The following is a 56,853-nucleotide window of genomic DNA, read 5'->3' on the forward strand; positions in this document are numbered from 1 at the left end:
CTCTTCCGCGCGACGACGACGCCGACCGAGGAGCCCAAGAACGTGATGCGCGACGGCACGCGGCTCCTGATGGAGACGTCGCGCTTCACGCAGTTCGGGACGTGGGAAGGCTTCGTGCGCGTCGACGGCACGCGCATCGACGTGCGCGCGGAGACGACGTACGGCACGCGCGACCGCTCGTGGGGCGTGCGTCCGGTGGGCGAGCCCGAGGGCGGCGCGCCCGGCAAGCTCGCGACGCCGGGCGTGCACTGGGTGTGGGCGCCGCTCCAGTTCGACGACGTGTGCACGCAGTACGGCACGTTCCAGGACCCGGACGGCCGGCCGACGCAGCTCTCGGCCTGCATCGTCCCGCGCCACGCGACGCCCGACGCCGTGCCCGCGCGCGAGGACGCGCACCGCGAGATGCGGCGCATGTCGCACGCGACGCGCTTCGCGGCGGGAACGCGCTGGCCCGAGTCGGCGACGCTCTCGTTCGAGACGCGCGAGGGCGAGGCCGTCGAGATCGCGCTCGAGCCCATCCCGGGCATCCCGCGCTTCCACATGCACGGCATCGGCTACCGCCATCCCGAGTGGGGGCACGGCCTGTGGAAGGGCGACCTCGCCGTCGCGGGCGAGCGCTGGAAGCTCGCCGACGTCGACCCGCGCGACCCCGTCGCCATCCACGCGCACACGCCCGTGCGCGCGCGCATGACGGGGCTCGGCCGCGAGCGCACGGGCATCGGCACGCTCGAGACGATTCCCTTCGGTCCGCACGCGCCGTCCGGGCTCACCGGCATCCTCGACGGCGCGCCCGCGCGCGACTGACCCGACCCACCGAGGAGGCCCCGCCATGACGATCGAAGACCCGCGCCCCGCGATCCACGTCGGCCGCGACGACCTGCCGTTCGTCGGCATGCCCGACAAGGCGCAGCTCAAGGTGCTGCAGGTGAAGCGCGGCGAAGGCCTCTGGATCATCGAGAACATCTTCCCGGCCGGCTACGAGGTGCAGACGCACCGCCACAGCGGCCCCGTCTGGGGCTACACGGTGAGCGGCGCGTGGAAGTACAAGGAGTACGACTACGTCAACCGCGCCGGCTCCTTCCTCTACGAGCCGGCGGGCTCCGTCCACACGCTGCAGTCGATCGAGGACGACACGCGCGTGTGGTTCCACATGTACGGCGTCAACATGAACCTCGACGCGAACGGCAACGTGGAGTCCGTCGTGAGCGGCGACACGGCACTCGCCTACTACCTGTATGCATGCAAAGAGCTGGGATACGGGGAGCCCAACGTCCTCGTCGAGTAGGTCACGGGCACGCGCGGCGGGCGGGCGTGTTTCGCGAATGGCTCGCCCGCGCGTCGGGGCTGGGTGCTCGCCAGGGGACGCTTCTAGCGCGGGCTCCGCTTTATTTCGCGAAACCCGCCCGCCCGCCGCGCTTGCGGTCGATTCGCAGACGTTCGGCTCGCGTGGGCCTGGGACTGGGTGGCAGGGTGCCGCTGCGAGCTTCGCGGCCAGGCCTGCTCGAGATTGGGTGGCTCGATGGGTCGTCTGCGAGGGGGGGGTAGCCGTGGCGGGGGTCGTGTCGGGTTCGGCGGCGAACTTGGAGACGCGGCGGGTGTTTCTCGACGGGAGTGCGCGAAGCCATGCGCTCTTGCGGTCGGTCGCGGTCGGGCTGGGGGTGTATCAGCCGGGGTGGCGGTGGTCGCGACACGCGCAGCCCCAGACGGGCAAGCCCTCCGAGAACCACGTCGGGTACGTGCTCTCCGGCGCCATGATGATCCAGGACGCGCGGGGACGAGAGATCCGCGTCGAGACGGGTTTCGCATTCGAGATCGAAGCCGGCGGAGATGCCTGGGTCGTCGGCTCCGAGCCCTGCACCGCGCTCGATTTCATCCCGATCGTCCGCAATGCGTAGGAAACACGACATCGCGAGACGCCGACCCGACGAACGCTCGCTAGTCGACCGACCGCCTCGTACCGACTCCGAGTGCAGTTCCCCGTCCGCCGACTAGCAAGCCATCGATCGGCAACCCGTTTCGATCGGGCCTTGCCACGCTGCAAGCGCCACCTCGATCGAACACGCACCCCGAGTCGCTCGCCGGCGGCGGGTGGGGGTTGCGAAATCAAGCGCAGCCCGCGCTCGAAGAGCCCCTTGGCGAGCACGCCGCCACGACGCGCGGGCGAGCCATTCGCAACCCCACCCGCCGCCCGCGAGCGCGCAGGCCTCTAGAGCTTGCCTTCGGCCATCAGGTCGCACGGGTCCTGGAGGTCGAGTGCGCCCGCATAGCCTCCCGCCGACGCGATCGCGTCGTGCACGGCGTAGCCGAGTACTTCCTGCGCGAGGCGGGGCAGGGTGCGCGCGACGTCGGGCGGGCAGGCGAGGTAGTTGTTCTCCTCGGTGCGCAGCCAGCCGCAGACGAAGCTCGTGTGCAGGCCGCGGCGCCAGCGATCGCTCGTCGTGTTGGCGCCGCCGGCGTGGATCGTGGAGCCCAGGTAGATGGCGGCCGAGCCGGCGGGCATCTCGGCGACTGCGAGCTCGCTCGGCTCGGCACTGCGTTCGCGCGGCCAGCGGTGGCTGCCCGGGACGATCCGGGTGGCGCCGAGCTCCGCGCGGAAGTCGTCGAGCGCGATCATCGTCGCGAGCTGCAGCTCGCCGTGCGGGCGCGGCACGTGCACCCACACGTCCTCGTCGCGGTGCAGCAGCTGCGGTTCGCTGCCGGGGCCGCGGTCGATCAGGTGGCCGAGGTTCAGCTGGTAGCGCGCGCAGCTCGGCAGGAGGATCGCGTCGCACAGCGCGAGCAGCGTCGGGTGCACCATCACCTCGCACGCGAACGTGCGCGACCGGCCCGGCAGGCCCGAGACGTGGCGCGTGCGCTTGCCGAAGAAGAAGCCGATCGCGGGGTTCAGGTGCTCCATCGACGGGTTCGCGGCCTCGCGCGCCGCGGCGACCTCGTCGTTGATGCGCGCGACGACGTCGCTCGCGAGCAGCCGCTCGACGATCACCGCGCCGTCGCGCTCGAGGATCGCGAGCATCTCGTCGATCGGAGCGTCGGCCGCGACGCGCTCGATCCGGGCCTGCGACATCGAAACGTCCTCCGTCAGCCGATCACGCCGTCGGACCGCAGCGCGTCGAGGTCGGCGTCGGAGAGGCCGAGGTCGGCGCGGAGGAGGTCGCGCGTGTCGCGGCCGATGGTCGGCCAGCGCTCCGGCTCGCGCGGCGTGCTGCGCGAGAGCTTCACGGGGTTGCCGACGATGTGGACCGCGCCCTTCCCGTCGGGCCGCGGGATGCGCAGGATCATGTCGCGCAGCGCGACGTGCGCGTCGCGCTCGAGGTCGTCGGCCTCGTAGCTCGGGCCCGCGACGACGCCCGCGTCGGCGAGCGCCTGCGACGCGGCGAGCTTCGTCTTGTCGGCGGCCCAGGCCTCGATCGCCTCGCGGATCGCGCCGTCGGTGTGGTCGCGCCAGCCTTCGCGCGTCGCGAAGCGCGGGTCGTCGAGCCACTCCGGCTTGCCGATCGCGTGCGCGAGCCGCTCGAACTGGTGCTCGCGGCCGACCTGCATCACGAACAGGCCGTCCTTCGCGTGGAAGCACGACAGGATGCCGGGCCAGCTCCTGATCGAGTTGTCCATCACGCCGACGGTCGGGTTGAACGGCACCATGTCCATCATCGCCATCACGGCGTCGAGCATCGCGATGTCGACCTTCTGGCCGACGCCCGTGCGGTCGCGCCCGCGCAGCGCGGCGATCGCGCCGATCGTCGCGAAGAGCGCGCTCGTGATGTCGCCGAGCGCGCCGGCGACGCCGATGTTGGGCAGCCGCCCGGGCTCGGGGCGGAACGAGTAGAAGCCGCCCATCGCCTCGGGGATCGCCGCGTAGGCGGGCCAGCTTCGATAGGGCGAGTCGTGCAGGCTCCCGAAGCCCGAGACCGCGACGTAGACGAGCCCGGGGTGGAGCTTCGCCAGCTCGTCGTAGCCGAGCCCGAACTTCTCCATCGTGCCCGGCTTGAAGTTCTCGGCGACGACGTCGTAGTGCGGGACGAGACGCTTCAGCAGCGCGGCGCCCTTCGGGTTCTTGAGGTCGAGCCCGAGGCTCCGCTTGCACAGGTTGTTGCGCAGGAAGGTCGCGCCCGCCGGCCGGCCGTCGGCGTCCGGGATGCTCGGCGCGGCGGTGCGGCCCGACTCGCCGTGCTCGGGGTGCTCGACCTTCACGACCTCGGCGCCGAGGTGCGCCATCAGCTGCGTCGCGAACGGCACGGCCTGCATCTGCTCGACGGCGAGGATGCGCACGCCTTCGAGGGGGAGGGGATGTCGGGGCTCGCTCATCGTCGTTCCTTCGGGTTCGGGGAATCGGGGTGCGCCGCGCCGTTCGCGCGCTCGCGCTTTCCGAGGAAGGCGCGCGCCGGGTCGAAGACGCGCAGGAGCGCGAGCTCCTCGTCCGTCGCGGGCGCGAGCCGCTCGAGCGCGTCGGCCACCTCGAGCGCGAAGCCGCAGCGCGCGCGGATCTTCTCGACGGCCTCCTCGCGCGTCGCCCCCGCGCGCTCGAAGACGGCGGTCAGCACGAGCGCGCCGTCCGGCGCGCGCTTCTCGAACACGCCCATCGTCGAGACGACGGTCGCGACGCGCGCGCCCGGACTCGTCACGAAGTCGACGCGCTCGCGGAAGGTTCCCTTGCGCTGCACGGCGACGATCAGCAGCTCGCTCGACGCGTTCGCGAGGTCGTTCGCGCCGCCCGAGCCGACGATGAAGCTCCCGTCCGCGTTCCAGCTCGAGTTGACGTTGCCGAGGCGGTCGATCTGCCCGGCACCGAGCGTCGTGAGGCAGCGGTTCGTCGCGCCGCACGCGTGCAGGCCGAGCGTCTCGACGACGTCGGAGAGCAGCGTCGTCGTCGGCATGTTGCGGTAGTTCACGAGGAAGGGGTCGGCCGGGCGCGGGTCGTGGCCGTACATGCCCGTCTCGGCGGCGAGCGCGAAGTCGAGGCCCTCGCCCTCGCCGAGGTGCGAGGCGAGCCACGCGGCGAGCGCGGCCTGGCCGACGCCCGAGAGCACGAGGTCGAAGCCGCCGTCGCGCACGCGCGCGCGCACGCGGCGCGCCGCCTGCACGACCATCTCCTCGACGTCGGTCGCGGGGCCGGCCCCGTCGAGCGCGTCGCCCCAGTGCTCGAGCTCGGCGCGCCAGGTCTCGGGCCCGGCCAGGTACTCGAGCGCCTCGAGCCGGTCGCGCCCGAGCTTCGCGAGATAGCCGGCGGGGTCGCGCGCCGAGTAGACCCAGCGCTCGAGCCACTCCTGATAGGCGTCGTCGGACTCCTGCGCCGCGCGGTGCTCCGTCATGAACGGGTAGTCGTTCGCGTAGGCGCGCAGCTCCGGGATCCCCGTCGCGTAGTTCCCGTACGGGTGCGAGCCGTACGGCGCTTCGCACACGGCCACGACCTTCTCGGCCGGAATGCGCACGAGGTGCGAGTGGCGGCGCACGAAGTCGGTGTCGACGACCTCGTGCACGGTGAGCACGACGCCTTCGCGCGCGGCGAGCGCGCCGTAGACGTTCTCCTGGTGCGGCGGGAAGCAGACGGCGTTGCCGGCGGGGTCGGCCGCCCAGGCGTGCACGAACGCGACGTCGGGCGCGTACGCGCGCACGACGCCCTGCGCCGCGCCGCCTTCCGAGAACGGGTCGGCGACCTCCGCATAGCAACCTGCTTCGGCGAGCTCGCGCGCCATGTCGCTGCCCGCGAGCGAGCGCGTCGGCAGGAAGGGCACGCCCATCGCGCCGGCCAGCAGGCGCTGCGAGATCGTCAGCATCGTCCAGTTCTCGAGCTCGAGCGCGCCCGACGCGAGCGCGCGCGCGACGACGGGGCTCGGGCCGGGCGTCGGGTAGCCCTCGCCCGCGAACGACACGATCGCGCGGCGCAGGAGCCCGGCGCCGACGAGCTGGAGATAGTTGCCCGAGAGCGACGACGAGATGAACTCGAAGCCCGGCTCCGCGCCGCGGAACACGCGCATCAGCTCGTGCAGCGCCGCGACGGGGCGCGCCTGCAGGCTCACGGGGTTGATGCGCATTCCCGGGCGCACGAAGCGCTCGATGGCCTCGCGCAGCGAGCAGCGCTTGTCGGCGACGGGATCGCGCACGCGATCGAGCTTCGCCCCGACGACCCCGCGCCACCCGCTCATCGCGCCTCCGCGCCGTCGGCGCGCAACCCCTGTCGCGTCGACGGCGCGGAGGATCCTAGCCCGCCTCGAGGAGCGCGCGCGGACGGCGCGCCGTGGCCTACGCGGGCGCGGCGGTCCACTCGCCGCGCTGTGCGACGGCGAGCCGCTCCGCTTCCGCGCGCGCGCGCCGCACGCGCATCTTCGCGGCCGACTCGCTGATGCCGAGCTCGTCGGCGATCTCGCGGTACGGCGCGTCGTCGGCCGTGCGCAGCACGAACGCGCGCCGGTTCACGTCGGAGAGCCGCCCGCACAGGAAGAGCGCGTCGCGCCGCACGTCGGGGCGCACGTCGATCGGCTTGCGCGCCCGCCAGTCGCTCGCGACGGCGGCGACGCGGCGATCGTGGCGGCGCCGCGCGCGCAGGTGCATGCGGCACGAGTTGGTGACGATGCGCTCGAGCCAGTGCGCGAAGGGCTGCACGGGCCGGTAGCGCGGCAGCGCACGAAACACCGACAGGAACACCTCCTGCGCGACGTCCTCGGCGTCGGCGCGCGAGCCGACGATCGCAGCGGCGCGCCGCTCGACGCGCGCGCGGTGGCGCGCGACGAGGACGTCGAACGCCTCGCACGGCGCGGGCAGCTCGCGCTGCGCGATCGCGACGAGCGCCTCGTCGCTCTCGTCCGCGAGGGTCGTGTACACCGCGACGGCCATCCCCTTCCTCCTGTCCGCTGCTGCATCCCGGCTCGCGCTCGCGCCGCGCGCGTGCGCGCGCGGACGGCTGCGTTCCGGGTGGCGGAGGGTGGGTGACTGCGTCGGCGCTGCGGGTTCCGGGTTTCCTCCGACTCCTCCGACTCCGCCGCGAAATCGCGCGCGGCCCGCCGCCGGAGGCGCGGCGCTCAGTCGGGGCAGGGCGCGCCGCCGCGCGCGAGCAGCTCGCACAGCGAGCGGAGCCGCGGCGCCGCGGCGGGCGCACCGGCGGCGCGCTCCTCGACGAGCGCGCGCGCGGCCGCGGGCTCGATGCCCGCGCCGACGAGCACGGCGACTGCGCCGCTCACGTGCGCGGCCGCGAGGCTCGTTCCGTCGCCGAACGCGTAGCCGTCGGGCGGCCGCGTCGACAGCACCTCGACGCCCGGCGCGACGACGTCGACCGAGAGGCCGCGGTTCGAGCGCGCGTCGCGTTCGCCGCGCGCGTCGACTGCGCCGACGCCGAGGACGGACGGATAGGCGGCGGGGTAGCGCGGCGCGTCCGCGCCCTCGTTGCCCGCGGCGGCGACGACGACCGCGCCGAGCCGCTCGGCGCGCGCGACGGCGCGCTCGAGCAGCGGGTTCGAGGGCCCGACGAGCGAGAGGTTGAGGACGTTCGCGCCGGCTTCCCACGCGGCGTCGATGCCGCGCAGCACGTCGTAGAGCGCGCACGCGTCGGGGCCGCCGTCGCCGCTCGGCGCGCACACCGGGATCGCCACGACCCGCGCTTCCGGAGCGACGCCCGCGATGCCGACGCCGTTGCCGCGCTCGGCGCCGACCACGCCCGCCATCAGCGTCCCGTGCACGGCCGCGACGCGGCCGACCTCGTCGCTCGCTCGCTCGCCGTCGCCGGCCGGCGCGACGACGATGCGGCCGAGATCGCGGTGCGCGACCTCGGGAAGCGAGTCGAGCAGCGCGACGGTCGCGCCCGCGCCCGCGCTGCGGGCCCAGGCGCGCTCGGCTTCGAGCTGCGTGAGCGCGTACTGGTGCGGGCGGTACGGATCGCCCGCGGCGTCGGGCTCGAACGCGCGCACCTCGGCGGCGGCCGCTCGATAGGTCGAGTGCGCCGTCAGCGCAGCGCCCGGCGGCAGCGCGGCGACGAGCGCCTCGGGCGCGGCGTCGGCCGGGCCGCGCACGCGCGCGACGGTCGCACACAGCACGGGGCTCCAGAACGAGCTCGCGATCTCGGCACCGGGCGCGAGCGCGAAGCCGGGCGCGAGCGCGCCGTCGTCGGCCTTCGGGATCGCGACGAGCGCCTCGCCCGGGATCGCGGTGGCGTCGCCGGCCGGCGCGCGCGGTGCGGCCAGGCGGGTCACGCCCGCGACGTCGGGCGCGGACGCGCTCGGCGCGAGGCCGGGCTCGGCACACGCCGCGCGCGCGTCGCCGGACGCATCGCTCGCGGCCGGCGCGAACGGGCCGCACGTGCCCGGGTCGCCCGCCTGCGCGCGCGCGTCGGCGGCCGCGAGGCCCGCACCGACGGCGACCGCGATGGCGATGGCGACGGCGAGCGCGGGCCCGACGCGGCGCGAGCGGCTATGGAGCGACCGGCTCAGCAAGGCTCGCGACTCCCGTCTCGACTCCGTCCGGGCGCGCGCCTCCCCGCAGCCGCTCCGCCGCGGTCGCCGCATCGGCGCCCGGCTGCAGTCTGACACGATAGACGCCGAGCCGCGTCGGCCCGGCGACGACGTCGGCGCCGATCGCGCGCAACGCGTCGCCGATGCGCTCCGCGGTCGCGGCGCGTGCGAAGACCACGTCGAGCTCGCGCGCCTGCGTCGCCGCGCCGGGGGCGCCCGCGGAGACGGGGCGCGCCTGTGCCGTCTCGTACACGGGTGCGTCGGCGATCGCGCTGCGCCGGCCGGCCGCGAAGCCCGCGCCGACGCCCGCCGCGACCGCGGCGAGCGAGGCCGCGATCGCGAGCCGTCGCCACGCGGCGCCGCGGTCGGCGCGCCGGCGGTGCGCGGCGATGCGCTCGTGCGCGGCGGCGCGCGCGGCCTCGCGCGCGCCGCTCGCCTCGATGCGCGCGCGCACGCGCGCGTAGGCGGCGTCCGCATCGGGCGCCGGCCGCGCGGCCTCGTCGTCGCCGCCGAGCATCCAGTCGATCTCGCGGCGACAGTCGGCGCACGCGGCCGCGTGCGCCTCGATGCGCGCGCGCTCGTCGTCGCCGAGTGCCTCGTCGTCGTACCAGGGCAGCATGCGCAGCACGTCGTCCGGGCAGTGCGCGCGTCCGGTGGCGTCGTTCGTCATCAGCCGGCCTTTCGGTCGAGCCCGCCGCGCAGGTGGTCGCGCGCGCGGGCGATGCGGGATTTCACGGTGCCCTGCGAGATGCCGAGCCGCTCGGCGATCGCGTCGTACGGGAGCTCGTCGAAGAACGCGAGCTCGAGCACCTCGCGCTGTCCGCGCGGGAGCTCGTCGAGCAGCGCGCGCGTGCGGCGCAGCTCGTGGCGCATCGCGAGCACCTCCTCGAGCTCGGCGTCGTCGGGCATCGCGTGCAGGTGCTCGATGCGCGTGGGCACGACGGCGCTGCGCTTCGAGCGCTTGCGGTTGCGGTCGGCGGCCATGCACTTGAACTGTGCGATCCCGAACAGCCACGACGAGGCGCGGCTGCGCCCCTCGAAGCGTCCGGCGCTGCGCCACACCTCGAAGAAGACGTCGGCGGCGACCTCCTCGGCGAGCGACGGGTCGCCGAGGCGGCGCGCGACGAAGGACAGGACGCGCGCGTACCAGGCGTCGAAGAGCGCGCGGTGCGCGGCCTCGTCGCCCGCGGCGATGCGGGCGATCCAGGCGCGGTCGCGGCGGTCGGCGTCGTCGCGTCGGGTGGGGCTCATCCGGAGCGGTGCGTTCCTGCGGCGCGCGGGGGGGTTCCCGTCGCCGAGCCTCTCACGCGTCGTCGCCGGGGGCGGCGGGGCCGCCGGGGGGCCGCCCGGGCCGGGCGGGTTCACGGGCGCGTCGCCCGGCGGCGCCGGGGAGCTCGTTCTGGCCCCCGCAGCCGCCCGCGCCGTCGCAGGCGTCGCGGCCGTCGAACGGCGCCGGCGCGGGCCCGCCGCCGCCGGGCGGCGGCGCGTCGGCGGCGACGTCCTGCGGGCTGAAGAGGCGCGCGACCGAGCCGTGCGCGCCCGCCTCGTCCGCACACGGGCCCGCCGGCGCGAGGCCGTCGCCCGCCGCGGCGAGCGGCGCGAGCAGGAGCGCGACGAGCGCGGACGCCGCGCACACGGCGCGCGCGCTCGCGCGCGGAAGGGCTCGCGTCGACATGCTGCCTCCTGTCCTGCCGTCCGGCCTGCCGTCCGGCCTTCCGTCCGGCCGTCGTCCCGGTGTTCGTCCCGGTCGTCGTCGCGCTCGCTCCGCGCTTCGGTCTCGCGGCCCGCGCGCGGCGCTCAGTCGAGCCCGCCTCGCCACGTCAGGAACAGGCCGACGACGTGCCGGCGGTAGTCGAACACGTCCGCGTTCGAAAAGCGCCGTTCGAAGCGCCAGCGGCCGGAGATCGACACGCCGCGGCCGAGTGCGCGCTCCACGCGGGCGCTCAGCTCGAGCTGGTCGTCGCGCCGGTCGCCGCCCGGGAAGCCGAACGCGGCCGGCGTCGCGGTCGACTGCGGCACGTTCGCGAACGTGCTCGGATGCGCGTAGCGCCGCGCCTCGTAGGTGGCCGCGGCGCGCCACTTCGTGTCGAACGGGCCGTCGGCGCGGAGCGCGACGCCCGTGTCGCCGCCCGCGAAATCGTACTCGTCGCCCTCGGCCTGGTAGAAGTCGAAGGCCGCGTGGACGCGCAGCTCGGTGAGCGGCCCGCCGACCGGCAGCAGGTGCGCGACGCCCGCGCGCACGCCGACGCCGTCGCGGTTGCGCGCCTCGGACTCGTCGGTGCGCGGGCGCCCGCACGGCGTCGGCCCGCCGACCGTGCACGCCGGCAGGTCGGGCGCGCGCACGAGGTAGTCGCGCACGTCGAGCTCGCCGAAGAGCTCGCTCGCGCCGAGCGCGGCCCATCCATGGCGGAGCGCGATCGACGAGTCGTACGTCCACGCGAAGGGGTCGCCGCCCACCCAGGCGTAGCCGGTGTCGAGCTGGACGCGCACGTCCGTGCGCTCGCCGAGGCGGTGCGCGCCGTACAGGCTCCCGTAGGAGTAGTGGACGTCGTAGTCGTCGAGGTCGCCGTGCTCGCTGCCCGCGTAGCCGAGCGCGACGCCCGCATGGCCTCGCTCGAAGCTCCTCTCGACGCCGCCGCGCGCGCCCCAGGCGGCGCGCACGTCGCGCTCGTCGCTGATCTCGGCGGCGGTCACCTCGCGGCCGAGCCGCACGACGTTGGTGTCGCCCTCGACGCCGATCTCGACCTCCGCCCACGGGCGCCAGCGCGCGTGCGCGCCCGTCCCGCGCACGCGTTCGAGCGCGCGCGCGGCGGAGTCGGCCCACGGCGTCCCGGGCCAGTCGTGCGCGATGCGCGCGAGCGCCTCGTCGGCGCGCGCGCGGTCGCCCGCGCCCTCCCACGCGAGGCCGGCGAAGTAGGAGGCGACGGGCTCGACGCGCGCCGGGTCGAGCCGGCGCGAGCGCTCGAGGCGCGCGGCCGCAGCGGCCGCCTCGCCGCGCTCGAGCAGCAGGAGGCCCCTGTAGAGATGGAGCTCGGGGTCGTCGGCGAGCGCGGGCTCGGCGCGCGCGAGGCGCGCCTCGGCCTCGTCGAGCCGGCGCGCGTGGTACATCGCCGCCGCCGCCTCGAGGAAGCGCGCGGCCGACGGGTCGAGGCGGGCGGCCTCGTCGAGCGCGGCCGGCGCCGCATCGGTGCGGCCGAGCGCGAGGTAGCAGCGGCCGAGGCGCGCGTGCGTCTCGGCGTCGGCGGGCCGCGCGGCCGCGTTCGCCTGCAGCCGCTCGAGGCCGGCGTCGCAGCCGGGGCTCGGGGGCTGTGCGGAGGCGGCCGGCGCGCCGAGCGCGAGCAGCGCGACGGCCGTGTGGGCGAGCGCGAGCGCGGCTGCGCGGGAAGCGCGGCGGCGCGCGGACGGCGCGGGCCGGCCGCCGGGCGCGTCGGCGCGCGGGCGGAAGAGCGGCGGCGAGGTCGTGGAGAGCGGCAAGCGGGGGCCCGATCGTCGGCGCGGGGCGAGCACCGTCGCTCGCGGACGCGCGAGCCTTCCACGGGCCGCGCGGTGGGTCAAACCCGGATTGGTGTCGCGCCGCGCGGCCCCGTGCCGCGCCTGCCCCACCCGCCGCGCCGTGCGCAGTGTGCGCCGCGCCTGCCGGCGGAGGCCGCGCCGTGCGTACGTCCCGGCCGTCGCGGCGCGCACGCGCGGGCGAAGCGGCTAGGATCCGCGCCGGCCCCCCGCCCCGTCCCGTCTGCAGCCGATCGATCGCGTCGGAGGCCTCGGGCGCCGGGCGCGAGAGCGCGTTCGCCGCTCACTCGGCCGGCCCGACGCCGGCCGCGCGCGTGCGCGCCGTCGCGGCGGCGGGGGCGGACCCGACAGTGTCGACCAGGACGGAGAACATGAGCGAAGCCACGACCGGACTCCTCTCGTACGGCGCCTACGTCCCCGTGACGCGCCTTCCGCTCGCGCTGATCCAGGGGCGCAAGCCGAAGGACGGCGGCCCCGAGAAGGCGGTCGCCTACTACGACGAGGACGCCGTCACGATGGCGGTCGCGGCCGCGCTCGACTGCCTCGCGGGCAGCGATCGCAGCGCGGTCGACGCCGTGTACTTCGCGTCGACGAGCTACGAGCTGCGCGAGAAGCAGGGCGCGGCGCTGATCGCGAAGGCGCTCGACCTGCGGCGCGACGTGCTCACCTCGGACCACGCGGGCTCGCTGCGCGCGGGCACCGCCGCGCTCGAGGCCGCGCTGTGCGCGGTCGGCGCGGGCGCCGCGAAGCGCGCGCTCGTCGTCGTCGCCGACTGCAGGATGGGCGCGCCGAAGGGCGCGCTCGAGGCGAAGGTCGGCGACGGCGCCGCGGCATTCCTCGTCGGCGGCGCGGCGAGCGGCGCGTCGCCGATCGCGACGTGGACGGCGAGCGCGGCGGTCGCCGACGAGCTGCAGGACAGCTGGCGCATCGACGGCGAGCGCTTCACGCACAGCTGGGAGGACCGCTTCGTCGCGACCGAGGGCGTCGTGCCGTGCCTCGCGGACGCGCTGCGCGCGCTCTTCGCGAAGGCGGGCGTCGCGGGCGGCGACCTCGCGAAGGCCGCGGTCTACGCGCACGACGCGCGCACGCTCGGCACCGTCGCGAAGGAGGCCGGCATCCCGGCCGACCGCCTGCAGGACCCGCTGTCGGCCCGGCTCGGCAACACGGGCTGCGCGTTCGCGCCGATGCTGCTCGTCGCGGCGCTCGAGGGTGCGAAGGCCGGCCAGCGGATCGCGTGCGCGAGCTACGGCGACGGCGCGCACGCGCTGCTCTTCGAGACGACCGACGCGATCGCGAAGCTCGAGCCGCGCCGCGGCGTCGCGGGGCACCTCGGCAAGCGCATCCCGCTCGGCTCGTACGACGCCTACCTGCGCAGCCGCAAGCTCGATCCGAAGGAGTGGGAGAGCGGCGCCGACCTCGGGCTCTCCGCGACGATCCGCTTCCGCGAACGCGACGCCGACATCGCGCTCGTCGGCGGCCGCTGCACGGAGTGCGGACAGATCCACCTGCCGCGGCCGCGCGTCTGCATCAAGTGCCACGCGAAGGATCGCTTCGAGCCCGCGCGCCTCTCCGACCGCCCGGGCCGCGTGCTCGCCTACACGTTCGACTACTTCTTCCCGGCCGCCGAGCCGCCCACGATCATGGTGATGACGGAGGTCGCGGGCTGCCGCGTGCAGGTCCAGCTCGCGAACTGCAAGCCCGACCGCGTGCGCCTCGACATGCCCGTCGAGTACGTGTTCCGCAAGATCCACGACGCGGGCGGCAAGGCCAACTACTTCTGGAAGGCGAGCCCGCCGTTCGAGGAGATCGGCGCGAACGGCGGTGGAGGAGCTTCGTCATGATGAATCCCGAGGCGATTCGCGACAAGGTCGCGGTGACCGGCGTCGGCTGCTGCCAGTTCGGCGAGAACTGGGACAAGTCGCGCGAGGACATGATGGTCGAGGCCGTGTGGGAGGCCTACGCGGACGCGGGCATCGACGACCCGGACGCGCAGATCGACGCCGTGTTCGCCGGCGCCGTGTATCCGCGCGAGGGCTCGGGCGAGGTGGCCGAGTCGCTCAAGCTCTTCGGGAAGCCCATCACGATGCTGATGGACTACTGCCAGACGGGCACCGACGCGTTCCGCTGCGGCGTGATGTCGGTCGCCTGCGGCATGTACGACACCGTGCTCGTGCTCGGCTTCGACAAGCCGAAGGATCGCGGCGTCTCGGGCCCGTCGGTGAACTTCGACCGCGTGCGCGGGCTGCCCGCGACGCCGGCGGGCTGGTTCTCGCTCTGCGCCGCTCGTTATTTCGAGACGTACGGCGCGGGCCGCGAGGACCTCGCGCGCATCGCCGTCAAGAACCACCACAACGGCACGCTCGCGCCCAAGTCGATGCTGAAGAAGGAGATCACGGTCGAGGACGTGCTCTCGGCGCGCATCATCTCGTGGCCCTTCGGGCTCTACGACTGCGCGGCGCAGAGCGACGGCGCGGCGGCCGCCATCATCACGCGGCGCGACCTCGCGAAGCAGGTGCGCGACGACCACGTGCTCGTGAAGGCCGTGACCGTCTCGACCGCCGAGCACCCGCAGCGCGACCCGGACTTCGACTTCCTCGCCTGGAAGCCCACGCTCTACGCCGCGAAGGACGCCTACGCGCAGGCCGGCATCACCGAGCCCTTCCGCCAGCTCGACGTCGTGCAGCTGCACGACTGCTTCACGCTGACCGAGATGCTCACGTACGAGGACCTCGGCCTGTGCAAGAAGGGCGAGGCGAAGGATCACGTCGCGTCGGGCACGTTCGCGCTCGGCGGCGAGCTGCCGGTGAACACCGACGGCGGCCTCAAGACCTTCGGCCACCCGACCGGCGCGACCGGCGTGCGCATGATCTACGAGAACGTGCTGCAGCTGCGCGGCCAGGCCGGGCCGCGCCAGGTGAAGGACGCGACGACCGCGCTCTCGCACAACATCGGCGGCCCGCCGCAGACCTGCGGCATCGCCATCCTCGGGATGCCGTAGGCGCGCGATGGCCGCGAAGACGGTCGACCTCGGCACCGAGTACCTGCGCCTCGAGCACGAAGGCCACCTCGCGCGCTGCACCATCCAGCGGCCGCGGAAGCGCAACGCGCTCACCGTGGGCATGTACTTCGGGATCCGCCGCGCGGTGAACTACGTGAACGCCCAGAGCGAGGCGACGGCGCTCGTGCTCACCGGGGTCGACGACGTGTTCGCGCCCGGCGGCGAGATGACGGGCCACCACCCGGACACGACGCCGCACGACTACGACCTGCTCCAGGAGATCGGCAACGAGTGGCTGCCGTTCGAGGCGATCCGCAACAGCCGCGCGCCCGTCGTGTCGGCCGTGAACGGCATCTGCCAGGGCGGGGGGCTCCTGATCGCGATGCTCGCCGACGTGTCGGTCGTGAGCGAGCGCGCGACGTTCCGGGCGCCCGAGCTCCTGCGCGGCGTCGCCGACACGGGCTATGCGGCCTATCTCCCGCCCCACGTCGGCGTCGCGCGCGCGCGCGACATGCTGCTCACCGCGCGCACGGTCGGCGCGCGCGAAGCCGTCGAGATGGGCCTCGTCTCGCGCGTCGTGCCGCACGAGCGGCTGCTCGAGGAGGCGGACGCCGCAGCCGAGGCCGTGCTCCTCACCGCGCCCGACGCGCGCATGCAGCTCAAGCGGATCCTGAACGCGAACTACGGCAAGGTCGACCTGATGACGTTCAACGCGTCGCTCGACGGCCCCGAGGTGCGCGAGGGCTTCGCGGCGTTCGGCGAGAAGCGCACGCCCGCCTGGGTGCCGAAGTCGCTCGCGACGGGCAAGCGGCTCTAGTCGGCGCGCGCGACGCGCCCCGCAACCAGGAAACGGAGAGACCGAGATGACCTATCGCGTGATCCAGTGGGCCACGGGCGGCGTCGGTCGCTCCTCGATCTCCGCCATCGCGACGCACCCCGAGCTCGAGCTCGTCGGCTGCTGGGTGCACGGCGCGGACAAGGAAGGCAGGGACGCGGGCGAGCTCGCCGGGATCGGAAAGCTCGGTGTCGCGGCGACGCGCGACGTCGACGCGCTGCTCGCGATCGACGCCGACTGCGTCGTCTACAGCCCCGTGATCGCGAACCCCGAGGAGATCCGCCGCATCCTCGAGTCGGGCAAGAACGTCGTGACGCCGCTCGGCTGGTTCTACCCGAAGTCGCTCGACACGACGAAGCTCGAGGCGGCGTGCAGGAAGGGCAACGCGACGCTGCACGGGACGGGCATCCACCCGGGCGGCATCACCGAGCGCTTCCCGCTCGTGGTGTCGGCGCTCTCGACGCGCATCACGCACGTGCGCGCCGAGGAGTTCAGCGACATCCGCAGCTATGCCGCGCCCCAGGTCGTCGGCGACGTGATGCTCTTCGGGAAGACGCCCGACGAGGCCGTGAAGAGCCCGATGGTGAAGCTCCTCGGCGCGGGCTTCCTGCAGTCGGTCGACATGGTGGCCGACGCGATCGGCGTCGAGCTCGACCCCGAGCGCCGCATCGTCCACCAGATCGCGGTCGCGACGAAGCCGATCGAGAACACGCCGATCGGCACGATCGCCGAGGGGCGCGTCGCCGGGCAGCGCTTCCAGTGGCAGGGCACGAAGGACGGCGAGCCCGTCGTGTCGGCGATCGTGAACTGGATGATGGGCGACCAGCACCTCGCGCCCGCCGGCGCGGCCCACGAGGTGCCGCACGGCTGGCGCTTCGGCAGCGAGGGCGAGCGCTTCGAGGTCGAGGTGACGGGCGAGCCGCCCGTGCACCTCACGTTCCACGGCCTGCACCCGACGACGCTCGACCAGGATCCGAACCCCGGTGTCCAGGCGACCGCGCTGCACTGCGTGAACGCCGTGCCGTTCGTGTGCCGCGCGGAGCCCGGGATCAAGACGTATCTCGACCTGCCGCCCTACTGGGGCACCGCGCACCCGCGGCTGCGGAGTCGTTAGGCGCCCGCCGCGGCGCGCTCGGCGCGCTCGGCGCGCTCGTCGGGCCGAGCGGGTCAGCGCGGGTCAGCGCGCGGCGACGCGCTCGCGCCCGCCGCCGTCGGGCGCGTACCAGACGGGCGAGGTGATCGCGCGCTCCTGGATGGTCTTCGGGAACGCCGGGTCGTCGCAGAGCGCGGGCCGCGCGGCGGGCGACGTGCGCAGGCACTCCCAGGTCGTCCAGCGGCAGCTCGGGTTCTCGACCGCGCGCGCGTAGTAGACGGCCGCGCGCGTCGGGTCGAAGTCGGGGTCGGTCCACACGCTGCAGAGCGCGTCGGCGCCCGGGCCGGTCGGCGTGCAGGTGGCGAGGTCGACGCCCGCGCCGTTGCCGGCATCGCCCGCGACGTCGTAGACCGCCTGGTGCGTCGCGCCGTCGTCGTCGACCCAGCCCTTCACGATCTGCAGGCGCTGCAGCCGGCCGCCCGGCCACTGCGCGGTGCCCGGGTCGCGCAGCGCGCTCGCCGCGAAGGTCGGTGCGGCGCCGGCGCGCGCGGGCCGCGGCGGGAGGTCGCCGCCCATCGGCACGCCCTGTGCGTCGGCGGCGGCCGCGAAGTCGGCGCGCGCGCACAGGTCGGGCGCGAGGTCCCAGCCCGCGTAGAGGCGCGGCTCGATGCGCGGCCCCGTCGTCGCGAACGTCTCGCGCCGCTTCATCGCGTCGAAGAGGGCGTCGCGCGTGTTCTCCTCGGCGTAGACGCCGACGAGGCCGCCGGGCGCGCGCGCGGGCCACGCCATGATGCCCGACTCCTCCGGCTCGAGGCGCTCGGCGGCGGTCGCGTCGAGCAGGCAGCAGCCGTCGTAGGAGTACTCCTCGACGTCGCCGGGCGTCGAGTTGTGCGTGTCGGTGCTGCCGATCATGCCGAACGCGTACGGGTTGACGCCGATGCGCTCGCGCTCGCGCAGCCCCTCGACGAGCGCATAACGAGCGAAGTCGAGCGTGCTCTCGCACCCGCGCCCCGCCATCGCGCCCGCGCCGACCGCGCCCGGCGCGCACGGCGCGAACTCGCGGCCGAACGCGCTGCGGATCTTCTCGAAGCCGCACAGCTCGTCCTCGTCACCGAGCACGTCGGGCCGGCCCATCGCGCACTCCGAGTCGCCCTTGATCTGCGTCACCTCGACGAGGGGCTCGAGCGCGGCGCGCAGGCGCGCGCGGCGCTGCTGCTCGGCCGGCGGCTCGTCCAGGTAGTCGAGCGTGAACATGCGGCCGTTCGAGAGGTTCGGGTTGTGCGGGATGGCGAGCGCCTCGCAGCCGCTCCCCGTCGCGTTGCAGCGCGCCTCGAGCTTCTCCCACAAGTCGAGCGCGGTCGGCGCGTCGATGAACGAGATCGGCAGCTCGGGGGCGATCTCGTTCCGCAGGACGACGTTGCGGTGCACCTTGGACTGGCCGGGCGAGCGGCTGTACTCCCAGGCCTGGAAGGTCGTGAACGCGCACGCGCTCGAGCGGTCGTAGTGGCGCTCGGCGGCGTCGCGCGTCTCCTGCCACGCGCGCGCGGCCCACGCGCGGCAGAGCGCGCCGTCCTCGCCGCACAGCGCGGCCTTGCGGCCGCCGACGAGGTCGACGACGCTGAACGCCTTCGCGAGGTTGCCCGCGCCGATCGCGCGCAGCGCGAAGGTCGCGAGCGACGCCTCCTCGCCGCGGTACACGCGGCATGCGCGCGCGTCGTAGGCGGGCGAGTCGGGCCGCGTGCAGAGCGCGACCTCGGCGAGCCACTCCGCGTGGTCGGTGACGGCCGCGAAGTCGAGCGGGCGCTCGAGGCGCGCCGAGCGCGTGCCGCCGCCCTGCGCGTCGAACGGCCCGAGCGCGATCGCCTCGCCGCGCGCGAAGCGGTAGGCGTCGTCGGGCGTCGTCACGAGCCCGCGCGAGGCCGCGTCGAACGAGAAGCCCGTGTGGACGTGGAGGTCGCCGAAGAACGCGCGCCGGTGCGGGCTCCGCTCCGCGCACGGGGCGCGCGCGGCGAGCGGCGCCGGCGCGGCCGGCGCCGACGGCGGCTGCCACTCGAAGCCCTCGAACTCGGTCGGGACGAAGGAGGCGCAGGCCGCCGCGGCGGCGAGCGCGGCGGCGACGCCGGCCCGGCGGCGCGCCGCCGGGCCGCGCGCGGAGCGGCGAAGTGCGGAGCGCGTCACGGCGGCGGGCCTCCCGGCAGGCGCGTCCGGGGGCGGGCGCGCGGTGGGGCGACGGTAGTCGAGGCGTCGCCGGACGTCCGCGGCGAAGCACTCGATTCAACCACTTGCTTGAATCGAGTGCTTCGCGTAGCGTGCGCCGCCGTGCCCCCCGCCGACACCCGCACGCGCATCCTCGACCGCGCCGAGCGCCTGTTCGCCGAGAGCGGCTTCGAGGGCGTCTCGCTGCGCGAGGTCGGGCGCGCGGCGCGCGTGAACTCGGCCGCCGTCCACTACCACTTCGGGTCGCGCGAGGCGCTCGTCGAAGCCGTCGTCCTGCGCCGCATGGAGGCCGTCCAGCGCCGGCGCCGCGAGCTGCTCGACGCGCTCGTCGCCGAGGGCGCGGCGCGCTCCGTCCGCCGCCTGCTCGGCGTGCTCGTCGACCCGCTCGTCGAGCTCGTGCTGCGCGAGCCGCGCGCGGGTCGCGCCTACGTGCGGCTCCTCGCGCGCCTCTACGCCGACCGCAAGGCCGACGCCTACGCGCTCGCGATGCGCCACTTCGGCGAGGTGCACACCGAGCTCGGCCACCACCTCGCGCGCGCGCTGCCCGACGTGCCGCCGCCCGTGCTCGCGCGGCGCATCGCGCTGTGCGTGCAGGCCACGCTCGCGACGCTCGCCGACCCGGCGCCCTACGCCGTCGCGCGCGCGGCGGGCGTGCCGCCCGACGCGCCCGACGCCGTCGCGCGCGAGCTCGTCGACTTCATGGCCGGCGGCCTGTGCGCGCCGGCCGGCGCGCGCGGCGACGAGGTCGCCGCGTCCGCGTCCGATGTGCGCTCCGCGCGCGCCGCATCCCCCGCGAGCGCGGCGCGCGCCGCCTCGCCGTACGACGTCCACGCGCCCGACCCCGGCTCGCTCGTGCGAGCGGGTGAGCAGGAGAGAGCCGGATGACGCCCCCGCAGATCGACTACTGGATCCACGACGCCGACAACCACTACTACGAGCCCGACGACTTCTGCACCCGCCACATCGAGGAGCGGTACAGGAAGGCGACGTGCTGGCTCGATCGCGTCGAGCCCGGCGTGCCGGCGCGCATGTACGTCGGCGACGAGCGCTGCGAGTTCTACAGCGTGGGCGCGGGCGACTCGATCGGCCGGCCCGGCGTGATGAAGGCGTTCCTCAAGGGCCAGGTCGACGAGGGCGGGAGCCCGTCGCTCGCGCCGCACTTCGCACTCGGCGTGCCCGAGTTCGTCGACCGGCGCGCGCGGCTCGCGAAGATGGACGAGCAGCGCGTCGAGCGGACGCTGATGCTGCCGTCGGCCGGCATCGGCCTCGTGCCGCAGCTCGCGCAGCCGAAGCACCGCGAGGTGATGATCCCGACGCTGCGCGCGTTCAACCGCTGGCTCGAGGAAGACTGGGGCTACGGCGCCGACGGGCGCATCTACGGCGCGCCGCTCGTCGCGCTGCAGGAGCTCGAGGACGGGCTCGCGGAAGTCGATCGCGTGATCGCGGCGGGCGCGCGCTTCGTGTGCCTGATGGCGGGCCCGATCGACGGGCTCTCGCCCGGCGATCCGCGCTTCGACCCGTTCTGGGCGCGCGTCGAGGAGGCGCGCGTCGGGGTCGTGTTCCACATCGGGAGCACGACGGTCGAGCGCGCGTACAACACGGCGTGGGGCCTGCGGGCGGCGCCGCCCTCGCACCGCCACTCGCTCATGGAGTACGCGCTCTCGTTCACCGAGCGGCCGGTCGCCGACACGCTCACCGCGCTCGTCGCCGACAACGTGTTCGGCCGCTTCCCCGGTCTGCGCGTCCTCTCGGTCGAGTACGGCTCGAGCTGGGTCGCGCCGCTGCTGCGCAAGCTCGACGCGATCGCGCGCCTCTACAGCAAGGACCTCTGGCGCTTCGGGCGCCCGCCCGGAACGCCGAGCGAGCTCTTCCGACGCCACGTCTGGGTGTCGCCGTTCTTCGAGGACGACGTGCCCGCGCTCGCGCGCACGATCGGGGCCGAGCGCGTGCTCGGCGGCTCCGACTATCCGCACCCCGAGTGCCTGCTGTGGCCGATGGAGTTCGCGGAGGAGCTCGGCGGCATGAGCGACGCCGACGTTCGCCGCGTGCTGCGCGACAACTTCGAGGAGCTCGTCGCCTGACGCCCCGGCCCGCTCGCAGTGCGCGCGCCGCGAGCCCGGCGCGCGCCGTCGCTGTGGCTCGCGCGCTGCGCGTCGCCGTCGCCGGCATTGCGGCCGTGCTCGTCCTGCGCGCGCCGCCGGCGCGCGCAGCCGCGGACGACGCGCCGCCCGCGCGCGCGACGGCCGAGGGCGCGCCGCCCGCGCGCGCGGCGCGCGAAGCGCCGCTCGCGTCCGACCGCGGCCCGGGCTACGCGCGCACGACCTGGGCGACGCTCCACGCGGACTCGAGCAACTCGGACTTCGCGCCGTTCGCGACCGCGACCGACGTCGTGCCGCGCTGGCGCGCGCTCGAGGGCGCGGGGATCGTCGTCGCGCCCGTCGTCGCGAGCGACGGGCGGCTCTTCGTGACGACGGGGCGCGGCGCCGGCCAGGCGTCGCTGCACGCGCTGTCGCCGGACGGCGACGTCGTGTGGGAGACCGACGCGGTCGATTCCGGCGCCGTGCTGAGCGCGCCCGTGCTCGACGAGGACGGCGACGTCTACGTCGGCGACGTCGACGAGTTCCACGCCTATCATCCGGACGGCCGTCGGAAGTGGGTCGCGACGCTCGCCGAGTACGGCGCGCGCGGCCCGTTCGTCACCGGCATCGTCGTCGGCGACCGGGTCGGCGGCATCACCGTGCACGGACAGGCGATGCTCTTCGAGCGCGCGAGCGGCGCGCTCGCGATGCCCGTGCTCGAGCTGCCCGGCGGCGCGAGCCCGCTGGGGCCCGTTCCCGGCTTCCTGTGGCGCAACGGGCTCGTCGACCCCGATCTCCGGACGCTCCTGCTCGAGGCGTTGCTCGGGTACCGCTACGAGGTCACGAACACGCCCGCCGTGCATCCCGAGACGGGGCGCATCTACCTGATGGCCGCGGGGCCGACGGTCGAGGAGGGCGCGTTCTACGGCATCGACGTCGTCGACGACGACGCGGGCGCGCCGTCGATGCGGATCGCGTTCGCGACGCCGACGGCGCCGGGCACGGGCACGAGCCCCGCGATCTCGCCCGACGGGCGCCGCGTCTACGCGTTCGGCGGCAAGGGCGAGATCTTCGCGATCGACGCGGACACGGGCGAGGTGGTGTTCGAGCGCGCGGTGGGCGGCATGCAGGCGTCGCCCGCGGTCGCGCCGGACGGCAGCGTGTACGTGATGGCCGAGCGCTGGCTGCGCAAGCTCGACGGCGCGACGGGCGACGAGATCTGGTCGCGCGAGTACGACGCGCTCGCGCGCGACGAGCTGCCCGCGGTGAGCCGGCTGTGGCCGTTCGTGCGCACGGGCGAGCCGGTCGCGCGCCTCGACAGCGTCGTCACCGTGACGCCGAACGCGGTGTGGGCCGTGTTGCTATGCGGGTACGAGCTGCGCATCGCGGGCCGCGACCTGGTGCAGGCGACGCGGAGCTTCCTCGTCTCGATCGACCCGCGCACGGGCGCGCTGCTGCACGCGCGCCCGCTCCCCGACACGAGCGAGGGCGTCGTCTCGGTGGGCCGCGAGGGCGAGCTGTACGTCGACCTGCTCGCGATCCAGGCGTCGGTCGCGGCGGAGGCGCCCTACCGCTTCCTGCTGCCGGGCGCGCTGCGGCCGCCCGCGCCGCGCGGCGGCATCGTCGCGTTCGCGCCCGCTCACCTGCGCGAGCAGATCGGCGTCGGCCTCGGCTCTGCGGGGCGGCTGCTCGCGAGCGCCGCCGCGCGACCGCCGGAGTCGGAGGCGCGCGCCCGGCCGCTCGCGCAGGCGCGCGCGCAGCTCGACGCGACGCGCGCGACGATGGCGCGCGCGCGCGAGCGCGGCGAGCTCGGCGACGCCGAGATGCACGATCTCGGCGCCGCCGTCGACGACGCGGTGCGCGCCGCGAGCGCGTGTGCCGCGGCGGAGCCGGAGCCCGACGAGCGGGCCGAATGCGCAGCTCTCGGCGCCAGGGCGCGCACGCTCGAAGCCTTCGGCGGCGCCTTCCACCGGGCCCTCGGCGCCCGCGCGGCACGCGCCGACGAGGAGGCTTGAGAAAGCCGCGCCAGTGCGCGACAACATGGCCCCCGACGACGACGGGCAGTCCCAGGCACGCGCCGGGCGAGCCCGCGCGGGGGCATCCCGCAGCCGCTCGAGCCTTCCGCTCGCGCGCGCTGGAGCGAGCGCGAGAGCGAGCGCGAAAGAGAGAGATCGCATGCACTTCGGCTTGAGCGAGGAGCAGGAGCTCCTGCAGGAGACCGTGCGCGGCTTCGCCGCGGGAGAATGTCCCGCCGACGTCCTGCGCAAGCACTTCGACGCGGCGACGGGCTTCGACGCGGAGCTGTGGCGCGGGCTCGCGGAGATCGGCGTCGCCGGCCTCGCGATTCCCGAGGCCTACGGCGGCGCAGGCATGGAGTGGCTCGACCTCGCGCTCGTCGCCGAGATCGTGGGCGAGGGCGGGCTTCCCGTTCCGCTGCTCGGCCACGCGCTCGCCGCGCGCGCGATCGCGCTCGGCGGCAGCGACGCGCAGAAGGAGAAGTGGCTGCCCGCGCTCGCGAGCGGCGAGGCGATCGGCGCGGTCGCGTTCGCGGAAGAGGGCGACGCCTGGGAGCCCGAGACCTTCACGGCGCGAGTCGCGAACGGTGTACTGACGGGCCGCAAGAAGTACGCGACCGATGCAAACGAAGCGAACCTGTTCGTCGTCGGCGTCGAGGGCGGCGGGCTCGCGGTGGTCGAGCGCGGCGCTTCGGGCTTCGCGATCGAACGCGTCGGCTCGATCGATCACACGCGTCAGCTCGGCGATCTCGCGTTCGCGAACACGCCGTGCGAGCCGCTCGCGAACTCGTCGATCGACGTCGCGCGCAAGGTGCGCGATGCCGGCCTCGTGCTGCTCGCCGCCGACGCGTACGGCGCGGCCGCGCGGCTCGTCGCGATCACGAACGAGTACGCGAAGTCGCGCAAGCAGTTCGGCCAGCCGATCGCGCAGTTCCAGTCCGTGAAGCACCAGCTCGCCGACCTCGCGACCCAGCACGAGTGCGCGCGCGGTCTCCTCTGGTATGCGGGCCACGCGATCGACCACCTGCCGAAGGAGTCCATGCGCCAGGCCGCGCTCGCGAAGTCGCACATCTGCGACGTCGCCGCGTGGATCGGCCGCGAGGCGATCGAGCTGCACGGCGGGCTCGGCTTCACGTGGGAGTGCGACGTCCACATCCACCTGAAGCGCGTGATGTTCGACCGCTCCTATCTCGGCACGCCCGAGCACCATCGGCGCCGGATCGCGCTGCAGGAGGGCTGGTAGCGATGGATCTCAAGTACGGTGCCGAGTACGAGGCGTATCGCGAAGAGCTGCGCCGCTTCCTCGCGACGTGGCCGCCTTCGGGCGAGGACGCGAAGCTGCCCTTCGTCGAACAGGAGCGGCGCTTCCGCGAGAAGGCGATCGAGCGCGGCTATCTCTACCGCGACATCCCGAAGGCCTACGGCGGCTCCGAGCAGCCGAGCGACCCGCTGCGCGAGCGCATCATCATGGAGGAGTTCGCGAAGGCCTCCGTTCCGTTCCGTGCGATGTCGCAGGGCCCCGCGATGCTGGTCCCGACGCTGCTCGAGTTCGGCAACGAGGAGCAGCGCAAGAAGTACATCCCGCCGACGCTCGCGGGCGAGATGCGCTGGTGCCAGGGCTACAGCGAGCCGGGCTCGGGCAGCGACCTGGCATCGCTGCAGTGCAAGGCCGAGCTCGTCGGCGACGAGTTCGTGCTCACCGGGCAGAAGATCTGGACCAGCACCGCGCGCGAGTGCCAGATGATGTTCGGCCTCTTCCGCACCGAGCCCGACGCGCCCAAGCACGCGGGCATCTCGTACCTGCTCGTTCCGATGGACCAGCCCGGCCTCGAGGTGCGGCCGCTCAAGCAGCTGACGGGCAGCGATGAGTTCAACGAGGTCTTCTTCGACGGCGCGCGCACGCACGTCTCGAACCTCGTCGGCAAGCGCGGCGAAGGCTGGAGCGTCTCGCGCGCGACGCTCAAGCACGAACGCAAGCTGATCGGGAACCCGCGGCTCATGATGATGCAGTTCGAGCTGATCGTGTCGCTCGCGCGACAGGTGAAGCGCAATGGTCGCCCCGCGATCGAGGACCCGGCCGTGCAGGTCGAGCTCGCGCGGCTCGAGGGCTACGTGCGCGCGAGCGAGACGTGCAACATGCGCATGCTGTCGGCCGAGCTCAACGGCGAGCTCGGCAAGGTCGTCGGGCCGATGATGATGATCAAGCTCTTCACGACGAAGGCGAGCGAGATGCTCGCGCAGTTCGCCTACGACCTCGCGGGCGGCGACGGGCTGCTCGACATCGAGGTGCCCGACCACGGCGTCTGGTCGACGCGCGCGGACGCGCGCGCCGTGATCCACAACTATCTCTTCTCGAAGGGCCCGTCGATCGCCGGCGGCGCCTCCAACATCCAGCGCAACATCGTCGGCGAGCGCGTCCTCGGGCTGCCGCGCGACCGACACTAGGAGCTCGCGATGATCCTCGGAGTCCACCACCCGGCGCTCGCCGTCCCCGACATGCAGAAGGCGATCGACTTCTACGTCGGCGTGCTCGGCTTCGAGCTCGTGATGAAGGCCGACCTGCCCTCCGGCATCAAGCCGATGAGCGACGCCTTCGGCATCGCCGACGCCGGCTGCAAGGTGCGCATGATCAAGAAGGGCAACTCGTGCATCGAGCTCTTCGAGTTCAACACGAAGGCCGACGGCGACCCGGAGCGCCCCGTGAACCAGACGGGCATCACGCACTTCGCGCTCGCGAGCGACGACCCCGAGAAGGACTTCGCCGCGCTGAAGCAGGCCGGCGTCGTGTTCAACACGCCGCTCTTCGGCGCCGCCCCCTCGCGCTTCGCCTACGGACGCGACCCGTTCGGCAACGTCATCGAGCTGCTCGAGCACGCGCCGGGCGCGCCGAGCGCGCTCGAGTACTAGCCGCGCCTACGCCCGCATCGCCGCGCGTCAGTCCTCGCCCGCGAGCGAGAACTCGAGGCGCAGCGTCTTCGTGAGCGGCGGATCCTCGTCGACGAGCTCCGACGGCACCATCCGGAAGCGGCTGATGCTCGCGCGCGCGCTCGCGGCGAACTCGGGGTGCGACGCCTCGAGCACCTCGAACCCGGTGAGATCGCCCCGCTCGTCGCTGCGCACGCGCACGATGACGTAGCCCTCGACGCCGTGCGACTGGAGCGCGGGCGGGTAGAAGATCTCGACCGGGTGGGCCAGCCACGGCCGATCGACGACGAGCGAGACGACCGACCGCCGCTCGCCGTCGGCCTCCTCCGCCCGCTGGCCGAGGTTCCAGCCGTATCCGTCGCTCGCCAGCTCGTCGAGCCGTCCGGCGGCCTGGAAGCCCCACGCCGTCTGCGCGTACTGCTGTGCGAGGTATCGATACAGACGCGCGGCCTCGTGGAGGCGCCCGAGCCCTTCGAGCGCGAGCGCCTTGAGGAAGGTCGCGTGCGCCTCGACCTCGGGCGTCGCCTCCGCATAGATGAGGGCCTGGTCGGCCTTCCGGATCGCGAGCGCGTACTCACCGGCCTCGAGGTGCTGGGTCGCGAGGTTGAGCGCCCCGCGCTGCGCGAGCGACGTACACCCCGCGGTGAGCGCGACGGTCGCGAGCAGTGCCCGCGCGAGCGCGCGGGACGTGCGACGGCGCGCTCGCGCAGGGCGGGAGTGAGCGCGTGCCCGAGCGCGGGCATGGATACGGGCGAGCCCTGCCGGATCGATCTGCATCGCGCGCGAGTCTACGCCACGGCACGCTGCTCGCGGGACGTTCCGCATGCGGGGCGGCGCGCCCGGACCGCGCGCCGGGTGGACACAGCGGGCCGCGCGCCTCGCGCGCCAGCGCGCCCCGTGGATCGTGCGCCTAGCGGATCGAGGCGGCCACGTGTGCGACGAACGCCTCGGCGCCGCCCGGCGCGAAGCCGTGTGCGTACGTGCAGCGTCGACCCGGCAGCTCCGCGCCGAGCTCGAGCCACGGCGTGCCGTCCGGGCCCGCGCCGATGCGCGCGCCGCGCTCGTCGCACGCGAACCACTCGGGGTGGCGCAGCACGGCGAGCGCGGCGCTGTCCCAGGGATGGAAGCCGCCGTCCTTCGGGAAGACGCCCGTCCACCACTCGAGCCACGGCAGCGCGCCGTCGACGAGCCGCTCGGCGACGGGGCTGCGCGCGCGCGCCGCCGCGAGCTGCGCGCGCGTCAGCACCACCTGGCTCGTGAGCTCGAAGCCCGCGCACACGAGCGGCACCGCGCTCGCCACGAGCGCGCGCGCCGCGTGCGGGTCGCACTCGAAGTTGAAGTCGGGGATGCCGCTCGCGCCGTGCAGCGTGAACGCGCGGCCGGGGCTTCGGCCCGCGACGACGACGCAGCGCTCGATGCGCGCCGCCTCGTCCGGGAAGTGCTCGAGCAGCCCCGCCAGGTTGGTGAGCGGCCCGATCGCGCAGACCGCGAGCGGCCCCGCGCGCAGCGCCTCCGCCAACGCCCGCACGGCGTCCGTGCACGCGAAGCCCTCGCGCGCGCTGCCCGCGCCGGCCGCGCCGCGCGCCACCGACGTGCCCGCCGCGTCGCCGCCCACCGCCGCCACGAGCTCGCGCGCGACGCGCGTGCCGACGTCGACCGGCGCGTTCCCGAACACCGTGCCGATCCCCGCCACCTCGACATCCGGGTCGCGCAGCGCCTCGACGATCACGAACGCGTCGTCGACGTCCTTCGGGCGATCGTCCTCGCGGAATCCGAGCGCGGGGTCGGTGTCGATCCAGATGCGCATGGGCTAGCTCCCCTTCGCGACCCACCCGCGCGCGAGCCCGAGCCACGCCCGCTTCGCGTCGATCCCCGCGCGCCCCGCATCGAGCGGCAGCTGCGCCACGCCGATCAGGCGGCGCATCAGCTCGACGCCCGCGAAGCCTCGCAGCAGCGCGCCGTCGAGCTTCTCGCCGTACAGCGCCTCGACGCGCTCCGCGATCGCGGGCGCTTCGCCCGCGAACACGAGGTGCGCGACGAGCACGCCGAGGTCGAGCTCCACCGGGCCGACGAAGGCGAACTCCGGGTCGATCACGCACAGGCCGCGCGCGGTGCGCAGGATGCTGCCGGGATAGTAGTCGCCGTGCAGGAGCGACGGGCCCGCGGCATGGAGGTAGAGGTCGCCGAGCGCGGCGACGCGCGCGCGGAAGGAGTCGTCGCGCTGCAGGGCGCGCGCTTCGTCGCGCAGGCCGGGGGTGATGGCGTCGAGGTCGAGGCCGTTCCCGGCGTCGAGCGGCACGGCGAAGAGGTGCGCGTGGTTGAGCTCGCGCATCGCGCGGTTGGCGAGGCTCGCGCGCTCGGCGTCGTCGAGCGCGAGCGCGTGGATGCGGCGGGCGAGCGCGCACAGCGTCTCGAGCTCGCCCGGCTCGAGGGCGCCACCGGCGTAGAGGCTCGCGAGGTCGGCGGCTTCGCCGAGGTCCTCGAGCATGGCGACGCGGTCGGTGCGGTCGAAGGCGAGCACGCGCGGCATGTGGGACGAGAGCGCGGGGTCGCGGTGCGCGACGTCGTAGAAGCGGAGCTCGGTGTGGATGCGATCGACGGGCGCCGGGATGTCGGGGTACTTCACGACCCACGGGCGCGACTGCTTCAGCACGAAGGTGCGCGCGGGCGTGGCGACGCGGAGCGTGCGGTTCATGTTGCCGGCGCCGGCGGGCCCGGCGGCGGTGACGCGCTCGCCCGCGTCGAGCCAGCCGCGCGCGCGGAGCCAGGCGTCGAGGAGGTCGACCTGCGGCTCGAGCTCGAAGCCGCTCGCGTCGGGCGTCACACGCTCTCCCAGCGGCGCGAGGCCGCGGAGCGTTCGATGGCGTCGAGCACGCGGTGGGTGCGCACGCCGTCGTCGAAGCCCGGCTGCGCGGGCGCACCCGCGGCGATCGCGCGCGCGAAGTCGACGACGGTGTGCACGAACGTGTGCTCGTAGCCGAGCGCGTGGCCGGGCGGCCACCACGCGGCGACGTACGGGTGCGCGGGGTCGGTCGCGAGCACGCGGCGGAAGCCGCTCTCGGGGCCCTCGTCGAGGAAGAGCTCGAGCTCGTTGATGCGCTCGAGGTCGAAGGCGAGGCTCCCGCGCGCGCCGTTGATCTCGAAGCGGTTGTGGTTCTTGCGGCCGGCCGCGAAGCGCGTGGCCTCGAGCGTGCCGAGCGCGCCGCTCTCGAAGCGCAGGAGCGCGAGCGCGGCGTCGTCGACGTCGACGGGCGCGCGGCCGGCGCCGTCGGCGCGCGGGCGCTCGGCGACGAACGTGGCGAGGTGCGCGCTCACCTCGGCCACCTCGCCGACGAGGTGGCGCGCGAGGTCGACGACGTGGGAGCCGAGGTCGCCGAGCGCTCCCGAGCCCGCCCTCGCGCGCACCATGCGCCAGCCGTGCGGCGCCTCGGGGTCGACGAGCCAGTCCTGGAGATAGGTGCCGCGGAAGTGGTGGAGGCGGCCGAGCCGGCCCTCGGCGAGCAGCTGCTTCGCGAGTGCCACGGCGGGCGCGCGTCGGTAGTTGTGGCAGACCATGTGCGGCACGCGCGCCGCGCGCACGGCCTCGGCCATGCGCACGGCCTCGGCGAGCGAGTTCGCGAGCGGCTTCTCGCACAGCACGGCCTTGCCGGCCTCGGCCGCGGCGATCGCGATCTCGGCGTGCGCATCGCCCGGCGCGCACACGTCGACGACGTCGACGTCGTCGCGCGCGACCGCCTCGCGCCAGTCGGTCGCGTGCGCGGCGAAGCCGAGGCGGTGCGCGGCGTCGCGCACGGCGCTCTCGCTGCGGCCGCACACGAGCGCGAGCTCGGGCGCGCGCGGAAGGTCGAAGAAGTGGCGCGCCTGGCGCCACGCGTTCGCGTGCGCGCGGCCCATGAACGCGTAGCCGACCATCGCGACGCGCAGCGGCGCACCCGTCCGACCCTCGGGAGGCGAGGCTTCGCCGCTCACGAGCGGTACGCCTCGCGCCCGCGGCCCTGCACGGGGATGCCCTGCGCGGGCAGCACGTCGTGCTGCAGCGCGTACATGCACGCGGCCGCCTCGTCCATCCTGCGCGTGAAGGCGATCGAGCCCTTCAGGATGGGGAGCAGCCGCTCGCGCTCCTGCACGCGCGCGGGCGGGTACTCGTGCTCGACGATGAGCGGCGTGCGCGCGGGGTCGAGCTCGAGCAGCTCGCGCGCCGCGAGCTGGTGGTCGAGCCAGTCGACGCTGCGGTTCTGGAGATAGGCGAGCGGGTCGTGGCGCGCGGTGCCAGGGAGCTCGTGCTCGCAGAGGGCCGTCTGCTTCCTCCACGCGTGCGCGCGGTCGGCGGGCTCGGGCGAGGGCGCGCCGCCGCGCCAGTCGCCGCGCTCCATCGTCTGGCCGCCGTAGCCCCACGCGGCGACGCCGCGCGCGTCGACCACCTGGCCCTTCACGTGGAAGCCGTCGACGAGGAACGCATAGCCTTCGTCGCGCAGGTACTGGAAGATCGAGCGCGTGTCCTGGCCCATCAGGATGGCGTGCGACGGGTCGTAGTGGATGCGGAAGACGTCGCCCACGCCGTGGCGCTCGCAGATGCGGTGCAGGGCGATCCACGGGCCGGGCGCGTAGCCGAGGTTGTTGTGGAAGGCGTCGCCCGTCGTCCAGCCGGGCATCGGGCAGGGCTCGACGCGGTAGACGAGCCCGCGCGCCTTCGCCTCGCGCAGCAGCGGCACGAACGACGCCTCGAAGTCGGCGAGGTTCGCGTCCATCGAGAGGCGCTGGTTGCGGCCGACGAAGCCGCACACGGCGCGGGCGCCGAGGCGCACCGCCGCGTCCATCGCGCGCAGCGCGAACGCGTGCTTGCGGGCGCGCACGGCCGGGTCGGCGTGGAGCATGTCGTCGAAGTAGCCGACGTCGGCGATCGCGACGCCCGTCGCGTCGACCGCGGCGCGGACGCGCCGCGCGCGCGCCTCCGTGAACGGCTCGCGCAGGTCGAGCGTGTTCGCGACGGGGTCGAGCAGGGCCTCGGCCGGGACGTCGGCCTGCGAAGGATGGAGCGCGGCCGAGAGCTGGATGCAGTCGGCCCCGAGCTCGCGCGCGAAGTCGAGCCACTGCTCGACGGCGAGGTCGGGGTCGGCGTCGCGCTCGGCGCGCGGCGTCAGCTCCTGCAGCGCGGCAGTGAGGACGCCCACGGGCATGAACACGGGCTCGAACGGGGCGACGGGCACGAGCTTCGCTCCTCCGGCCTAGCGTCCTCGGAAGACGGGCGCGCGCTTCTCGGCGAACGCGCGCGTCGCTTCGCGGAAATCGTCGGTCTCGGCCGCCCAGCACTGGCGCTCGGCCTCCTCGGCGATGCAGGTGCGCAGGTCGGCGTGGAGCGCGCGGTTGAGGTTCGCCTTCATCATGCGCAGCGCGACGGGCGGGCCCGCCGCGAGCTCGCGCGCCCAGGCGCGCGCCGCCGTCTGCAGCTCGGCGTCGGGCACGACGCGGTTGAACAGGCCGAGCGCGAGGCACGCGCGCGCGTCGAGGCGCTCGCCGCCGAAGTAGATCTCGCGCGCCTTCGCGGGGCCGACGAGCTGCGTGAGGAGCCAGCTGCCGCCGAAGTCGCCCGGGAGCCCGAGCTTCGCGAACGCGGCGACGAGGAAGGCGCTCTCGGCCGCGATCCGCACGTCGGCCGCGAGCGCGATCGCGAAGCCCGCGCCCGCCGCCGCGCCGGGGAGCGCGGCGACGACGGGCTTCGGCATCTCGTGCAGGACGGCCACGGCCTCGCTCTCGGAGCGGATGGCGCGGATGCGCTCCTCGAGCGGCGGCTGCTCCTGCGTGGCCATCGCCTTCGCGTTGCCGCCGGCGCAGAACGCGCGGCCCGCGCCCGTCAGCACGAGGCAGCGCACCGCGTCGTCGGCGGCCACGAGGTCGACCGCGCGCCGGAAGACGGGGCGCAGGTCGTAGCCGAGCGGGTTGCGGTTCTCGGGGTCGTCGAACGTGAGCGTCGCGACGCCGTCCTCCGCGATGCGCAGGCGCAGCTTCGCGGATCCGGTGTCGACGTCGCGCTCGGGCGCGTCCGCGCCCGCCGGGCCGCCGCCTAGCGTCGTCGCCACGTGGGCTTGCGATCCTCCGCGCGCGCGGCCTTCATCTCCGCGTAGTCGTCCGACGCGAAGACGAGCGTCTGCGTCGTCGCCTCCTCGAGGATCGAGCGGCGCACGACCTCGTCGGCGATCAGCGCCATGTTGCGCTTCGCCATCTTGACGGTGAACGCGGGCGAGGCGGCGACCGTCTCGGCGATCTCGCGCGCCGTGTCCTCGAGCGCGGCGGCGGGCACGACGCGCGACACGACGCCGTGCCGGAGCGCCTCGTCGGCCTCCATCACGCGGCCGGTGAGGATCAGGTCCATCGCGACGCCGTGGCCGCACATCTGGAACAGGCGCGCCATGCCGCCCGTGTCGGTGATGACCCCGTGCTTCACCTCGGGAAGCATGAAGCGCGTGCCCTCGGCGCAGACGCGGATGTCGGCGACGAGCGAGCGCTCGAAGGAGCCGCCGATCACCCAGCCCTTGAGCGCGCACACGACGGGCACCTGGAGGTCGAGGATGCGCGCGAAGCCCTGCTGGCCGCGCTCGATGAACGAGAGGTTGTCGATGTCCTCGGTGCGCACGCCGATCTGCTCGACGTCGCGCCCCGACGACCAGCTCTTCCCGTTCGCGTTCCAGATCACCGCCCGCACGTCCTTGTTCGCGATCAGCTCCTCGATGATGTCGCGCAGGCGCGCGTCCATCTCGTCGTTCGCGGCGTTGTGCTTGTCGGGGCGGTTGTTCGTCATGACGGCGATCGGGCCGTCGTAGGTGAGCAGCATCGTCTCGCTGGGCACGGGGTCCTCCCGCTCGGAGCGGTGGTGGCGGGCACGTGGGGGAGGGCGGGGCGGGGGCGGCTCGCGCGCCGCTCCCGCCCCGCCCTCCGGGTCAGAACTGATAGCCCACGTGCAGCGGGAGCTCGATCCGGTTCGTGTCGCCGACGTAGCCGACGCTGAGCAGGTAGGTGCCCTCCGTCAGGCCGCTGAACTCGGTGTCCCACTCGCCGCTCGTGATCGTCGGCTGCAGCGACCAGGACGTCATCATCATCGAGTTCGAGTAGAGCCCGAGCGTCACGTCGAGGTTGCCGCTCTGCGCGGTGTCGCCGATCCCGCTCACGGCGACGCGGCCGTTGTCGCCCGCCAGGTTGTACGCGGGCAGGACCGAGATCGTGAGGGGGCCCGTCAGCCCGAACGGCGTCGGCAGCGCGCCGGCCTGGTCGGGGTAGAACGAGCCGCCCGCCACGATCGGCGGCACCGAGTTCAGCACCGTGATCATCGGAGCGCCGTCCTTCATGTACTTGACGGCCGCCTTGTGGGTCTCCTTCTTCGCGAGGCCCTGGAACTTGATGGAGTCCGTGCAGACGTACTCCTGCAGCTCGTCGAAGCCCTTCCAGCCGCCCATGAAGAGCTCGGGCGGCGCGTCGTGATAGGTCGCGCTCGCGGCGAGGAGCTGGTTCGAGCCGAAGTTGATCGCGTCCACGTACGAGTGGTGGGCGGCCATGTAGTAGTCCTGGCGCAGCTGGGTCGCCGCGCCGTGGACGTTCTGGAAGAGCTGGTCGGTGTCGATGGTCGCGTCGCCGTACTGGACGCCGAAGTCCTTGAGCGACGTCTTGTAGCCGGTGAAGGCGATCTTCGCCTCGATCTTGAAGTCCTTGATCTCCGACTTGACCGCCTTCTGGAAGTCCTTCGAGATCTGCTGGAAGTCCGCGCTCACCGTCACCGGGTACGTGTGCACGGCGGGCGGGCACGTGCCGCCCGAGGTCGTGATCGACACGTTCGTCATGCCGACGGCGACGGCCGTGATCGCGACCTTCACGTTCTTCACGCCCATGCCGGCGGCGGGCGACGCGGTCGCGACGCCCGTGTTTCCCGACATCGTCGTGTAGTCGAACGTGCAGCCGCCCGCGTTCTTGACCTTCACGTACACGACCTGTCCGATCCGCAGGTCGAAGGCGAACCCGGTCGCCGGGCTCGCGAAGGTCGCGTGCGCGGCGGGGGCGGCGAGCAGGACGAGCAGGGCGAGGGGGGCGGCAGCGAGGGCGGCACACGGCCTGGGCTTCATGGGGAGCTCCTCCATTCTGGGATGCGACGGCGACGAGGCGTCGTGGAGTGGGCGCGGAGTGGCGTGCCGGGCACGCCGGCCGGGGCCCCATCCTACGCGTTCCGGCCCGGCTCGTGGGGACGGGCTGCGCGCGACTAGCGACAGACGCCCTCGTCGCGGAGCGCGCGCACGGCGTCGGCGGCGAGCCCGAGCACGCGCCCGAGCACGGCCTCGGTGTCGGCGCCGAGGAGCGGCGCCGCGGCGGCCGTGCGCAGCGGCGTGCGCGACATCCGCAGCGGGTTCGCGATGTGCCGCTCGGGGCCCAGGTCGGCGTGCGCGACGGTGACGATCGCCTCGCGCGCGAGCAGGTGCGCGTCGGCGCGCTGCTCGTCGGGCCCCTGCACGGGCATCGCCGACACGCCCGCGGCCTGCAGGTGGGCGGCGGCCTCGAGCGCGTCGCGCTCGCGCGTCCACGCGGCGAGGCGCGCGTCGACGGCCTCGCGCTTCGCGAGCCGGCCCGCGAGCGTCGCGAGCGCGGGGTCGGGATCGAAGCCGCACGCGACCTCGAGGCGCCGCCACGCGGCGTCGTCGGGCGCAGCGATCGCGAGCCAGCGGTCCGCGCCCGCGGCCGGGTACACGTCGTGCGGCACGGCGCGCTCGCTGCGGTTCCCGCTCGCGACGGGCGCGCCGGCGCCGAGCGCTTCCTGCAGGTAGATCTCGCCCGCGAGGTACGCGGCCGCCTCCGTCTGCGCGAGCTCGATGCGCTGGCCCTCGCCCGTGCGCGCGCGGTGCTGGAGGGCGGCGAGCACGGCGACCGCGAGCAGCTTGCCCGCGATGTGGTCGGGATGGTTGAGCGTGCTGCCGCACGGGTAGGGCGCGTCCGGGTGGTTCCACAGCGCGTGGAGGCCGGCGAACGCGGAGTTGAGCGGCCCGAACGCCGGCATCGCGTCGAGCGGGCCGCCGCGCCCGTAGCCCTGCGACGAGACGTAGACGACGCCCGGGTTCGAGGCGCGCACGCTCTCGTAGCCCAGGCCGAGCGCGTCGAGCACGCCGCCGCGGTGGTTCTCGGCGACGACGTCGGCGCGCGCGCAGAGCGCGTGCGCGAGCTCGCGGCCGCGCGCGGTGCCGAGGTCGAGCGCGACGCTCTCGCGTCCGCGGCACTCGTCGTTGAACGTCCACGCGTGGTTCGGGTTGCCGTCCGCGTTCCCGATGCGCAGCACGTCGAGGTGGGCGAGCGACTCGACCTTGATCACCTCCGCGCCGAGCTCGGAGAGCACGAAGCACAGCTCGGGCACGACGGCCGCGACGCCGAACTCGACGACGCGCACGCCCGCGAGCAGCGGCTCGGCGCGCGCGGCCGCGCCTGCGCCTGCGCCTGCGGCCGACGGCGCGGTCGCGCCGCGCGGCGCGACCGCGTCGTCGTCGCCCGGCGCGGGTGCCGCGCGGCGCAGCGACGACGGCGTCGCCGAGAGGCGCAGCGGCGGCGCGACGAACGGCGCGTCGCCGAGGTGCGGATGGCCCGTGCGCAGGAACGTCCCGCGCGCCGCGCTCTGCGCGTGCGCGACGAACTCGTCGGGGCGCTGGATGGCGCCGAGCGGCACGCCGAGCGCGCGCGCCTCCTCGAACAGCTCGGCGCGCGTGCGGTCGGTGAGCCGCTCGCGCGCGACGAGCCGGATCACGTCCTGGTTGGCGACGCGGTACATCGCCTGGTCCCACTCGGGGCCCGCGATCACGTCGGGATTGCGCGCGAGGGCGAGGAAGGCCTGCCAGTGCTTCGGGTTGCCGAGCACGATGCGGACGTGTCCGTCCTTCGCCGGCAGCACGAGGTACATGCCGTCGGCCGCGCGCGACGGGTTCGACGGCAGCATGGGGAAGTGCGCGTGATAGTCGGCGAGCGGCATCGCCCACGGATACAGGCCCGCGTAGCCGGCCTCCTGCGCGGACACGTCGATCGTCTGCCCGCGTCCCGAACGCTCGCGCTCCATCCACGCCGCCACCGCGCCCGCCGCGCCGTAGATCGACGCGCAGTCGTGCACGACATGGCCGGGCAGCCAGCAGGGAGGCAGCGTCGGGAAGCCGCACTGGTAGAGAGCGCCGCTCGCAGCGAAGGCCGGCAGCGGCTCGAGCCGCCAGTCGCGCCGGGGCCCGCTCGCGCCGAAGTCGGAGAGCGCGACGTGCACGAGCGCGGGATGGCGCGCGTCGAGCGCGGCCGCGCCGAGCCCGAGCGCCGCCGCGCGCGCCGGCCCGAGGTTCTCGACGACCACGTCGACCTCGGCGCACAGCGCGTCGACGCGCTCGCGCGCGCCGGGGGCGTCGAGCTCGAGCGCGATGCCGCGCTTGTTGGCGTTGCGGTAGAGGTGCGCGGGGTCGCGCGCCTCGGCGTCGGTCGCGGGGGCGGCGCGCAGCACGTCGGCGCCGAGGTCGGCGAGCACGCGCGCGCACAGCGCGCCGCGCAGGTCGGTCAGGTCGAGGACGCGCAGCGCGGCGAGCGGCCCCGCGGCGGTCACGAGCGCTTGTCTCCGGCCATTCCCTTCACCATCGCCGTCAGCTGCTCGGCGCCGAGGCCCTGGAGGTGCGGGCCGGCCTGCAGGTCGCCCGCGGTGCGGATGGCGGCGCGACTCCCGCGCATCTCGAGGGCCGTGTAGACATAACGTTTGTTGACGGTGACGACGCCGGGAGGCGTCGCCGCGATGCGCTGCGCGATCTCGAGCACGCGCGCCTCGAGCTCGTCGGGCGCGAAGGCCTGGTTGATCATGCCGACCTGCGCGGCCTCGACGCCCGAGAACTCGCGCCCCGCGATGTGGAGCTCCATCGCGAAGCGCGGCGGCATGTGCACGGGGAACCACGCGAAGTCCGGGAGGCCCGCGACGCGCAGCACGGGATGCGAGAGGCGCGCGTCGGTCGCGGCGTAGGCGAGGTCGCACGCGCCGACGAGCTCGAGCCCGCCGGCCATCGCGTAGCCGTGCACCTGCGCGACGACGGGCTTCGCGAGGTCCCAGATCGACATCCAGCCCTCGGAGACGTGGCGCGCCCACTGCTGGCCGACCTTCGGCGTCGGGTAGGGCTGGTTCTCCTGCAGGTTCGACTTCAGGTCGTAGCCCGACGAGAAGCACGGGCCCGCGCCGCGCACGATCGACACGCGCACGTCGTCGCGCGCGTCGGCGTCGCGCAACGCGTCGAGCAGCGCGCCGCGCAGCTCGTTGCTGATGGCGTTGCGCCGCTCGGGGCGGTTCAGCGTGATGCGGCGGACGAGCGGCGCGGGCTCGTCGACGAGGATCGGGGCTTCGGACGACATCGCGGCTCTCCTCCGTGGGCGGCGCAGGCTATCACCGCGGCCGCGCGCGCGGCGAAGGGCTTGCCCGCCCCGGTGCGCGCGTGAGAAGGTCCGCGGCCCGCGCGGCGGCGCGTCGCCCGCCCGCGACGAGACCGAGAGCGACGAAGAGAACGAGACCGCGAACGAGACCGAGAGAGAGGAACAGGAAGAGGAGTCCGCCATGACGCGTCGCGCCCGCTCCCACCGCGCACGCCGGCCCGCCGCGGGCCGCACCGCACTCGGGCTCGCCGCCGTGCTCGCGCTGCTCGCGCCCGCCTCTGCGCGCGCCGCGGACGACGGCGCCGTCGAACGCCTCGCGGCTGCGGTGCGCATCCCGACCATCTCGCCGCAGTCGCCCGAGGACTTCGACGGCGCGCCCTTCCTCGCCTTCCACGACTTCCTCGCGCGCGCCTACCCGTGCGCGCACGGCACGCTCGAGCGCGAGACGGTGGCGGACTACAGCCTGCTCTACACGTGGCGCGGCGCCGACGCGTCGCTCGAGCCCGTGCTGCTGACCGCGCACATCGACGTCGTCCCCGTGATCGAGGAGTCGCTCGGGCGCTGGACGCACCCGCCCTTCGACGGCGTCGTCGCCGACGGCTACGTGTGGGGGCGCGGCACGCTCGACGACAAGGCGGGCCTGCTCGCCGTGCTCGAGGGTGTCGAGTCGCTGTGCGCGGCGGGCTTCGCGCCGGCGCGCACGGTCTACCTCGCGTTCGGCCACGACGAGGAGCTCGGCGGCAACGCCGGCGCGGCCGGCATCACCGACCTCCTCGCGAGCCGCGGCGTCGCGCTGTGGTTCAGCCTCGACGAGGGCATGGCCATCCTCGACGGTGCGGCCGGCATCGAGCAGCCGATGGCGCTCGTCGGCGTCGCCGAGAAGGGCTTCCTCACGCTCGAGATGACGGCGCGCGCGCGCGGTGGCCACTCGAGCCTGCCGCCGCGCGAGAGCGCGATCGGCGCGCTCGCGCGCGCCATCGAGCGCATCGAGTCGAACCCGCTGCCCGCGCACACGGGCGGCCTGAGCGGGCGCGTGCTCGACACCTACGGCGAGGCGATGTCGGGCGCGACGGGCTTCGCGCTGCGCCACCGCTGGCTCTTCGGACCCTTCGTGCGCAGCGGGCTCGACGCCCGCCCGGAGTCGAGCGCGATGATCCGCACGACCACCGCGGTCACCGTCGTGCGCGGCGGCGTGAAGTCGAACGTGCTCCCGTCGAGCGCGACGGCGCTCGTCAACTTCCGCATCCATCCCGAGGACACGGTCGAGTCCGTCGTCGAGCACGCGCGCCGCGCGATCGACGACCCCGAGATCGAGCTGCGCGTCGTCGAGGGGCGCGAGGCGTCGGCCGTGTCGCCGAGCGAAGGCCCGGCCTGGGACGCGCTCGTCGCGACCGTGCGCGAGACGCACGGCGACCTGCCCGTCGGCCCGGCGCTCGTGCTCGGTGGCACGGACTCGAAGCACTACGGGCGGATCGCGAGCGCGGCCTACCGGTTCGCGCCGCTGCGCATGCGCTCCGAGGACACCTCGCGCCTGCACGGCATCGACGAGCGCATCGCCGTCGACGCCTATCTCGAGATGCCGCCGTTCTACGCGGCGCTCGTGCGGCGCGCGGCGGGGGCGGAGGCTCGTTAGGTCGCGCCGCTCGCCGCGCGCGGACGGACCGCGAGCGTCAGTCGTCGGCGCCGCCGACCCACGGCGTCTGTCGCCCGCCGTGGCAGGCGAGGTTCGCGCCGGTGATGAAGGACGCGCGCTCGGAGTCGCACAGCAGGAGGCACGCGTTCGCGACGTCCTCGGGCGTGCCCATCCGCTGCATGGGGATCAGCTTCGCGACGTTCGAGTCCGCGTCGTCCGTGTAGAACTGCGCGGAGTCGGGCGTCGCGACGAGGCCGACCGTGACGGTGTTGACGCGCACCTTCGGCGCGAGCGCCTTCGCGAGCCCGACCGACAGCGCGTCGATGCCCGCCTTCGCGGCCGCGTACGAGACGGCCTGGGTCTCCGGGAAGCAGGCCGCGACGCTCGAGATGAACACGATCGACCCGCCCTGCGGCTGCGTCTGCATCACGCGGTTCGCGGCCACGCTGAAGGTGAGCGGCGAGAGCAGGTTCAGGTCGACGATCGAGCGGTGGAAGCGCGGCGACGCGGTCTGCACGTCGGAGACGGGCGTGCCGCCCGCGTTGTTGACGAGCACGTCGATGCGTCCGAACTCGGCGTGCGCGCGCGCGACGACGGCGTCGACCTGGTCGGGGTCGCGCACGTCGCACGGCACGAAGAGCGCCTCGCGGCCGCCGTCGACGAGCGGCGCGTCGGGCTCTCGACGCGCGCACACGAGCACGCGGTAGCCCGCGTCGTGGAAGCCCTTCACGATGCCGCGTCCGATGCCGCGCGTTCCGCCGGTGACGATGGCGGCCTTCTCGTTCGAACTCATTCCCGTCCCGTTCCTCTCTCGTGGCCGCGGCGGCGCGGCGCCGGCGGCGCGCGCGCCTACCCGGGCAGCGTCTCGCCGAGCGGCGCGCGCCGGTGGAAGTCGATCGCGAGCGTGCGCGACGCGAAGCGCCAGCCGTCGGCCGTGCGCGCATAGCGATCCTGGTAGCGGATGAACATCGTGTAGTTCATCCACGTGCCGTCGTCGTCGCGGTAGACGTGGTGGGCCGTGCAGTACGTCTCGCCCGTGCCGTCGTCGTCGACCACGTGGTTCGCGACGACGTGCAGCGTGTGCGCGTAGCGCTCGAGCCCGACCATCGCCTTGCGGATCGTGTCGATTCCCCGCATCCGGTACATCGGCTCGGTCGTCGCCGGGTCGCCGAGGTGCGCGGCGATCTCGCCGTCGGGCGTGAAGATGTCGGCGAACGCGTCGTAGTCGCGCCGGTCGGCGGCGCGCGCGTAGCGCAGCGCGAGGTCGTGGCAGGCGCGGCGGTCGGCCTCGGTCATGGCGCTCTCCTCGTTCGCGCCGCGGGGAAGTCCGAGGCGCGCGTTGTCCCACGACAGGATGCGGCCCTCGGCGCGGATGCCGACGACGAGGCGCTCCATCGCATAGCGCTCGGCGACGGCGTCGGGCATCGCGGCGGGGCTCGAGCGGAAGGCCTCGTACTTGCGGTCGATCGCGCGCTGCAGGCGCGCGCGCTCGCCCGCGTCGTCGACGAAGGCCGCGCGCCCGTTCACCTGCACGGCCGCGAGCTCGCGCCACGCGCGGCCGCGCTCGACGAGGAAGGAGACGCGCGGGTCGCGGCGCATGCGGGCGAACTTCCGCGTCACCGACGGCCCGCCCACGTAGATCGTACGCTCCTCGACGACGTACCAGACGGGCAGCGCGATCGGCGCGCCGTCGCGGCGCAGCGACGTGAGGATGCCGGTGTGTCCGGCCTCGAGGAAGCGCCACGCCTCGTCGTCGTCGAGGCGCACGCGCGGCTTCTTCGCAGGAGCGTCGGGCATGGCCGCGCAGTCTACCGCGGCGCTTGCGCGGCACGAGCCGCGCATGTAGAAGGTCGGCCGCGCGCGCGGCGGGCGCGGACGGCGAGCGGAGCGCGCGCGGCGCGCGAGGGGAGCGGAACCATGGCAGGCACGCGGGCCGCACGCCCGAACGGCGGGCTCGAGGGCACGGCATTCATCGTCACCGGCGGCGGCACGGGCATTGGCCGCGCCTGCGCGCAGGCGCTCGCGCGCGACGGCGCCGCCGTCACGATCTGCGGTCGCACCGCGTCGAAGCTCGAGGACGCCGCCAAGCGCATCGCCGACGTCGCGGACTGCGGCGGCTCCGTCGCCTGGGTGACGGCCGACGTGACGAAGGAGGAGGACGTCGCGGCGCTCGTCGCGAAGGCGCTCGAGGCGCGCGGCCGGCTCGACGGCTGCGTCGCGAACGCGGGCGGCGGCGGCGGAATGGGCCCCTACCACCTGCAGGACACGAGCGAGTTCGTGCGCGTGCTGCACCTGAACGTGCTGAGCACGATGCTGTGCGTGAAGCACACCGTGCCGCACATGGTCGCGAACGGCGGCGGCTCGTTCGTCGGCATGTCCTCGATCGCCGGCCACGTGCCGCACCCGTACTTCGGCGCCTACTGCGTGGGCAAGGCCGGGCTCGAGGAGATGATGCGCAACGCGGCCGACGAGTTCGGCCCGAAGCACGTGCGCTTCAACGCCATCCGCCCGGGCTTCATCGCGACGGAGATCATGGAGGGCATCCCGCGCGACGGCGCGGTGTGGAACTCGTACATCGAGAACACGCCGATGGGCGGCGTCGGCGAGCCCGAGGACGTCGCGAACCTCGCGCGCTTCCTCGTCGGCCCCGAGTCGCGCTGGGTCACGGGCACGTGCATCAACGTCGACGGCGGCCACCACCTGCGGCGCGGCCCGAACTTCGGGCCCTTCCTCGAGCCCGCGCTCGGGCGCGAGGTGATGGAAGGCAAGCTCCCGGGCTGAGCGAGCGGCGGCGGCCGTCGTCGCCCACGGAGACAGACGACGTGGCGTTCGATCCGCGCGCGATCCCGTACGGCAGCGAGGTCGAGGGGCTCGACGTGCGCCTCGACGGCGCCGCGCTGCGCATCGCGCTCGCGCGGCCCGCGAAGCGCAACTCGCTCTCGCGCGAGATGATCCAGGGCCTCGTCGCCTGCATCGAGAACGCGCCGGACGACGAGCGCATCCGCGTCGTGTCGCTCGAGGCGCAGGGCGACCACTTCTGCGGCGGCGCCGACTGGGTCGCCGGGAACCGCGGCGCCGAGCGCCCGCGCGTCGCCTCCATCCACCGGCGCACGGCGCGCGAGGCGCACCGGCTCGTGCACGCGATGCTCACGGTGCAGCTGCCCATCGTGTGTCGGGTGCGCGGGTTCGCGGCGGGCATCGGCTGCCACCTCGCACTCGCGTCCGACTTCGCGCTCGCCGCGGAGGACGCGCGCTTCTGGGAGCCGTTCGCGCGCCGCGGCTTCACGCCGGACAGCGGCGCGACGTGGCTCCTGCCGCGCCTCGTCGGCATCGCGCGCGCGAAGCGCATGCTGCTGCTCGCGCGCGAGGTGAGCGGGGCGGAAGCGGCCGCCTGGGGGATGATCCACGAGGCGCATCCGGCCGCGGCGCTCGACGCCGCCGCGGACGCGCTCGTCGCCGAGCTCGCGAGCGCGGCCACCGCCACGGTCGGCCTCACGAAGTACGCGCTCGCGCGCTCGCTCGAGCTGCCGTTCGAGCAGGCGCTCGAGGTCGAGAGCTTCGCGCTCGAGCTCTCGTCGCGGAGCCTCGACTTCAAGGAGGGCCTCGCCGCCTTCCGCGACAAGCGCGACCCGGAGTTCGAGGGGCGCTAGGCGCGCGGCCCGGGGCTCGGAGCCCGCTCGCTCGATGCGGCTGCGCGCCTAACGAGGCGCCGGCGCGGCGGGGCGCGCGCGCAGCCGGGCCTCGAGGTCGGCGAGGCGCGCGTGGAGCCGTTCGGTGCTGCGGTAGGCGTCGGCCTGCGTCTCGCCGAGCGGCGCGTCGCTCGCGACGAGCGCGCTCGCGTCGCCGAGGCGCTCCTGGATCCGCACCACCTCCGAGACGAGCAGCGTCGCGACGTCGTAGACGTCGGCGTCCGTGATGCTGCCGGCCTCCGCGTCGGGGAGCGGCCGGGCGTCGAGCATCTCGAGGCCGGCGTCGGTGCCGACGCGGCGCGCGATCGCGAAGGCGTCGAGCAGGAGCGCGTGCACGTCGCGCGACGTGCGGCCGGGGCGCGGCGCAGCGAGCGCCCGGCGGCCCTCGCTCGGCACGGCCATCGCGTCGAGCAGCGCTTCCACGTGCGCGACCGCGAAGGCGACCTGCGCGTCGACGTCGGCCGGGGCGATGCGCGTCTCGAGCATCGCATCGAGCTGGCGGCTCGCCGCGAGCACGGCGTGGTAGACGGCCGTCTCGTCGACTTCGACCGGAAGCGGTGTCGCGCCCAGCGGGCGCGCGGTGAGCTCGTGCCCTTCGCGCACGTGGCGCACGCGCTCGATCGCGGCCTCGACGACGCGGAGCACGTCCGCGGGCGTCTGCTCCTCGCGATCGCTCAGCGTGACGGGGCCGCCGACCTCGCCGAGCTGCTCGGCCGAGAGCCGCCGCGCGCGCGCGAGCAGGCCGACGGCCTGGTGGAAGACTTCGCGGCGGCCGGCGTTCGCGACGCGGATCGCGGGGCCCGCGACGCGCGGCGCGCCGAGCGCGTCGCGCACGAGCTCGATCTCGTCGGCGAGCACGGCGAGCGCGCGGAACACGTCGGCGGTCTCGACGGGAGGGGGAGGCGGCGGGCCCGCCTCCGCGTTCGCGTCGGTCGGAGCGTCGGCGTCGGCCGACGCGGAGAGCGGGGCGCCGAGGAGCGCGCCGCAGAGCAGGGCGGCGAGGGGGGCGAACGCGAGCCGGCGGCGCGCGCCGGCGGCGCGCCGCGCGCGGAGCGGAGAGCACATGCGGGATCCTGCGGTGATCGCCGGGGGTGAGCGGCCGGGCCACCGTGGGCTCCGTGTCGTCCGCTGCACGCGCGCGCTGAAGGGCGCGCGCGCGCCGCGCCCGCGCTGCGACGATACCCTCGCCTAACGTCGGTCGAACCGTGCAGCGATCGCGTCGAGGGTTCGCTGGAGGCTGCCGCCGGCCTCGGTCGTCGCGTGGCCGCCCGGCGGGTCGGGGAGCCGGACGGGCCCGTGCTCGCGGCTCGGGAGCAGCACCGTCGCCGTGCCGGGCGTCGTCACCTCGTCGCGCTGGTTGCGGCCCTCGAGCGCGAGGTCGACGGCGGGGCGGTCGCCCTCGGCGAGGTACTTGCGCTCGACGCGGCCGCGCATCCAGTGGACGTCGCCGACGAAGTTGAAGCGCCGGAACTCGCACCCGAGCTTCCACAGCCACGCGTCGTCGCCCATCCAGTCTGTGCACAGGTGGACGAGCCACGTCTCGCGCATGCGCCCGTAGTCGTAGGTCGTCGGGTTGCCGGCCTTGCGCGCGTACTCCGGGTCCCAGTGGCAGCGCTGCATCACGTCGGGGATGCCGAGCTCGTCGGGGTGGTAGAAGCGCGGGATGCGCTGGCGGTTCTTGAAGCCGAGCCGCAGCGCGCGCACGCCGTAGAGCCCCATCCCGACGCCGACGTGCCAGCACACGATGTCGGTGACGGTGAGCGGACCCTTCACGAGCGGGCCGACCTCGTCGCCTTCCTCGACGTCCTCGAAGTAGCGCGGCTCGCCGCCGCGCGGCCGCTCGCTCGCGTACTGCGCGTCGATGCGCTCGATCTCGTCCTTCGTGTACGGGCGGATCTCGACGTCGTCGTACTTCCGGCGCTCGCGCGCGCGCTCGCGCTCGGTGCGCACCATGAGCCGGTACTGGCCCGAGAGCACGTGGCCCTCGTCGTCGCGGAACACCTGCGCCGTCCACTCGTGGATGGCGCGCTTCGCGAACTCGCTCTGCTTGTCGAGCACGCCGACGAGCGCGTTGCGGCGCACGACTCCGCGGCCCGGATGGAGCGGATACCACCACTCGCGCTCGCTGCCGGAGTAGAACGCGTGGACGCCGCGCAGCGGATCGCCGCGCATGAGGTCGCGGTGCTCGGGCGCGACGTGCGCGACCTCGTCCTCGCCGACGAGCGTGTCGCCGCCGACGAGTGCGGGCGGCGCGATCGGGCCGCCCCAGCGCGTGCCCGCCGCATAGCCCGGGTCGCACCACAGCGGGTTGTCGTCGCCGATCGCCTCGGCGACGTGGCGGAACGCGTCCTCGTTGGGGCGCAGGTAGTGCGGCGGCTGCGGGTGCGGCTCGGCGATGCCGATGCGCGCGCGCAGGCGCGCGACGCCTTCGTCGGTGATGCGGGGCTCGGCGCGGTCGCTCATGGGCGCGCAGCATAGCCGCGCGCGCCGCCGGCATGCGTACGACTAGCCGAGCTTCTCCCAGCTCCCGGCGGCCGCCGAACGGCGGATCGCGTCGAGGATGCGCTGCAGCGCGACGCCGTCCTCGAACGTGCCGGGCACCGGGTCGGGCGGCGTCGGCCGTCCGAGGATGCGATCGCGCATGCACGCGAAGAGCTTCGTGAACGGAGCGAGATCGATGCCCATCGAGTGCATCATGTCGTAGGCCGTGACGAGCAGGTCGCGGTCGGGCGGGACGGGCGGCGGGCTCGCGAGATCGTCGGGCACGGGCAGCTTCTCCGTGCCCGACGCCGTCGTCACCGACACCTGGTCGCCCGCGATCACGAGCGTCCCGCGCGGGCCCGAGATGCGCGACGCGAACGCCGGCGGGCCGAGCGTCGCCGCGCTGCTCTGCAGGAGGCCCGTGCAGCCCGCGACGGTGCGGAAGTGGATCGTGAACGTGTCCTCGGCCGTGAAGCCGGCGGGCCGGTCGGCGACCACGTCGAGCGACGCCGACAGCCCGCTCCACTCGCCGAGCGTCGCGCGCATCTGGTCGACGACGTGCGAGGCGTAGGCGCCGAGCCAGCCGCCGCCCTCGTTCGCGTCGCTCCACCAGGCGGGTACCTCGCCGCGCGGGTCGGCGAGGCTCGGCTGCAGCAGCAGGAAGGTCGCGAGGCGCGGCGCGCCGACGACGCCCGCGCGGATGGCGCGCGTCGCGATCGCCTGCCCGGTCGCGAACCGGAACTCGGTGCCGAGCACGTGCACGACGCCGGCGGCGCGCGCGGCGTCGAGCATGCGCTCGGCCTCCTCGACGTTCGCGGCGAAGGGCTTCTCGCACATGACGTGCTTGCCCGCGCGCGCGGCGGCGATGGCGATCGCGGCGTGCGTGTGCGGCGGCGTCGCGATCGACACGATGTCGACGTCGCGCAGCGCGAGCGCGTCCTCGAGGTTCGTGAAGGCGTGCGGGATGCCGCCGCGCTTCGCGCGCTCGGCCGTCTTCGCCGCGTCGCGCCCGACGAGCGCGTGCACCTCGATGCCGGCCGCGCGCAGCGCGCGCGCGTGGGTGAGGAATCCGAAGCTCGTTCCGATCACCGCCGCGCGCAGCGTTCGCGTCGCCATCGATGCCTCCCGCGCGCCGGGCCCGGCGCGCGCGCACCCTAGCAGGTGTAGGCTGCGCGCTGCGGGAGGACGGCGCGCGTGGCGGAGTCGGGGGAGCGCGGAGGGAGAGCGCGCGTCGTCGCCGCGGCCGCGTTCGCGGCGCTGCTCGCCGCGGCGGCGTGCGCGCGGGGCGGCGACGCCGACCTCGCGGCACTCGCGCGCGCGCGCGCGAAGGCCGCGCCCGCGGCGCGCGAGTGGCGCACCTACCTCGGCGACGCGGCCTCGCGCCAGTGGTCGCCCGTCGACGCCATCCACGCGGGCAACGTGGCGGAGCTCGAGGTCGCGTGGCGCTACGACGCGCGCGGCCCGGACGGCGAGCTCGGCGAGATCCAGTGCAACCCGCTCGTCGTGAAGGGCGTGCTCTACGGCACGTCGCCGTCGCTGCGCCTGTTCGCGCTCGACGCCGAGACGGGCGCCGAGATCTGGAGCTACCGGCCGCGAGCGGGGGCGCGGAGCTTCCTGCCGAATCGCAACCGCGGACTCGTCTACTGGGAGGACGCGCGCTCGGGCGACGAGCGCCTCTTCTACGTCGTGAACCAGTACCTGCTCGCGGTCGACGCGCGCACGGGCCGCGCGGTCGAATCGTTCGGCGACGGCGGCCGCATCGACATCGGCGAGGGGCTCCCGCGCGCGGACCGCGCGGGCGCGATCACGTCGAACACGCCGGGCGTCGTCTTCGAGGATGCGCTGATCGTGCCGACGCGCGTGAACGAGCTCGCGGGCGCGGCGCCGGGCCACGTGCGCGCCTTCGACGTGCGCACGGGCGCGCTGCGCTGGACGTTCGAGACGATCCCGCGGCCGGGCGCGCCCGGTGCCGACACCTGGCCCGACGACGCGTGGAAGGAGATCGGCGGTGCGAACTCGTGGGCGGGCATGGCGCTCGACGTCGAGCGCGGGCTCGTCTTCGTTCCCACCGGCTCGGCCGCGTTCGACTACTACGGCGGCGATCGCGCGGGCGACAACCTGTTCGCGAACTCGCTCCTCGCGCTCGATGCGCGCACGGGCGAGCGGCGCTGGCACTACCAGATCGTCCGCCACGACCTGTGGGACCGCGACCTCCCGCAGCCGCCCAACCTCGTGACGATCGAGCGCGACGGCGCGCGCATCGACGCCGTGAGCCAGGTGACGAAGTCGGGGCACGTGTTCGTGTTCGACCGCGAGACGGGCGCGCCGCTGCACCCGATCGAGGAGGTCGCGGTGCGCGGCGAGCCGCTGCCGGGCGAAGCGCCGGCGCGCACGCAGCCGCTGCCCGTCCGCCCGCCGCCGCTCGCGCGGCAGGTGCTCGACGCGTCGACGGCGACGGACCGCACCGAGGCGGCGCGCGCGGCCGTGCTGCGGCGCCTCGACGAGGTCGAGTCGGGGCCGCCGTTCACGCTCCCGAGCCGTCGTCCGACGGTGCTCATGCCCGGCCTCGACGGCGGCGCCGAGTGGGGCGGCGCGGCCTTCGACGACGAGACCGGTCTCCTCTACGTGAACGTCAACGACGTTCCCTACCTGCTGCAGATGACCGACTTCGAGCGCGAGGTCGGGGCGCGGAACTCGGGCGAGATGCTCTACTTCCTCTACTGCGGGGGATGTCACGGCGCGGATCGCGCGGGCGACGGCTACGGCACGCCGTCGCTCGTCGGCGTCGGTGAGCGGCTCGGCTACTTCGCCACGCACCGCGTCGTCCGCGACGGGCGCGGTCGCATGCCGGGCTTCGGCGCGAGCCTCCCGTGGTGGCAGCGCGCGCTGATCGTGGGGCACGTGCGGCGAGCGGGTGGGGCGGCGACGCCGCCGGCGAGCGCGGCGGGCGGCGCGCCGCCGGCCGCCGCGCCCTCGTCGCGCGGCTACTTCGCGAACGGCGGCTGGCACCGCTTCTCCGATCCCGACGGCTTCCCGGCCATCCGCCCGCCGTGGGGAACGCTCGCGGCCGTCGACCTCGCGCGCGGCGAGATCGCGTGGCAGGTGCCGCTCGGCGACTACCCGGCGACGCTCGCCGCGGGCCGCTCGGGGCTCGGCGCCGAGAGCTACGGCGGCCCGGTCGCGACCGCCGGCGGCCTCGTCTTCATCGCGGCCACGCCGGACGCGAAGCTTCGCGCCTTCGACAAGTGGACGGGCGAGCTGCGCTTCGAGGCCGACCTCCCGGCCGCCGGGTACGCGACGCCCGCGGTCTACGAGGTGGCCGGGCGGCCGTTCGTCGCGGTCGCCGCGGGCGGCGGGAAGCTCGGGACGCCGAAGGGCGCGTCCTGGGTCGCGTTCAGCCTCCCGCGCTGAGGCTTGCCAACGCGGCCGCGCGCGTGGCATGATGCCGCTTGTACGTCGTACGCTACGCCGTACGGCCGCGCCGCACCCCAGCGCGGGCGCCCGCCCGCGCCATCCATCGAGGACGCGTCATGGACCCCTTCCGTCCGCCCCACGCCCACGCCCTCGCGGGCGAGCACCCCCCGTCGCCGCCGCGCGCGCGCGCACCGCGCGGCGCGCTCTCGCGCGAGCGCGTCCTCGAGGCCGCGCTCCGACTGCTCGAGCGCGAAGGCGAGGGCGCGCTCAGCATGCGCCGCGTCGCGGCCGAGCTCGGCTCGGCGCCGATGTCGCTCTACCGGCACGTGCGCAACAAGGAGGACCTCGTCGACGGCGTGATCGCGCTCGCGCTCGAGGACCTCACGACGAAGCCGCTCGAGGGCGACGACTGGACGGCGCGCACGCTCGCCTGGATGCTCGCGCTGCGCGAGGAGATGCTCGAGCACCCGTCGATCATCCCGCTGCTCCGCTCGAGCCACATGGTGCTGCCGGCCGTGCTCGCTCCCGTCGAGCTCGTGCTCGAGGAGCTGCTGCGCGCGGGCTTCTCGCGGCCGCGCGCCGCGCGCAGCGCGTGGGAGCTGCTCTGGATCACGCTGTCGTTCGTCGCCATCGAGCAGCGCAGCGCGCGCGAGCCCGAGACGCTCGCGACGCGCACGTTCTCGATGGCGAAGCTCCACGCCGACGACCTGCCGCACCTCGCCGAGGCGCTCCCCGACCTGCTCGTGCTCGACGCCGAGGACATCTTCCAGTCGGTCGCGCGCCATCTCGTCGCGGGCCTGCGCGTCGAGCTCGACGCGGTGCGCGCCGGGGCCGCGCGAGGGGGCCAGGCGTGAGCGACGCGGCCTGGATCTCCGGCGAGCAGCACACCGTGCCGCGCCTGCTCGCGCGGCGCCTCGCGTCGAAGCCGGACGGCGAGTACCTCGACGTCGGCGGCGTGAAGCTGAGCGCGCGCGACGTGGACGAGCGCGGGCGCCGCATCGCGACGGCGCTGCGCGAGCTCGGCGTCGCGCCCGGCGACCGCGTCGCGTCGCTGCTCGAGAACTCGCCCGAGGCGGTGCTCTACTGGTTCGGCACGGTGCTCGGAGGGCGCGTCGCCGTCCCGATCAACTCGGCGTACAAGGGCGACTACCTCCGCCACCAGCTCGCGGACTCGGGCTCGCGCGTGCTCTTCGCGCACGTCGACTTCCTCGACCGCGCCGTCGACGTCGTCCCGCGCGTCGACGGGCTCGACTTCGTGGTGGTCGTGGGCGACGAGGGTGGCGGCGTCGACGCGAGCGCGTTCGGCGGCGCGAAGGTGCTGCGCTTCGAGGACGTGCTCGGGGCGTCGTGCGAGCCGGTGCCGAACGACGTCCGGCCCTCGGACCTCGGGACGTTCATCTACACGGGCGGCACGACGGGGCCGAGCAAGGGCTGCATGCTCTCGCACAACTACCACGAGGCGCTCGCGACGCAGATCGCGACGCAGTGGCAGGCGACGGCGGACGACGTCGTCTGGACCCCGCTCCCGCTCTTCCACTTCAACGCGCTCACGACCGCGACGCTCGGGCCCCTCGTGACGGGCGGCCGCGGCGCCATCTTCCGCCGCTTCAGCGTCTCGCAGTTCTGGCCGGAGATGAACCGCACCGGCGCGACCATCACGTCGACGCTCGGCACGATGGCCTACCTGCTCGCGCACGACGTCGACCGGCCGGAGATGCCGCGCTCGGGCGCGCCCGAGGCGAACCGCACGCTGCGCCTGATGGGCGCGGCGCCGCTGCCGCCCGAGGTCGACTCCATCCTGCGCGAGCGCTTCGCGATCGACACGTTCAGCGGCGCCTACGGCGTGACGGAGGCGAGCCTGATCTCGTGGCAGCCGCCGGGCACGAAGAACAAGCCGAACGCCGCCGGCGTCGTGAACCACGCCTACTTCGACGTGCGCATCTTCGACGACGACGACGTCGAGGTGCCGCGCGGCACGGAGGGCGAGATCGTGATCCGCCCGAAGCGCCCGCACGTGATGTTCGAGGGCTACTGGGGGCGGCCGCAGGCGACGGTCGAGACGAGCCGCAACTGGTGGTACCACACGGGCGACGTCGGGCGGATCGACGACGAGGGCTACCTCTACTTCGTCGACCGCAAGGCGGACTACCTGCGCCGCCGCGGCGAGAACATCTCGAGCTTCGAGGTCGAGAGCGTGCTGATGAAGCACGGCAAGCTCGCCGACGTCGCCGTCCACGCGGTGCCGAGCCCGCTCAGCGAGGACGACCTGAAGATCACGGCGACGCTCGAGGAGGGCGCGGTGCTCACGGAGGAGGAGCTCTTCCGCTGGTGCATCGAACACCTGCCGTACTTCGCGCTGCCCCGCTACATCGAGTTCCGCGCCGAGCTGCCGAGGAGCCCCGTCGGCCGCGTGCTGAAGCGCGTGCTGCGCGACGAGGGGGCGACGCCGGCGAGCTGGGACGCCGAGGCGAGCGGCATCGCGTACGAGAAGCGCTGACGCCGCGCGCGCGTGCGCGCGCACGCCTCGCCTAACGAGGCTCGCGCGGCAGCCCGAGGATGCGCTCTCCGATGATGTTGCGCTGGATCTGCGACGTGCCGCCCGACACGGTGAACTGCAGCGCCCACAGGTAGTCGTGCAGGACGTCGCCGGTCGGCAGGCCGGCGACGTCCTCGCGCGCGAGCGCGGCGCGTCCGACGACGTGCATGCCGAGCTCGCCGATCTCCTGGTAGAGCTCGCTGTAGCGGAGCTTGACCGCCGAGCCGGTGAGCGACGGGACGCCGGTCGCCTCCGCCTCCGAGACGCACAGCTGCGTGAGCCGCCAGAGCGCCTCGATCTGCGCCGCGAGCCGCCCCGCCGTCCGGCGCAGGCTCGCATCGCCGTTCCACGCGCTCGCGCCGCCCGACGGCCCCGCGCGGCGCGCGAGCGCGACGAGGCCCTCGAGCTGCGTGCGCATCGTGATGATGTGCTGCGCGAACGCCGTGCCGCGCTCGAAGCGCAGCGTGACGTTCGCGACGCGCCAGCCGTCGTTCTCCGCGCCGACGCGATTCGCGACGGGCACGCGCGCACCGTCGAGGAAGACCTCGCAGAAGTGGCTGTCGCCCTCGATCGTGTCGAGCGGGCGGACGTCGACGCCCGGCTGGTGCATGTCGAGGACGAGCCACGTGATGCCCTTGTGCGCGGGCGCGTCGGCGTCGGTGCGCACGAGCAGCTCGCAGTAGTCGGCGATGTGCGCGCGCGTGCTCCAGATCTTGTGGCCGGTGACGACGTACTGGTCGCCCTCGCGCACGGCGACGGTGCGCAGCGACGCGAGGTCGGAGCCCGCGGTCGGCTCCGAGAAGCCCTGGCACCAGACGTGGCGCCCCTCGAGGATGCCGGGCAGGTGGAACGCCTTCTGCGCCTCGCTGCCCTCGGCCATCAGCGTCGGCCCGCCGTGCATGAGGCCGATGAAGTTCGCCCCGATGTACGGCGCGTTCGCGCGCGCCGTCTCTTCGAAGTAGACGAGCTGCTCGCCGAGCGAGGCGCCGCGCCCGCCGTATTCGGCCGGCCAGTTCATGCCTGCGTAGCCCGCGTCGAAGAGCTTGCGCTGCCACGACGTGTCGTACTCGCGCCGCGCCGTCCAGTCGCCGGCCGGCGGCGGCGCGCCGTGCGCGCGGACCTCGCGCTCGAGCCACGCGCGCAGCTCGGCGCGGAACGCGGCCTCGAGGGGCGAATCGTCGAGCCTCACGTCGCCGCTCCTCCGCGCGCGCCCGCGTCGCCGTTCGCGAACAGCGCGCGCACGCCCGGCTGGCTCGGCTTCATCGACGGCGTGCGCGGCAGCGCGTCGACGACGAGCACGCGCGAGGGAACCATGTAGGCGGCGAGCCGTTCGCGCGCGAAGTCGCGCAGCGCCTCGCCGTCGACGCGCGGCGCGTCCGCGTGCAGCTCGACGGCCGCGACCGGCACCTGGCCGAGCCGCGCGTCGTCGAGACCGACCACGCAGGCCTCGCGCACGGACGGGTGCTCCTCGAGCGCGGCGACGACCTCCTCGGGGTGCACCTTGAAGCCGCCGCGCAGGATGGCGGCATCCGCGCGCCCGGTGATCCACAGGAAGCCGTCGGCGTCCATGCGCGCGCGGTCGGTCGTGCGCACCCAGTCGCTCTTCGGGCCGAGCTGTGCGGAGTGCACTTCGAGCACGCCTTCCTCGCCGGGCGCGAGCGCGCGACCGTCGGCCGGGTCGACGATGCGCAGTGCGCAGCCCGGGTGCGCGCGCCCGACGCTGCCGCGCTTCTCGCGCCGGAACTCCACGTGGTCGGGCAGCGACCAGCCGGCGACCCCGCCCGCGAACTCGGTCGCGCCGTACGACGTGAGCACGGGGACGCCGTACTGCGCCTCGAACGCCTCGGCGTCCTCGGGCGCGAGCGGCGCGGTGCCGGACACGACGGCCTTGAGGCTCGCGAGGTCGGCCGGGTCGAGCTTCGCCTCGAGCACCATGCGCACCGCCGTCGGCACGAGGCTCGCCGTCTTCGGGCGGTGCTTCACGACGAGGTCGCGCCACGGCTCGACGCGGAAGCGGTCGAGCAGCGCGAACGCGCGCCCGTCCGTCGCGCACTGCAGCACGCGGAAGATGCCGCTCACGTGGACGAGCGGCGACGCGATGATCGCGACGCCCGCGCGAAGGCGCGGCGCCGCGGCCTTGTCCTTCTCGTAGTGCTTGGCTCCGGCGAGCGAGTGCTCGAGCGCAGCGCGCCCGAGGTCGACGCGCTTCGGCGGGCCCGTCGTGCCGCTCGTCAGCATCTGCACCGCGACACCGGGGAGCCGGTGCTCGGGCGCGGTGCGCGCGTCGAGGACGCGCGTGCGCGCGCCGCGCGGTGCGACGCACGCGTCGTCGTCGCCGCCGAACGCGCAGCGCAGGAGCAGCGTGTCCGTCGCGTCGCAGGCGGCGGCGAGCGCGCCGCCGTCGGCGTCCTCCGCGCACGCGACCACGACCGGCAGGGCGAGGCGCTCGAGGTCGCGCCGCAGGGCGGCGTCGCCCTGGTGCGGGCTCAGCGTGACGACGCAGCGGCGCGAGCGGAGCACGCCGAGCAGCGCGGCCACCGCCTCGGGGCGGTTGCGGAGCAGCACGCCGACGGGCGCGTCCGCGGGCGCGCCCGCCGCGTCGAGCGCGCGGCCGAGCGCGGCCGACGCGGCGGCGAGCTCGCCCCACGTCGTCCAGCGGCCCTCGAACTCGATCGCGTTCGCCGCCGGGTCGATCGCGAGCACGTCGTCGATGCGGGACGCGAGATCCATGGCCGGATGGGTGTATCACACGCGCCCGCGGCGAGGGGTGCGGCCGCTCGTTCGCGTACGCGGGCCCGCGCGCGCGCCTACGCGCCTGCGCGCCGCGCGCCTACGCGCCTACGCGATGTGGATGCCGCCGTTCGGCGAGAGCGCCTGGCCGGTGACGAAGCCGCTCTCGTCGCAGGCCAGGTAGAGCGCGCAGTTCGCGATGTCGTCGGCCGCGCCCTGCCGGCGGAGCGGCGTCGACGCGACCATCGGCGCGAGGAACGCCTCCGGGACGGCGCGCGTCATCGGGGTGTCGATGACGCCCGGGCAGATCGCGTTCACGCGGATGCCGGCCGGGCCGAGCTCGCGCGCGAGCGAGCGCGTCATGCCGAGCAGCGCCGCCTTCGCGGTCGCGTAGTGCACCATGCCCATGCCGGCGAGACCGGCGATGCTCGAGACGTTGAGGATCGAGCCCGCGCGCTGCTTCCACATCGAGCGCGCCGCCGCGCGCGCGAAGTAGAAGGCGCCGTGCACGTGGATGGCGAGCATGCGCGCGAACGGCTCGTCGCCCATGTGCAGCAGCACGGGCTCGCGGTGCTCGATCGCCTGCGCGCGGCCGTCGTCGCCGAAGCCGTCGACGCCGGCGTTGTTCATCAGCACGTCGACGCGCCCGTGCGCGTCGACGACCTCGTGGACGACGGCGTCGACGCGCGGGCGATCGGTGACGTCGCAGCGGAACGCGAGGTGCCCGGCGCCGGGCAGCGCGCGCGCGGCGGCCTCCGCGCCGTCGCCGTCGAGGTCGGCGATCGCGACGCGCGCGCCCTCGCGCGCGAACACGCGCGCGGTCGCGAGCCCGATGCCCGACGCGGCTCCCGTGATGATCGCGACCTTGCCTTCGAGCCTGCCGGCCATGCGCGCTCTCCCTCGTCGCGGTGGGACGCACCGCGGGTCCGAGCGCGGGAGTATCACGCGGCGCGGTCGCGCGGCAACGGCCCCGCGCGGCGACGGCTCAGCGTCCGGCGGCCTCGGCGTGCTCGAGCCAGTCGTCGAGCGACGCGTCCTCCCAGTCTTCGGGGCCGTAGACCGTGCGCGGCAGCGGCGTCATGACGTGCGCGTCGCCGCCCGTCACGTAGCGCGCCTGCACGGCGTCCCACGCGGTGATGCGATCGTCCGCCTCGCCCTCGTCGCACAGCCCGCGCGTCGCGTCGCGGCACGCCAGGAAGCGGGTGCGCGAGGCGATGTCCGTGGCCCAGATCATCACGACCTCGTGCTGGTTGCTCGTCACCTCGTAGAGCCCGGTCGGCCGGTGGCCGTAGTCCGCCATCAGGGGCACGCGTTCGGCGACGACCGCGGCCAGGAACTCGAGCGGCGTGCCGGGGCGGACGGTCAGGATCTCGTTCACGAAGAGCGTGCCGCGAATGCCCTGCGCGGCGATCTCCTCGGTCGTCGGGCTCCCGGGGACGCCGGCGCACAGGCGGTCGAAGCCGCCGCTCCGCCACTTCGCCGCCGCGTCCCACCAGTCGCCGTAGAAGGCCTTGCGCCGCTTCAGGTTCATGCGGTCGACGTTGCGCGCCCAGCCGTGCCAGCCCTTCGAGCCCACGTCCCAGACGTTGATCACCTGCGGCCAGCGCCCGCCGCCCGCGGCGCAGACGTAGAACGAGCCCTGCAGACCGAACATCTCGGGCATGCGCAGCACCGGGTCCTGCCACAGGTGCTCCATGTAGTCGTACTGGCCCTGTCCGACGACGTCGACGACTTCGTAGAGGTAGAGGGAGCGCGTGCGCATGCGCGCATCCTATCAGTGTCGCGCGCGCCGAGCGGAGCGAGCGCGCTTGCGCGGCGCGTGCACCGGATGGGAGGATGGCGCCCGCGCATGCGGTGCGGGAGGTGCGATGGATCTCGGACTCGCCGGGCAGACGGTCGTCGTCACGGGAGCGAGCGGCGGCATCGGCCGCGGCCTCGTGCAGGCGTTCGCGGCCGAGGGCTGCAACGTCGTGCTCGCGAGCCGCGACGAGGCGAAGTGCGAGGAGGTCGCGGCGACCTGCGCGTCGTCGCCCGGGCGCACGCTCGTCGTCCGCACCGACGTCACCGACCCCGCGTCGGTCGCCGCGCTCGTCGAGCGCGTGCATCGGGAGCTCGGCGACGTGCACGTGCTCGTCAACAACGCCGGCGGCGTCGCCTACCCGCGCGCGTGGGAGGAGAAGCCGCGCGACGAGATGGAGTGGGAGCTCGCGCTCAACGTCTGGGGCGTCGTCCACTGCACGAACGCCGTCGGCGCCGAGATGCTCGCGCGCGGCCGCGGCGCGATCGTGAACGTCACGTCGAACTCGGCGCTCGAGCCCTCCGCGGGCCACATGGTCGCGAACTACGCCGGCACGAAGGGCTACGTGATGTCGATGTCGAAGGCGCTCGCCTACGAGTGGGGGCCGCGCGGCGTCCGCATCAACTGCATCTCGCCCGGCTGGATCGTGCCGTGGGAGGAGGATCACGTCGGCGCCGGGAGCTTCTGGCGGAAGTACGGCTACGAGTTCTTCGGCACGCCGGAGCAGATGGCGGCCGCGGCGGCCGGCGAGGGCGACATGTTCAACGTCCAGGGCCAGCCGATCCGCCGCATCGGGCGGCCCGAGGACATCGCCGACCTCGCGCTCTTCCTCGCCTCCGATCGCGCGAAGCACCTGACCGGCCAGCTCATCAGCGTGAGCGGCGGGGCGTACATGCCGTGAGCGCGACCGCGCACGGGAGCGAGGGGAACGACGGGAGCCGCGGGAAGTTCGACCTCTCGGGCTCGCACCCCGCATGGCTGCGGCGGGTCAACGCCGTCGGCCGCGCGCTCACGGGGAGCGGCGCGCACGGCGCGATGGCCGTCCCGCTCGACGTGGCGTCGCTGC

At 74.6% G+C, this 56,853-nt stretch carries 50 protein-coding genes (2 of these 50 only partly in view); 21 read left to right on the forward strand and 29 right to left on the reverse strand.

Going from position 1 to position 56,853, the window contains the following annotated elements:
* The 3 genes from R3E88_14995 to R3E88_15005 form a co-directional block, all read left to right on the forward strand.
* Positions 1-804: the 3' portion of a hypothetical protein gene (locus R3E88_14995; protein MEZ4217789.1), read on the forward strand. It extends 348 nt beyond the left edge of the window; only the last 804 of its 1,152 coding nucleotides appear in the window; its start codon lies beyond the left edge, outside the window; its stop codon occupies positions 802-804.
* 25 nt (positions 805-829) lie between these two features.
* Complete coding sequence (locus R3E88_15000) at positions 830-1,285, forward strand: 2,4'-dihydroxyacetophenone dioxygenase family protein (protein MEZ4217790.1); 456 nt, start codon at positions 830-832, stop codon at positions 1,283-1,285.
* A gap of 262 nt (positions 1,286-1,547) precedes the next feature.
* Positions 1,548-1,895, forward strand: a complete 348-nt coding sequence (locus R3E88_15005) for a hypothetical protein (GenBank protein ID MEZ4217791.1) — start codon at positions 1,548-1,550, stop codon at positions 1,893-1,895.
* A 311-nt stretch (positions 1,896-2,206) separates the two neighbouring features.
* Here R3E88_15005 and R3E88_15010 read toward each other — a convergent pair whose 3' ends face one another.
* The 9 genes from R3E88_15010 to R3E88_15050 all read right to left on the reverse strand — a co-directional run bounded on the left by R3E88_15010 (position 2,207) and on the right by R3E88_15050 (position 11,909).
* Entirely contained in the window at positions 2,207-3,064 is an 858-nt protein-coding gene (locus R3E88_15010; GenBank protein ID MEZ4217792.1) for a phytanoyl-CoA dioxygenase family protein, read from the reverse strand.
* 14 nt (positions 3,065-3,078) lie between these two features.
* The gene (locus R3E88_15015; GenBank protein ID MEZ4217793.1) at positions 3,079-4,302 is read right to left on the reverse strand and encodes a CoA transferase; all 1,224 of its coding nucleotides are present in this window, start codon (positions 4,300-4,302) and stop codon (positions 3,079-3,081) included.
* Positions 4,299-6,140 (reverse strand): CoA-transferase, encoded by a 1,842-nt coding sequence (locus tag R3E88_15020; GenBank protein ID MEZ4217794.1) that lies wholly within the window; start codon positions 6,138-6,140, stop codon positions 4,299-4,301. The genes R3E88_15015 and R3E88_15020 overlap by 4 nt, the downstream gene beginning before the upstream one ends.
* A 97-nt stretch (positions 6,141-6,237) precedes the next feature.
* Complete coding sequence (locus R3E88_15025; protein ID MEZ4217795.1) at positions 6,238-6,828, reverse strand: sigma-70 family RNA polymerase sigma factor; 591 nt, start codon at positions 6,826-6,828, stop codon at positions 6,238-6,240.
* A gap of 185 nt (positions 6,829-7,013) precedes the next feature.
* A complete protein-coding gene (locus R3E88_15030; protein ID MEZ4217796.1) occupies positions 7,014-8,417 on the reverse strand; it encodes a S8 family serine peptidase in 1,404 nt (467 codons plus the stop codon).
* Positions 8,395-9,105, reverse strand: a complete 711-nt coding sequence (locus R3E88_15035) for a zf-HC2 domain-containing protein (protein ID MEZ4217797.1) — start codon at positions 9,103-9,105, stop codon at positions 8,395-8,397. The genes R3E88_15030 and R3E88_15035 overlap by 23 nt, the downstream gene beginning before the upstream one ends.
* Complete coding sequence (locus R3E88_15040; GenBank protein ID MEZ4217798.1) at positions 9,105-9,686, reverse strand: sigma-70 family RNA polymerase sigma factor; 582 nt, start codon at positions 9,684-9,686, stop codon at positions 9,105-9,107. Before R3E88_15040 ends, R3E88_15035 begins: the two co-directional genes overlap by 1 nt.
* Positions 9,687-9,738: 52 nt before the next feature.
* Complete coding sequence (locus R3E88_15045) at positions 9,739-10,110, reverse strand: hypothetical protein (GenBank protein MEZ4217799.1); 372 nt, start codon at positions 10,108-10,110, stop codon at positions 9,739-9,741.
* Positions 10,111-10,232: 122 nt separating this feature from the next.
* Positions 10,233-11,909: a hypothetical protein gene (locus R3E88_15050; GenBank protein MEZ4217800.1), complete on the reverse strand. Its 1,677-nt coding sequence runs from the start codon at positions 11,907-11,909 to the stop codon at positions 10,233-10,235.
* 407 nt (positions 11,910-12,316) lie between these two features.
* Between R3E88_15050 and R3E88_15055 the strand changes: the two genes are divergently transcribed.
* Genes R3E88_15055 through R3E88_15070 form a run of 4 tightly spaced genes read left to right on the forward strand, consistent with a single transcriptional unit; the run spans position 12,317 to position 16,892 of the window.
* The gene (locus R3E88_15055; GenBank protein ID MEZ4217801.1) at positions 12,317-13,786 is read left to right on the forward strand and encodes a zinc ribbon domain-containing protein; all 1,470 of its coding nucleotides are present in this window, start codon (positions 12,317-12,319) and stop codon (positions 13,784-13,786) included.
* Complete coding sequence (locus R3E88_15060) at positions 13,783-14,943, forward strand: acetyl-CoA acetyltransferase (protein MEZ4217802.1); 1,161 nt, start codon at positions 13,783-13,785, stop codon at positions 14,941-14,943. The genes R3E88_15055 and R3E88_15060 overlap by 4 nt, the downstream gene beginning before the upstream one ends.
* A gap of 7 nt (positions 14,944-14,950) precedes the next feature.
* The gene (locus tag R3E88_15065; GenBank protein ID MEZ4217803.1) at positions 14,951-15,760 is read left to right on the forward strand and encodes an enoyl-CoA hydratase/isomerase family protein; all 810 of its coding nucleotides are present in this window, start codon (positions 14,951-14,953) and stop codon (positions 15,758-15,760) included.
* A 46-nt stretch (positions 15,761-15,806) separates the two neighbouring features.
* Positions 15,807-16,892, forward strand: a complete 1,086-nt coding sequence (locus R3E88_15070) for a dihydrodipicolinate reductase (GenBank protein MEZ4217804.1) — start codon at positions 15,807-15,809, stop codon at positions 16,890-16,892.
* A 63-nt stretch (positions 16,893-16,955) separates the two neighbouring features.
* On the opposite strand, the gene R3E88_15075 is transcribed toward R3E88_15070, so the two are convergent.
* The gene (locus tag R3E88_15075) at positions 16,956-19,049 is read right to left on the reverse strand and encodes a DUF3604 domain-containing protein (protein ID MEZ4217805.1); all 2,094 of its coding nucleotides are present in this window, start codon (positions 19,047-19,049) and stop codon (positions 16,956-16,958) included.
* Between the two features lie 141 nt (positions 19,050-19,190).
* On the opposite strand from R3E88_15075, the gene R3E88_15080 reads away from it, so the two are divergent.
* The 6 genes from R3E88_15080 to R3E88_15105 all read left to right on the forward strand — a co-directional run bounded on the left by R3E88_15080 (position 19,191) and on the right by R3E88_15105 (position 26,088).
* Positions 19,191-19,973: a TetR/AcrR family transcriptional regulator gene (locus R3E88_15080; GenBank protein MEZ4217806.1), complete on the forward strand. Its 783-nt coding sequence runs from the start codon at positions 19,191-19,193 to the stop codon at positions 19,971-19,973.
* Complete coding sequence (locus tag R3E88_15085; GenBank protein MEZ4217807.1) at positions 19,970-21,169, forward strand: amidohydrolase family protein; 1,200 nt, start codon at positions 19,970-19,972, stop codon at positions 21,167-21,169. Before R3E88_15080 ends, R3E88_15085 begins: the two co-directional genes overlap by 4 nt.
* Positions 21,170-21,222: 53 nt before the next feature.
* The gene (locus tag R3E88_15090; protein MEZ4217808.1) at positions 21,223-23,181 is read left to right on the forward strand and encodes a PQQ-binding-like beta-propeller repeat protein; all 1,959 of its coding nucleotides are present in this window, start codon (positions 21,223-21,225) and stop codon (positions 23,179-23,181) included.
* A gap of 160 nt (positions 23,182-23,341) precedes the next feature.
* The gene (locus R3E88_15095) at positions 23,342-24,424 is read left to right on the forward strand and encodes an acyl-CoA dehydrogenase family protein (protein ID MEZ4217809.1); all 1,083 of its coding nucleotides are present in this window, start codon (positions 23,342-23,344) and stop codon (positions 24,422-24,424) included.
* Between the two features lie 2 nt (positions 24,425-24,426).
* Positions 24,427-25,626, forward strand: a complete 1,200-nt coding sequence (locus tag R3E88_15100) for an acyl-CoA dehydrogenase family protein (protein MEZ4217810.1) — start codon at positions 24,427-24,429, stop codon at positions 25,624-25,626.
* A gap of 9 nt (positions 25,627-25,635) precedes the next feature.
* Complete coding sequence (locus R3E88_15105; protein MEZ4217811.1) at positions 25,636-26,088, forward strand: VOC family protein; 453 nt, start codon at positions 25,636-25,638, stop codon at positions 26,086-26,088.
* Positions 26,089-26,115: 27 nt separating this feature from the next.
* On the opposite strand, the gene R3E88_15110 is transcribed toward R3E88_15105, so the two are convergent.
* From R3E88_15110 to R3E88_15155, 10 genes are all read right to left on the reverse strand, one after another.
* Complete coding sequence (locus R3E88_15110) at positions 26,116-26,883, reverse strand: energy transducer TonB (GenBank protein ID MEZ4217812.1); 768 nt, start codon at positions 26,881-26,883, stop codon at positions 26,116-26,118.
* Between the two features lie 133 nt (positions 26,884-27,016).
* Positions 27,017-27,913 carry a nucleoside hydrolase gene (locus R3E88_15115; GenBank protein MEZ4217813.1) on the reverse strand — a complete coding sequence of 299 codons (897 nt, stop codon included), beginning with the start codon at positions 27,911-27,913 and terminating at the stop codon, positions 27,017-27,019.
* 3 nt (positions 27,914-27,916) lie between these two features.
* A complete protein-coding gene (locus R3E88_15120) occupies positions 27,917-28,930 on the reverse strand; it encodes a phosphotransferase (protein MEZ4217814.1) in 1,014 nt (337 codons plus the stop codon).
* Positions 28,927-30,018, reverse strand: a complete 1,092-nt coding sequence (locus R3E88_15125; protein ID MEZ4217815.1) for a Gfo/Idh/MocA family oxidoreductase — start codon at positions 30,016-30,018, stop codon at positions 28,927-28,929. The genes R3E88_15120 and R3E88_15125 overlap by 4 nt, the downstream gene beginning before the upstream one ends.
* Positions 30,019-30,071: 53 nt before the next feature.
* Positions 30,072-31,313, reverse strand: coding sequence for a TIM barrel protein (locus R3E88_15130; GenBank protein MEZ4217816.1), 1,242 nt, complete (start codon positions 31,311-31,313; stop codon positions 30,072-30,074).
* An 18-nt stretch (positions 31,314-31,331) separates the two neighbouring features.
* A complete protein-coding gene (locus tag R3E88_15135) occupies positions 31,332-32,183 on the reverse strand; it encodes an enoyl-CoA hydratase-related protein (protein ID MEZ4217817.1) in 852 nt (283 codons plus the stop codon).
* Positions 32,168-32,950: an enoyl-CoA hydratase/isomerase family protein gene (locus R3E88_15140; protein ID MEZ4217818.1), complete on the reverse strand. Its 783-nt coding sequence runs from the start codon at positions 32,948-32,950 to the stop codon at positions 32,168-32,170. The genes R3E88_15135 and R3E88_15140 overlap by 16 nt, the downstream gene beginning before the upstream one ends.
* Positions 32,951-33,041: 91 nt before the next feature.
* A complete protein-coding gene (locus R3E88_15145) occupies positions 33,042-34,214 on the reverse strand; it encodes a hypothetical protein (protein MEZ4217819.1) in 1,173 nt (390 codons plus the stop codon).
* Positions 34,215-34,348: 134 nt separating this feature from the next.
* Complete coding sequence (locus R3E88_15150) at positions 34,349-36,700, reverse strand: CoA transferase (protein ID MEZ4217820.1); 2,352 nt, start codon at positions 36,698-36,700, stop codon at positions 34,349-34,351.
* Entirely contained in the window at positions 36,697-37,488 is a 792-nt protein-coding gene (locus R3E88_15155; GenBank protein ID MEZ4217821.1) for an enoyl-CoA hydratase-related protein, read from the reverse strand. The genes R3E88_15150 and R3E88_15155 overlap by 4 nt, the downstream gene beginning before the upstream one ends.
* A 199-nt stretch (positions 37,489-37,687) precedes the next feature.
* On the opposite strand from R3E88_15155, the gene R3E88_15160 reads away from it, so the two are divergent.
* Positions 37,688-39,139, forward strand: a complete 1,452-nt coding sequence (locus R3E88_15160) for a M20 family peptidase (protein ID MEZ4217822.1) — start codon at positions 37,688-37,690, stop codon at positions 39,137-39,139.
* Positions 39,140-39,176: 37 nt separating this feature from the next.
* Here R3E88_15160 and R3E88_15165 read toward each other — a convergent pair whose 3' ends face one another.
* Both R3E88_15165 and R3E88_15170 read right to left on the reverse strand, forming a co-directional pair.
* The gene (locus R3E88_15165; GenBank protein ID MEZ4217823.1) at positions 39,177-39,932 is read right to left on the reverse strand and encodes an SDR family oxidoreductase; all 756 of its coding nucleotides are present in this window, start codon (positions 39,930-39,932) and stop codon (positions 39,177-39,179) included.
* Between the two features lie 56 nt (positions 39,933-39,988).
* Positions 39,989-40,936, reverse strand: coding sequence for a nuclear transport factor 2 family protein (locus R3E88_15170; GenBank protein MEZ4217824.1), 948 nt, complete (start codon positions 40,934-40,936; stop codon positions 39,989-39,991).
* Between the two features lie 120 nt (positions 40,937-41,056).
* Here R3E88_15170 and R3E88_15175 point away from each other — a divergent pair, with 120 nt between their 5' ends.
* Positions 41,057-41,920, forward strand: a complete 864-nt coding sequence (locus tag R3E88_15175; GenBank protein ID MEZ4217825.1) for a glucose 1-dehydrogenase — start codon at positions 41,057-41,059, stop codon at positions 41,918-41,920.
* Positions 41,921-41,961: 41 nt separating this feature from the next.
* On the forward strand, positions 41,962-42,789 hold the full coding sequence (locus tag R3E88_15180) for an enoyl-CoA hydratase/isomerase family protein (protein ID MEZ4217826.1): 828 nt from the start codon (positions 41,962-41,964) through the stop codon (positions 42,787-42,789).
* A 48-nt stretch (positions 42,790-42,837) separates the two neighbouring features.
* Here the strand turns inward: R3E88_15180 and R3E88_15185 are convergent, their stop codons facing one another.
* From R3E88_15185 to R3E88_15195, 3 genes are all read right to left on the reverse strand, one after another.
* Entirely contained in the window at positions 42,838-43,893 is a 1,056-nt protein-coding gene (locus R3E88_15185) for a hypothetical protein (GenBank protein ID MEZ4217827.1), read from the reverse strand.
* Positions 43,894-44,016: 123 nt separating this feature from the next.
* Positions 44,017-45,291 carry a hypothetical protein gene (locus tag R3E88_15190; protein MEZ4217828.1) on the reverse strand — a complete coding sequence of 425 codons (1,275 nt, stop codon included), beginning with the start codon at positions 45,289-45,291 and terminating at the stop codon, positions 44,017-44,019.
* A 42-nt stretch (positions 45,292-45,333) separates the two neighbouring features.
* On the reverse strand, positions 45,334-46,425 hold the full coding sequence (locus tag R3E88_15195) for a Gfo/Idh/MocA family oxidoreductase (GenBank protein ID MEZ4217829.1): 1,092 nt from the start codon (positions 46,423-46,425) through the stop codon (positions 45,334-45,336).
* Between the two features lie 78 nt (positions 46,426-46,503).
* Here R3E88_15195 and R3E88_15200 point away from each other — a divergent pair, with 78 nt between their 5' ends.
* The 3 genes from R3E88_15200 to R3E88_15210 all read left to right on the forward strand — a co-directional run bounded on the left by R3E88_15200 (position 46,504) and on the right by R3E88_15210 (position 51,220).
* Positions 46,504-48,720: a PQQ-binding-like beta-propeller repeat protein gene (locus tag R3E88_15200; protein ID MEZ4217830.1), complete on the forward strand. Its 2,217-nt coding sequence runs from the start codon at positions 46,504-46,506 to the stop codon at positions 48,718-48,720.
* Between the two features lie 119 nt (positions 48,721-48,839).
* Positions 48,840-49,577, forward strand: coding sequence for a TetR/AcrR family transcriptional regulator (locus R3E88_15205; protein ID MEZ4217831.1), 738 nt, complete (start codon positions 48,840-48,842; stop codon positions 49,575-49,577).
* Complete coding sequence (locus tag R3E88_15210; protein MEZ4217832.1) at positions 49,574-51,220, forward strand: AMP-binding protein; 1,647 nt, start codon at positions 49,574-49,576, stop codon at positions 51,218-51,220. The genes R3E88_15205 and R3E88_15210 overlap by 4 nt, the downstream gene beginning before the upstream one ends.
* A 31-nt stretch (positions 51,221-51,251) precedes the next feature.
* Here the strand turns inward: R3E88_15210 and R3E88_15215 are convergent, their stop codons facing one another.
* The 4 genes from R3E88_15215 to R3E88_15230 all read right to left on the reverse strand — a co-directional run bounded on the left by R3E88_15215 (position 51,252) and on the right by R3E88_15230 (position 55,751).
* Entirely contained in the window at positions 51,252-52,448 is a 1,197-nt protein-coding gene (locus tag R3E88_15215) for an acyl-CoA dehydrogenase family protein (protein MEZ4217833.1), read from the reverse strand.
* Positions 52,445-53,989 carry a fatty acid--CoA ligase family protein gene (locus tag R3E88_15220; protein ID MEZ4217834.1) on the reverse strand — a complete coding sequence of 515 codons (1,545 nt, stop codon included), beginning with the start codon at positions 53,987-53,989 and terminating at the stop codon, positions 52,445-52,447. Before R3E88_15220 ends, R3E88_15215 begins: the two co-directional genes overlap by 4 nt.
* A 108-nt stretch (positions 53,990-54,097) precedes the next feature.
* The gene (locus R3E88_15225; GenBank protein MEZ4217835.1) at positions 54,098-54,877 is read right to left on the reverse strand and encodes an SDR family NAD(P)-dependent oxidoreductase; all 780 of its coding nucleotides are present in this window, start codon (positions 54,875-54,877) and stop codon (positions 54,098-54,100) included.
* Between the two features lie 97 nt (positions 54,878-54,974).
* On the reverse strand, positions 54,975-55,751 hold the full coding sequence (locus tag R3E88_15230; protein ID MEZ4217836.1) for a hypothetical protein: 777 nt from the start codon (positions 55,749-55,751) through the stop codon (positions 54,975-54,977).
* A 106-nt stretch (positions 55,752-55,857) separates the two neighbouring features.
* Between R3E88_15230 and R3E88_15235 the strand changes: the two genes are divergently transcribed.
* Positions 55,858-56,688 carry an SDR family oxidoreductase gene (locus R3E88_15235; GenBank protein ID MEZ4217837.1) on the forward strand — a complete coding sequence of 277 codons (831 nt, stop codon included), beginning with the start codon at positions 55,858-55,860 and terminating at the stop codon, positions 56,686-56,688.
* Positions 56,685-56,853 carry the 5' portion of a sulfotransferase gene (locus tag R3E88_15240; GenBank protein MEZ4217838.1) on the forward strand. It continues 1,136 nt past the right edge of the window, so 169 of the gene's 1,305 nt are visible here — the first part of the coding sequence; it begins with the start codon at positions 56,685-56,687; its stop codon lies beyond the right edge, outside the window. The genes R3E88_15235 and R3E88_15240 overlap by 4 nt, the downstream gene beginning before the upstream one ends.

The organism is Myxococcota bacterium (genome assembly GCA_041389495.1).
Lineage (GTDB): Bacteria > Myxococcota_A > UBA9160 > UBA9160 > UBA4427 > JAWKRT01.

What these genes read in the sequence shown, in the direction of transcription:
- R3E88_15010 (MEZ4217792.1), bottom strand. Translation starts at nt 3,064, where the DNA reads ATGTCGCAGGCCCGGATCGAGCGCGTCGCGGCCGACGCTCCGATCGAC.
- R3E88_15025 (MEZ4217795.1), bottom strand. Translation starts at nt 6,828, where the DNA reads ATGGCCGTCGCGGTGTACACGACCCTCGCGGACGAGAGCGACGAGGCG.
- R3E88_15060 (MEZ4217802.1), top strand. Translation starts at nt 13,783, where the DNA reads ATGATGAATCCCGAGGCGATTCGCGACAAGGTCGCGGTGACCGGCGTC.
- R3E88_15205 (MEZ4217831.1), top strand. Translation starts at nt 48,840, where the DNA reads ATGGACCCCTTCCGTCCGCCCCACGCCCACGCCCTCGCGGGCGAGCAC.
- R3E88_15220 (MEZ4217834.1), bottom strand. Translation starts at nt 53,989, where the DNA reads ATGGATCTCGCGTCCCGCATCGACGACGTGCTCGCGATCGACCCGGCG.
- R3E88_15125 (MEZ4217815.1), bottom strand. Translation starts at nt 30,018, where the DNA reads ATGGTCGGCTACGCGTTCATGGGCCGCGCGCACGCGAACGCGTGGCGC.
- R3E88_15000 (MEZ4217790.1), top strand. Translation starts at nt 830, where the DNA reads ATGACGATCGAAGACCCGCGCCCCGCGATCCACGTCGGCCGCGACGAC.
- R3E88_15045 (MEZ4217799.1), bottom strand. Translation starts at nt 10,110, where the DNA reads ATGTCGACGCGAGCCCTTCCGCGCGCGAGCGCGCGCGCCGTGTGCGCG.
- R3E88_15065 (MEZ4217803.1), top strand. Translation starts at nt 14,951, where the DNA reads ATGGCCGCGAAGACGGTCGACCTCGGCACCGAGTACCTGCGCCTCGAG.
- R3E88_15230 (MEZ4217836.1), bottom strand. Translation starts at nt 55,751, where the DNA reads ATGCGCACGCGCTCCCTCTACCTCTACGAAGTCGTCGACGTCGTCGGA.
- R3E88_15145 (MEZ4217819.1), bottom strand. Translation starts at nt 34,214, where the DNA reads ATGAAGCCCAGGCCGTGTGCCGCCCTCGCTGCCGCCCCCCTCGCCCTG.
- R3E88_15165 (MEZ4217823.1), bottom strand. Translation starts at nt 39,932, where the DNA reads ATGAGTTCGAACGAGAAGGCCGCCATCGTCACCGGCGGAACGCGCGGC.
- R3E88_15235 (MEZ4217837.1), top strand. Translation starts at nt 55,858, where the DNA reads ATGGATCTCGGACTCGCCGGGCAGACGGTCGTCGTCACGGGAGCGAGC.
- R3E88_15095 (MEZ4217809.1), top strand. Translation starts at nt 23,342, where the DNA reads ATGCACTTCGGCTTGAGCGAGGAGCAGGAGCTCCTGCAGGAGACCGTG.
- R3E88_15055 (MEZ4217801.1), top strand. Translation starts at nt 12,317, where the DNA reads ATGAGCGAAGCCACGACCGGACTCCTCTCGTACGGCGCCTACGTCCCC.
- R3E88_15185 (MEZ4217827.1), bottom strand. Translation starts at nt 43,893, where the DNA reads ATGTGCTCTCCGCTCCGCGCGCGGCGCGCCGCCGGCGCGCGCCGCCGG.
- R3E88_15020 (MEZ4217794.1), bottom strand. Translation starts at nt 6,140, where the DNA reads ATGAGCGGGTGGCGCGGGGTCGTCGGGGCGAAGCTCGATCGCGTGCGC.
- R3E88_15170 (MEZ4217824.1), bottom strand. Translation starts at nt 40,936, where the DNA reads ATGCCCGACGCTCCTGCGAAGAAGCCGCGCGTGCGCCTCGACGACGAC.
- R3E88_15115 (MEZ4217813.1), bottom strand. Translation starts at nt 27,913, where the DNA reads ATGCGCATCTGGATCGACACCGACCCCGCGCTCGGATTCCGCGAGGAC.
- R3E88_15190 (MEZ4217828.1), bottom strand. Translation starts at nt 45,291, where the DNA reads ATGAGCGACCGCGCCGAGCCCCGCATCACCGACGAAGGCGTCGCGCGC.
- R3E88_15155 (MEZ4217821.1), bottom strand. Translation starts at nt 37,488, where the DNA reads ATGTCGTCCGAAGCCCCGATCCTCGTCGACGAGCCCGCGCCGCTCGTC.
- R3E88_15085 (MEZ4217807.1), top strand. Translation starts at nt 19,970, where the DNA reads ATGACGCCCCCGCAGATCGACTACTGGATCCACGACGCCGACAACCAC.
- R3E88_15110 (MEZ4217812.1), bottom strand. Translation starts at nt 26,883, where the DNA reads ATGCAGATCGATCCGGCAGGGCTCGCCCGTATCCATGCCCGCGCTCGG.
- R3E88_15195 (MEZ4217829.1), bottom strand. Translation starts at nt 46,425, where the DNA reads ATGGCGACGCGAACGCTGCGCGCGGCGGTGATCGGAACGAGCTTCGGA.
- R3E88_15175 (MEZ4217825.1), top strand. Translation starts at nt 41,057, where the DNA reads ATGGCAGGCACGCGGGCCGCACGCCCGAACGGCGGGCTCGAGGGCACG.
- R3E88_15100 (MEZ4217810.1), top strand. Translation starts at nt 24,427, where the DNA reads ATGGATCTCAAGTACGGTGCCGAGTACGAGGCGTATCGCGAAGAGCTG.
- R3E88_15040 (MEZ4217798.1), bottom strand. Translation starts at nt 9,686, where the DNA reads ATGAGCCCCACCCGACGCGACGACGCCGACCGCCGCGACCGCGCCTGG.
- R3E88_15225 (MEZ4217835.1), bottom strand. Translation starts at nt 54,877, where the DNA reads ATGGCCGGCAGGCTCGAAGGCAAGGTCGCGATCATCACGGGAGCCGCG.
- R3E88_15035 (MEZ4217797.1), bottom strand. Translation starts at nt 9,105, where the DNA reads ATGACGAACGACGCCACCGGACGCGCGCACTGCCCGGACGACGTGCTG.
- R3E88_15105 (MEZ4217811.1), top strand. Translation starts at nt 25,636, where the DNA reads ATGATCCTCGGAGTCCACCACCCGGCGCTCGCCGTCCCCGACATGCAG.
- R3E88_15070 (MEZ4217804.1), top strand. Translation starts at nt 15,807, where the DNA reads ATGACCTATCGCGTGATCCAGTGGGCCACGGGCGGCGTCGGTCGCTCC.
- R3E88_15015 (MEZ4217793.1), bottom strand. Translation starts at nt 4,302, where the DNA reads ATGAGCGAGCCCCGACATCCCCTCCCCCTCGAAGGCGTGCGCATCCTC.
- R3E88_15160 (MEZ4217822.1), top strand. Translation starts at nt 37,688, where the DNA reads ATGACGCGTCGCGCCCGCTCCCACCGCGCACGCCGGCCCGCCGCGGGC.